Origin of the sequence: Streptomyces sp. NPDC003300, assembly GCF_040610915.1 — a bacterium.
Lineage (GTDB): Bacteria > Actinomycetota > Actinomycetes > Streptomycetales > Streptomycetaceae > Actinacidiphila.
In genome coordinates this window covers 1-57286 of the sequence record NZ_JBEXNE010000003.1, presented here as the reverse complement: position 1 = coordinate 57286, position 57286 = coordinate 1, and the positions used below count along the sequence as shown (strand labels likewise).

The 57286-nt window shown below is 72.6% G+C and carries 48 protein-coding genes and 1 pseudogene; 28 read left to right on the top strand and 21 right to left on the bottom strand.

Annotated features, from left to right (window positions below; genetic code table 11):
- The first annotated feature begins 265 nt into the window (after positions 1-265).
- The 6 genes from ABZX65_RS05185 (at position 266) to ABZX65_RS05160 (ending at position 4194) form a co-directional block, all read left to right on the top strand.
- On the top strand, positions 266-730 hold the full coding sequence (locus ABZX65_RS05185) for a hypothetical protein (protein ID WP_355334885.1): 465 nt from the start codon (positions 266-268) through the stop codon (positions 728-730).
- On the top strand, positions 727-1533 hold the full coding sequence (locus ABZX65_RS05180) for a transcriptional regulator (RefSeq protein ID WP_355334882.1): 807 nt from the start codon (positions 727-729) through the stop codon (positions 1531-1533). Before ABZX65_RS05185 ends, ABZX65_RS05180 begins: the two co-directional genes overlap by 4 nt.
- A 37-nt stretch (positions 1534-1570) precedes the next feature.
- Positions 1571-2038 carry a roadblock/LC7 domain-containing protein gene (locus ABZX65_RS05175; protein WP_355334880.1) on the top strand — a complete coding sequence of 156 codons (468 nt, stop codon included), beginning with the start codon at positions 1571-1573 and terminating at the stop codon, positions 2036-2038.
- A gap of 152 nt (positions 2039-2190) precedes the next feature.
- The gene (locus ABZX65_RS05170) at positions 2191-2565 is read left to right on the top strand and encodes a hypothetical protein (protein WP_355334877.1); all 375 of its coding nucleotides are present in this window, start codon (positions 2191-2193) and stop codon (positions 2563-2565) included.
- A 253-nt stretch (positions 2566-2818) separates the two neighbouring features.
- On the top strand, positions 2819-3265 hold the full coding sequence (locus ABZX65_RS05165; protein ID WP_355334874.1) for an ATP-binding protein: 447 nt from the start codon (positions 2819-2821) through the stop codon (positions 3263-3265).
- 158 nt (positions 3266-3423) lie between these two features.
- Positions 3424-4194, top strand: a complete 771-nt coding sequence (locus tag ABZX65_RS05160) for a beta-glucanase (RefSeq protein ID WP_355334872.1) — start codon at positions 3424-3426, stop codon at positions 4192-4194.
- Positions 4195-4209: 15 nt separating this feature from the next.
- On the opposite strand, the gene ABZX65_RS05155 is transcribed toward ABZX65_RS05160, so the two are convergent.
- Positions 4210-4545, bottom strand: coding sequence for an STAS domain-containing protein (locus ABZX65_RS05155; RefSeq protein ID WP_355334871.1), 336 nt, complete (start codon positions 4543-4545; stop codon positions 4210-4212).
- A 166-nt stretch (positions 4546-4711) separates the two neighbouring features.
- Positions 4712-5428: an SDR family oxidoreductase gene (locus ABZX65_RS05150; protein WP_355334868.1), complete on the bottom strand. Its 717-nt coding sequence runs from the start codon at positions 5426-5428 to the stop codon at positions 4712-4714.
- A 127-nt stretch (positions 5429-5555) separates the two neighbouring features.
- Here ABZX65_RS05150 and ABZX65_RS05145 point away from each other — a divergent pair, with 127 nt between their 5' ends.
- Positions 5556-6167, top strand: a complete 612-nt coding sequence (locus ABZX65_RS05145) for a TetR/AcrR family transcriptional regulator (protein ID WP_355334866.1) — start codon at positions 5556-5558, stop codon at positions 6165-6167.
- Between the two features lie 40 nt (positions 6168-6207).
- On the opposite strand, the gene ABZX65_RS05140 is transcribed toward ABZX65_RS05145, so the two are convergent.
- From ABZX65_RS05140 to ABZX65_RS05125, 4 genes are all read right to left on the bottom strand, one after another.
- Positions 6208-7044, bottom strand: a complete 837-nt coding sequence (locus ABZX65_RS05140; RefSeq protein WP_355334863.1) for a carbohydrate ABC transporter permease — start codon at positions 7042-7044, stop codon at positions 6208-6210.
- A gap of 1 nt (position 7045) precedes the next feature.
- On the bottom strand, positions 7046-7939 hold the full coding sequence (locus ABZX65_RS05135; RefSeq protein WP_355334860.1) for a sugar ABC transporter permease: 894 nt from the start codon (positions 7937-7939) through the stop codon (positions 7046-7048).
- Complete coding sequence (locus tag ABZX65_RS05130; RefSeq protein ID WP_355334857.1) at positions 7936-9204, bottom strand: extracellular solute-binding protein; 1269 nt, start codon at positions 9202-9204, stop codon at positions 7936-7938. The genes ABZX65_RS05135 and ABZX65_RS05130 overlap by 4 nt, the downstream gene beginning before the upstream one ends.
- Before the next feature lie 250 nt (positions 9205-9454).
- Complete coding sequence (locus tag ABZX65_RS05125; protein ID WP_355334854.1) at positions 9455-9835, bottom strand: MerR family transcriptional regulator; 381 nt, start codon at positions 9833-9835, stop codon at positions 9455-9457.
- Between the two features lie 217 nt (positions 9836-10052).
- On the opposite strand from ABZX65_RS05125, the gene ABZX65_RS05120 reads away from it, so the two are divergent.
- On the top strand, positions 10053-10991 hold the full coding sequence (locus ABZX65_RS05120; protein ID WP_355334852.1) for a chlorophyllase: 939 nt from the start codon (positions 10053-10055) through the stop codon (positions 10989-10991).
- A gap of 143 nt (positions 10992-11134) precedes the next feature.
- Here ABZX65_RS05120 and ABZX65_RS05115 read toward each other — a convergent pair whose 3' ends face one another.
- Positions 11135-11728, bottom strand: coding sequence for a helix-turn-helix domain-containing protein (locus ABZX65_RS05115; protein ID WP_355334849.1), 594 nt, complete (start codon positions 11726-11728; stop codon positions 11135-11137).
- 122 nt (positions 11729-11850) lie between these two features.
- Here ABZX65_RS05115 and ABZX65_RS05110 point away from each other — a divergent pair, with 122 nt between their 5' ends.
- Positions 11851-12879 (top strand): NADP-dependent oxidoreductase, encoded by a 1029-nt coding sequence (locus tag ABZX65_RS05110; protein WP_355335757.1) that lies wholly within the window; start codon positions 11851-11853, stop codon positions 12877-12879.
- On the opposite strand, the gene ABZX65_RS05105 is transcribed toward ABZX65_RS05110, so the two are convergent.
- From ABZX65_RS05105 to ABZX65_RS05085, 5 genes and pseudogenes are all read right to left on the bottom strand, one after another.
- Complete coding sequence (locus tag ABZX65_RS05105; protein ID WP_355334846.1) at positions 12863-13537, bottom strand: Type 1 glutamine amidotransferase-like domain-containing protein; 675 nt, start codon at positions 13535-13537, stop codon at positions 12863-12865. The genes ABZX65_RS05110 and ABZX65_RS05105 overlap by 17 nt on opposite strands.
- A gap of 89 nt (positions 13538-13626) precedes the next feature.
- Positions 13627-14700, bottom strand: a pseudogene (locus tag ABZX65_RS05100) (HAD-IC family P-type ATPase); the annotation flags it as partial.
- Between the two features lie 81 nt (positions 14701-14781).
- Entirely contained in the window at positions 14782-15369 is a 588-nt protein-coding gene (locus ABZX65_RS05095; RefSeq protein ID WP_355334844.1) for a DinB family protein, read from the bottom strand.
- 40 nt (positions 15370-15409) lie between these two features.
- Positions 15410-16078 (bottom strand): class I SAM-dependent methyltransferase, encoded by a 669-nt coding sequence (locus tag ABZX65_RS05090; protein ID WP_355334841.1) that lies wholly within the window; start codon positions 16076-16078, stop codon positions 15410-15412.
- Between the two features lie 450 nt (positions 16079-16528).
- Positions 16529-16930 carry an ATP-binding protein gene (locus ABZX65_RS05085; RefSeq protein WP_355334838.1) on the bottom strand — a complete coding sequence of 134 codons (402 nt, stop codon included), beginning with the start codon at positions 16928-16930 and terminating at the stop codon, positions 16529-16531.
- 407 nt (positions 16931-17337) lie between these two features.
- Between ABZX65_RS05085 and ABZX65_RS05080 the strand changes: the two genes are divergently transcribed.
- Both ABZX65_RS05080 and ABZX65_RS05075 read left to right on the top strand, forming a co-directional pair.
- On the top strand, positions 17338-17829 hold the full coding sequence (locus ABZX65_RS05080) for a peptidylprolyl isomerase (protein WP_355334835.1): 492 nt from the start codon (positions 17338-17340) through the stop codon (positions 17827-17829).
- A 250-nt stretch (positions 17830-18079) separates the two neighbouring features.
- Entirely contained in the window at positions 18080-19114 is a 1035-nt protein-coding gene (locus ABZX65_RS05075; protein ID WP_355335754.1) for an NAD(P)-dependent alcohol dehydrogenase, read from the top strand.
- Positions 19115-19201: 87 nt separating this feature from the next.
- Here ABZX65_RS05075 and ABZX65_RS05070 read toward each other — a convergent pair whose 3' ends face one another.
- A complete protein-coding gene (locus ABZX65_RS05070) occupies positions 19202-20761 on the bottom strand; it encodes an MFS transporter (RefSeq protein WP_355334832.1) in 1560 nt (519 codons plus the stop codon).
- Positions 20762-20921: 160 nt separating this feature from the next.
- On the opposite strand from ABZX65_RS05070, the gene ABZX65_RS05065 reads away from it, so the two are divergent.
- On the top strand, positions 20922-21335 hold the full coding sequence (locus tag ABZX65_RS05065) for a MarR family transcriptional regulator (RefSeq protein WP_355335752.1): 414 nt from the start codon (positions 20922-20924) through the stop codon (positions 21333-21335).
- A gap of 42 nt (positions 21336-21377) precedes the next feature.
- On the opposite strand, the gene ABZX65_RS05060 is transcribed toward ABZX65_RS05065, so the two are convergent.
- Positions 21378-22211 (bottom strand): aminoglycoside phosphotransferase family protein, encoded by an 834-nt coding sequence (locus tag ABZX65_RS05060; protein ID WP_355334829.1) that lies wholly within the window; start codon positions 22209-22211, stop codon positions 21378-21380.
- A 214-nt stretch (positions 22212-22425) separates the two neighbouring features.
- Between ABZX65_RS05060 and ABZX65_RS05055 the strand changes: the two genes are divergently transcribed.
- From ABZX65_RS05055 to ABZX65_RS05040, 4 genes are all read left to right on the top strand, one after another.
- Positions 22426-23172 carry a DUF4232 domain-containing protein gene (locus ABZX65_RS05055; protein WP_355334826.1) on the top strand — a complete coding sequence of 249 codons (747 nt, stop codon included), beginning with the start codon at positions 22426-22428 and terminating at the stop codon, positions 23170-23172.
- A 3-nt stretch (positions 23173-23175) separates the two neighbouring features.
- The gene (locus tag ABZX65_RS05050; RefSeq protein WP_355334824.1) at positions 23176-23856 is read left to right on the top strand and encodes a class F sortase; all 681 of its coding nucleotides are present in this window, start codon (positions 23176-23178) and stop codon (positions 23854-23856) included.
- A 183-nt stretch (positions 23857-24039) separates the two neighbouring features.
- Positions 24040-24543 (top strand): RNA polymerase sigma factor, encoded by a 504-nt coding sequence (locus ABZX65_RS05045; RefSeq protein WP_355334821.1) that lies wholly within the window; start codon positions 24040-24042, stop codon positions 24541-24543.
- Positions 24527-25381: a DUF4232 domain-containing protein gene (locus tag ABZX65_RS05040; protein WP_355334818.1), complete on the top strand. Its 855-nt coding sequence runs from the start codon at positions 24527-24529 to the stop codon at positions 25379-25381. Before ABZX65_RS05045 ends, ABZX65_RS05040 begins: the two co-directional genes overlap by 17 nt.
- A gap of 36 nt (positions 25382-25417) precedes the next feature.
- On the opposite strand, the gene ABZX65_RS05035 is transcribed toward ABZX65_RS05040, so the two are convergent.
- The 4 genes from ABZX65_RS05035 to ABZX65_RS05020 form a co-directional block, all read right to left on the bottom strand.
- The gene (locus tag ABZX65_RS05035) at positions 25418-25690 is read right to left on the bottom strand and encodes a hypothetical protein (protein ID WP_355334816.1); all 273 of its coding nucleotides are present in this window, start codon (positions 25688-25690) and stop codon (positions 25418-25420) included.
- Positions 25687-27393 carry an FAD-dependent oxidoreductase gene (locus ABZX65_RS05030; protein WP_355334813.1) on the bottom strand — a complete coding sequence of 569 codons (1707 nt, stop codon included), beginning with the start codon at positions 27391-27393 and terminating at the stop codon, positions 25687-25689. Before ABZX65_RS05030 ends, ABZX65_RS05035 begins: the two co-directional genes overlap by 4 nt.
- Positions 27390-28148 (bottom strand): ferric reductase-like transmembrane domain-containing protein, encoded by a 759-nt coding sequence (locus ABZX65_RS05025; protein WP_355334811.1) that lies wholly within the window; start codon positions 28146-28148, stop codon positions 27390-27392. Before ABZX65_RS05025 ends, ABZX65_RS05030 begins: the two co-directional genes overlap by 4 nt.
- Before the next feature lie 377 nt (positions 28149-28525).
- Positions 28526-29161, bottom strand: a complete 636-nt coding sequence (locus tag ABZX65_RS05020) for a TetR family transcriptional regulator (protein ID WP_355334808.1) — start codon at positions 29159-29161, stop codon at positions 28526-28528.
- Positions 29162-29655: 494 nt separating this feature from the next.
- Between ABZX65_RS05020 and ABZX65_RS05015 the strand changes: the two genes are divergently transcribed.
- Positions 29656-30321: a response regulator transcription factor gene (locus ABZX65_RS05015; protein ID WP_355334806.1), complete on the top strand. Its 666-nt coding sequence runs from the start codon at positions 29656-29658 to the stop codon at positions 30319-30321.
- On the opposite strand, the gene ABZX65_RS05010 is transcribed toward ABZX65_RS05015, so the two are convergent.
- From ABZX65_RS05010 to ABZX65_RS05000, 3 genes are all read right to left on the bottom strand, one after another.
- Positions 30301-31779, bottom strand: coding sequence for an amino acid adenylation domain-containing protein (locus ABZX65_RS05010; RefSeq protein ID WP_355334803.1), 1479 nt, complete (start codon positions 31777-31779; stop codon positions 30301-30303). The two genes, ABZX65_RS05015 and ABZX65_RS05010, sit on opposite strands and share 21 nt — an antisense overlap.
- A complete protein-coding gene (locus ABZX65_RS05005; protein ID WP_355334800.1) occupies positions 31776-32909 on the bottom strand; it encodes an acyl-CoA dehydrogenase family protein in 1134 nt (377 codons plus the stop codon). The genes ABZX65_RS05010 and ABZX65_RS05005 overlap by 4 nt, the downstream gene beginning before the upstream one ends.
- 141 nt (positions 32910-33050) lie before the next feature.
- Entirely contained in the window at positions 33051-33764 is a 714-nt protein-coding gene (locus ABZX65_RS05000; protein WP_355334797.1) for an alpha/beta fold hydrolase, read from the bottom strand.
- A 300-nt stretch (positions 33765-34064) separates the two neighbouring features.
- Here ABZX65_RS05000 and ABZX65_RS04995 point away from each other — a divergent pair, with 300 nt between their 5' ends.
- The 11 genes from ABZX65_RS04995 to ABZX65_RS04945 form a co-directional block, all read left to right on the top strand.
- Entirely contained in the window at positions 34065-34358 is a 294-nt protein-coding gene (locus ABZX65_RS04995) for a phosphopantetheine-binding protein (RefSeq protein ID WP_355334794.1), read from the top strand.
- Positions 34359-34474: 116 nt separating this feature from the next.
- Positions 34475-35818, top strand: a complete 1344-nt coding sequence (locus ABZX65_RS04990; protein ID WP_355334791.1) for an NAD(P)/FAD-dependent oxidoreductase — start codon at positions 34475-34477, stop codon at positions 35816-35818.
- A complete protein-coding gene (locus ABZX65_RS04985) occupies positions 35818-44727 on the top strand; it encodes a beta-ketoacyl synthase N-terminal-like domain-containing protein (protein WP_355334788.1) in 8910 nt (2969 codons plus the stop codon). Before ABZX65_RS04990 ends, ABZX65_RS04985 begins: the two co-directional genes overlap by 1 nt.
- Positions 44724-49436 (top strand): type I polyketide synthase, encoded by a 4713-nt coding sequence (locus ABZX65_RS04980; protein ID WP_355334785.1) that lies wholly within the window; start codon positions 44724-44726, stop codon positions 49434-49436. The genes ABZX65_RS04985 and ABZX65_RS04980 overlap by 4 nt, the downstream gene beginning before the upstream one ends.
- A 64-nt stretch (positions 49437-49500) precedes the next feature.
- Complete coding sequence (locus ABZX65_RS04975; protein ID WP_355334782.1) at positions 49501-51138, top strand: FAD-dependent oxidoreductase; 1638 nt, start codon at positions 49501-49503, stop codon at positions 51136-51138.
- Positions 51139-51174: 36 nt separating this feature from the next.
- A complete protein-coding gene (locus ABZX65_RS04970) occupies positions 51175-52827 on the top strand; it encodes a hypothetical protein (RefSeq protein WP_355334779.1) in 1653 nt (550 codons plus the stop codon).
- Positions 52817-53401: a flavin reductase family protein gene (locus tag ABZX65_RS04965; protein ID WP_355334777.1), complete on the top strand. Its 585-nt coding sequence runs from the start codon at positions 52817-52819 to the stop codon at positions 53399-53401. Before ABZX65_RS04970 ends, ABZX65_RS04965 begins: the two co-directional genes overlap by 11 nt.
- 2 nt (positions 53402-53403) lie before the next feature.
- Positions 53404-55233 carry a fatty acyl-AMP ligase gene (locus ABZX65_RS04960; RefSeq protein ID WP_355334774.1) on the top strand — a complete coding sequence of 610 codons (1830 nt, stop codon included), beginning with the start codon at positions 53404-53406 and terminating at the stop codon, positions 55231-55233.
- A 55-nt stretch (positions 55234-55288) separates the two neighbouring features.
- Positions 55289-56869 carry an acyl-CoA carboxylase subunit beta gene (locus tag ABZX65_RS04955; protein ID WP_355334771.1) on the top strand — a complete coding sequence of 527 codons (1581 nt, stop codon included), beginning with the start codon at positions 55289-55291 and terminating at the stop codon, positions 56867-56869.
- Complete coding sequence (locus ABZX65_RS04950; RefSeq protein WP_355334768.1) at positions 56866-57096, top strand: acyl-CoA carboxylase subunit epsilon; 231 nt, start codon at positions 56866-56868, stop codon at positions 57094-57096. Before ABZX65_RS04955 ends, ABZX65_RS04950 begins: the two co-directional genes overlap by 4 nt.
- A 106-nt stretch (positions 57097-57202) precedes the next feature.
- The coding region (locus ABZX65_RS04945) for a biotin carboxylase N-terminal domain-containing protein (protein ID WP_355335748.1) at positions 57203-57286 on the top strand (84 nt) is incomplete at its 3' end.

The following is a 57286-nucleotide window of genomic DNA, read 5'->3' as shown; positions in this document are numbered from 1 at the left end:
CCTCCTCCGGCCCGGCCCGACCCGGCCGGCGTCCCTGAGCACAACCGGCCCGGCCCCTCGCGTGCGATACGCGAGGGGCCGGTGGCGCTCCGGGGACGGCGACCAAGCGCGGACGGCCGGACGGAGGGGGAGCATTTTATGCCCAGTGCGGTCATGTACCGCTGGAAATTGCCAGAAGTCCTTCGCGCGAGTGCCACCGTGCGTAACGTGACGGTCACTGCCGATCCGTCGGCGGGCCAACAGCGGCCTCACGCAGGGGAGTCGGGTGTCCGGGATAGACGAGTGCCTGCGCGAGGCCATGACGCTGCCGGGAGCCCGGGGCGCCGCTCTCGTGGAGTGGATCAGCGGGCTCTCCCTCGGACAGGTCGGAGACGCGCCGGGCGGTGACCCCGAGACGGCGGCGGCCGAGACCGCGGAATTCGCGCGCATGGCCGTGGAGCACTCGGCGTTCGAACCGGCGGAACCCCTCGGCTCACCGCGCGGCGGGACCACGGGACCCGCCGCACCCGCCGCGCCCGCCGCTCCCTCAGGACCCGCAGACACCGCCAAGGGGCTGCCGGTCGAGGACGTCATCGTCGTCACCCGCACCGGCTACCACCTGCTGCGCTTCGTCGAAGCACCTTTCGACGGCGGGGTGTTCCTGCACCTGTGGCTCGACCGCGAGCACGCCAACCTCGCCCTCGCCATGATGCGCGTACGCGACCTCGCCGAACGGCTGGTGCTGGCATGACCGGGCCGCTGTCACCGATGCTGCTGCGCCTGGCCGAGGAGGGCGCGACCGGCGCGCTGCTCCGGGACAGCGGGGCGCTCTACCTCGCGGACGGCGTCGTGGTGCACGCCGAGAGCCCGGCCACCCCCGGCATCGACGTCCTGCTGACCGCCGGCGGCCGACTTCCCGTCGAGGTGTGGCAGGAGGCGGTGGACGCCGCCGGAGCCCGCTGCCGGACCGCCCGCCACCTCCTGGAGCACCGCAGGATCTCCGCCGCGGAACTGGAGATCAGCCACCTCGGCGCGCTCTACGACGCCGCCTTCTTCGTCCTCGCCGCGGGCAGCGGCCCCACGCGCTTCCGGCACGGTGTCGTCCACTGGTTCGGCCCCGTGCGCCCGGTGCGGGTGGCCGAGGTGGAGCGCGAGACCCGCCGCCGCCGCGGACTCCTCGACGCCCTGTGGCCGTATCCGCAGCTCGACACCGCCCCCGTCGTCCGCCGCAGGGCCGCGTGCCTGCCGCCCGTACCGCGTCGGCAGCGGGCCCTGCTGGACCTCGCGGACGGGGTACGCACCCCGTCCGCCATCGCCACCGTGCTCGGCAGGCCCACCTTCCACGCGCTGGTCGACGTACGGCGGCTGGCCGCCGCCGGGCACTGCGAGACCCCGCGGCGCGCGGCACCGCCACCAGGGCAGGGGCGGCCACCGGGACGGGCACAGGAAGCCGCATCCGCACCGGCCACCGCGGACCGCGCCGGGTACCTGCCGGGACCTCCCGACGTCGGCACGCTCCGCAGGGTCCTCGACGCCTTGGAGGCACGACCGTGAAGCGCACTCCCGCCCGCAGGACCGGGACCGCACAGATATGAGGCGCGTCGTGCGACAACGCGCCGACAAGAAGGTCGGAAGGAGAGAGGAGAGAAGGAATCTGATGGCGCAGGAGGCCGAGATACGCGAGGAACTGCGGCGGCTGCGGGCCCGGCTGCCGCACGCCACGGGCGCGCTCGCCGCGGGCGTCGACGGCATGGTGCTCGCCCAGGAGGCGGACACCGTGGAGGCCGAGGGAGTGGCGGCCCTCACCGCCGCGGCGCTGGGCGTCGGCCTGCGGCTGACCGACACCGCGTCCCACGGCCCCTTCCGGGAACTGCTGGTCCGCGGCGAGCAGGGATACGTCGCCATCTACGCCGCGGGCACCGCCTGCGTGCTCACCGTCCTGGCCGGACCGCAGGTCAACGTGGGCCGGCTGCACATGGAGGCCCGCCGCTCCGGCGCGCACATCGCGCACCTGGTCGACGGCGACCCCGAGCCACGGGAGGACGCCCCCACACCATGACCACCCGACCCACCCGGACCGGCGGCGCCCGCCACCGCGCGCCCACAGCCCCCGACGCGGCAACGGCATCGACCGTATCCACCCCATCGACCGCATCCACCGCATCCACGTCAGCACCGCACATGAACCGACCGGAAGGAAGCCCAGCCATCATGGCCAACACCGAAACCGCCCTCAAGGACGCGATGACCTCGATCGACGGCGTCATAGGCGTCGCACTCGTCGACTACACCAGCGGAATGGCGCTGGGCACCCTCGGCGGGGGCAAGGAACTCGACCTCAACGTCGCGGCGGCCGGCAACACCGACGTCGTCCGTGCCAAGGCGCGCACCATGGAACTGCTCGGCCTCAAGGACGAGATCGAGGACATCCTCATCACCCTGGGCTCGCAGTACCACCTGATCCGGCTGCTCAAGGGCCGGGGCAAGAACGGCCTCTTCCTGTACCTGGCGCTGGACAAGTCGCGCGCCAACCTGGCGATGGCCCGGCACCAGTTGAAGCGGATCGAGAACGACCTGGAGCTGTGACCGGGCCGTCGCGCCCGTACGCCGTCGGCCGTGCCCACCGGGCCGCGCGGAGACGGCCGTCCTGCCGGGCGGCCGTCTCCGCGCGACATCCGTTCACGGCCCGCTCACCACCCGCCCGTAACCCGAGCGCGCCGCCCGTCCGAGGCCCGCGTCCGGCCCAGAAGGAGAAGCCGAAAAAAAGATGGGTGTGAAGCGACTGGGGTGGGGCAGAAGCCCTGACGGTTGTGCCGGACAACCGGACAGGGGCAAGAACATGCGTTCCAGCGCGATGGCCGTGAACGGCCCGCATCAGCAGGCCGGGCAGGACATCTGGGCGGGAGCCGCGTACGACGGCGAGACCGGATCGATCGCGGCGGCCCGCGCCTTCACCGCCGACTTCCTGGCCGGTGTGACGGGCGGGCGCGCCCAGCCGATCCCCGCGGTCGTCGTCGCCGACGCGCAACTCGTGGTGAGCGAGCTGGTGACCAACGCGTGCAAATTCGCGCCGGGTCCCTGCGCGCTGAACCTGGAGATCCAGGGCACGGATCTGGTGATCACCGTGTGGGACACCGACTCGTCGATGCCGCTCGCGCGCGCGGCGGAGCCCGGCAGGATCGGCCAGCACGGCCTGGAGATCATCCTCGCGGTCTGCGAGGGCTTCGACGTCCGGCGCGAGCCGGTGGGCAAGCGGATCAAGGTGCGCGTCGCCCTCGGAGCGTGAGCGCCTGACCCGGTCCGGGGGCGTGGGCTGACGCGTTTACGCGCCGCCCGCGCTTCCGCACGCTCCTGTTCGCGAGCCGCGCGGTGATCTTCACTGGGTACAGAGCGAGCTGCCCGCCTGAACTCTCGGCCGGATCTCGCCGAGCCACCAGGAGCACCGTGACCACCGGCCAGGACGCGGCTCAGCCGCCCCCTCAGCAACCGACCCCTCATGACCCGCCGCAGGCCCCGCCCCACGGTCCGCCGCCGCCCCGGCGCCCCCGGCGCGTGGTCTTCGACGCGCCCTTCACCGACCGCACGGCCTGGGCGGCGGGCCGCACCTCCGCCTACCCGGAAAGCGGCCGCAATCCCGGCGACAACAAACTCGACCAGATCGGCCCCGCCTACGCCCCCACTGCCGGTGGCGTCTTCCGCGCCCGGCGGGCGGCGGGCGGCGTCTGGCACACCGACCTGGTGTCGACCGAGTACGCCCCCGGCGGCTTCGAGCTGCTGCCGGGTGACGAACTCACCGCCACCTGCGTGGTGCACGCCCCGCAGGGCGCCTGGCCCGCGATCTGGACCTGGGGCCGCGACAGCGACACGGGCCGCCCCCAGCCGGGCCACGGCGAGATCGACCTCTTCGAGTACCACCCCACCAACCCGCGGCTGCTCGAACTGTCCAACCACGTACGCCCCGGCGGGTTCGAGGCGGCCGACGTGATCGCGCCGGGCCGCCCCTTCGCACTCCGGGTCCGCTTCGACGCCGACGACGTCTGCTGGTCCATCGACGACGAGGTCGTCTTCCGCGACGGCCACGGCGTCGGCCCTGCCTGGCGCGCCTGGCCGGTGGTGAACATCAGCGTGTCCGCGGGCGCGTACGGGCACACCCCGCCCGACGCGCGCACCAGCCTGCTGCACTGGGAGTGCGCCGGACTTACCGTCACCCGCTGATCCGGACCCGGTGGCTCACGCCGTCGCCCGCAGTGCCTCCTCCGCCGTCGAGTACACCTTGAGGACGCGGTCCACGCCGACGATACGGAGCAGCCGCGCCAACTGCGGCGGCACGGCGGCGACTCGCAGGTCACCGTGCTGGTGGATGCTCAGCAACAGATTGAGGAAGCTGGAATCGGCGAAGGTGATCCCGCTGGCGTCGAGCACCAGCACCCGGCCGGCCTCGGCCGCCTCGGTCAGCTCCTGCCGCAACGGCCCCAGCGTGTCCGCGTCGAGGTCGCCGTGCGGGGTGACAATGCGCGGGAGGTCGCCGACGACCGGGTCCCTATGCGCGTCGTGGTGTGTCGACATATGACAAGTATGTCCAGCGTCACGGGGGAGAGGAAAGAGCGGATCAGGGCGAACCCGAGTGCGCCCCCGTCGACGCGCGCCGGTGGAGCCCGATCCCAGGTCAGAAACTGATCGCAAGCGGTCGGAACCAGTCGCAAACCGATGGGCCGCTGCGGCGGACCGTCCGCTAGGCGGAGCGGGCGTGGATCCCCATGCCGCCGGAGACGATCAGATTGTCGCCCGTGATGTAACCGGCGGCGTCGGAGGCGAGGAAGGCGACCGCCTCGGCGACATCGGCGGGGGCTCCGACGCGGCCGAGGGGAACCTCCTCGCCCCACGCGGCGACCGTCTCCCGGCCGATGCCCAGCTTGCCGTACGCGGGAGTGTCGATCAGGCCGGGGCTCACCGCGTTGACCCGGATACGGCGCGGGGCCAGTTCGATGGCGAGCGAGCGCATCAGAGGCAGCAGCGCTCCCTTGGCGGCGGTCATGGCCGCGCCGAGCCCCTCGCCCGCGCCGATGGTGAACACCACGGACGCGCCCTCGTTCAGCAGCGGGAGCGCCTTTCGCAGGGTGAAGAAGTTCCCCTTGACGTTGATGTCGAACAGGGCGTCGAAGGCGGCCTCGTCGGTGGACTCGATCGGTCCGGGCCGGGAGATGCCCGCGTTGAGATGGAGCAGGTCGAGGGAGCCCAGGTGCCCGCGCGCCCGCTCCACCGCCTGGTCGATGTCGGTGAGTGAACCGGCGTCGGCCCTGACGGCGACCACGTCGTGCGGCAGGCCGGAGCTGTCGACGCTGCCGAGGCCGGTGACCATGACGCGGTAGCCGCGCGTGTGGAGCAGTTCCGCGGTGGCCTTGCCGATCCCGCTGGTGCCGCCGGTGACGAGTGCTGTCTTCGCTGCCACGGTCGCTCTCCTTGTCGACGCGTGGGGCGGGTGGACGGCCCCACTGATTGTCACCGTACGCCCGTGTGGCAGTGACTGCCAAATGTTGTGTGAATGCCACGATGGCAGGCCGCGCTAAGGTGATGGCATGACGCAGGGAACAACGGGCGACGGGCGGGCCGCGCCCACACTGTGGGACCGGACGCGGCAGCTCGCGGCCCGGGAGATCCTCGACACCGCCCTGCGGCTGTTCACACGGCAGGGGTACGACGAGACGACCATCGCGCAGATCGCCCGCGAGGCCGGTGTCTCGCAGCGCACCCTCTTCCGCTACTTCGGCACCAAGGAAGACCTCGTCGGCGGCAGCCAGGAGCAGTTCGTCACCCTCCTGACGGAGACCGTCCGCGAGCAGCCCGCCGACGCCGACGCCTGGCAGACCCTGCGCGCCGCCCTCAAGGCCGCGCTCTCCGTCCACACCGGTCCCGAACAGGCTCTGGAGCGCTTCCGCCTGATCCACCGCACCGACTCGCTGCGCGCCGCCTACCTCGGAAAGCGCGTGCGCTGCCAGGAGGAACTGCTCCCGCTCCTCGAAGCCAGGCTGGCAGCCTCGGGCGCCGACCGAGTACAGGTCCGCGCCGTCCTCGCCACGGCCTTCGGCTGCTTCGACGCCGCCACCGCGACCTGGATCGAGGGTGACGGCGAGGGCGACATCCTCGACCTCTACGACCGCGGCCTGGCCGCGGTCCGCGACGTCCGCTGACCGGCTCGCGGGCGTACCGCCGCGACTCCCCGGCGGGGGCTCAGTCGTCGATGCCGGAGCGTTCGATGCCCGCCACGATGTGCCGCTGGAGGAGCAGGAAGACCAGCAGCAGGGGCAGGATCGACACCGCCGCCGCGACGAACAGCTCGTGGATGTTGACCACTTGGGCGGTGGTGAAGGTGGACAGCGCCACCTGCACCGTCCAGGAGGACGTGTCCTGGCCGATGACCAGAGGCCACAGGAAGGCGTTCCAGGCGCCGATGAAGACGATCGTGGACACGGCCGCGAAGACCGGCCGGGAGTTGGGCACCACGATCCGCCAATAGGTGCGCCAGTAGCCGAGTCCGTCGACCTTCGCCGCGTCCTCCAACTCACCGGGAAAGCCCAGGAAGTACTGCCGGAAGATGAAGCAGGCGAACGCCGAGAAGATCGTCGGGATGATCAGGCCGCGCAGCGTGGAGATCCAGCCGAGCGAGGACACCAGCACGAAGCTCGGCACGAAGGTGACCGCGGCGGGCACCATCAGCGTGCCGAGGATCGCGTAGAACACCTGGTTGGACCAGCGGTACGGGATACGGGCCAGCCCGTATCCCGCCAGCGACGCCAGCACCACCGTGCCCACCGTCGTGGTGACCGCGATCATGGCCGAGTTGAGCAGCGACCGGGCCATCGGCACCGCCGGGTCGTCGAACAGCTCGCGGATGTTGGACCACTGGAGGTGGGTGGGGAAGAACGTCCAGTCCGGCGAGGTGATGTCCTGCTCGGCCGACAGGCCGTTGCGCACCAGCAGGTAGAACGGGATCAGGAACAGCAGCGCGAGTACCACGAGCAGCACCAGGCGCACCGCGCGCCCGAATCTGAGCAGGGCCTGCTCCATGTCAGTCCTCCCTCCTGCCGAGCCCGAACCAGCGGGCCTGGACGACGGTGACCACCGCGATGATCAGCGCGAGGACGACGGCGCCCGCGCTGCCCACGCCCAGGTTCTGCCCCCGCCCGAGCGCGGTGGTGTACAGGTACACCAACGGCGGCCGGGCGTACGGCGGATAGCCGCGGGAATCGCTGAGCAGGTTGTAGAACTCGTCGAACGCCTGGAAGGCGTTGATGACCAGCAGCAGCGCCACCGCCACCGAGGTGGCCCGCAGTTGGGGCAACGTGATGTGGCGGAAGACCTGCCAGCCGGGCCGCGCGCCGTCCACCGCCGCCGCCTCGTACAACTGCGCGGGGATGCGCTGGAGTCCGGCGAGGAAGAGGATCATGTAGAACCCGGCCTGCAACCACAGCCGTACGGTCACGATCACCAGCCAGTACCACGGCGGGTGGGTGGTGGACAGCCACGCCGTCTGGTCGGCGCCGAACCAGCCCAGGACGGTGTTCGCCAGGCCGAACCGCACACCGTTGAAGATCGACAGTTTCCAGATCAGCGCCGCCACCACATAGGAGCAGGCGGCCGGCAGGAAGAACACCGAACGGAAGAACGCCTGCGCGTACCGGAGCCGGTTCACCATCAGCGCCAGGGCGAGCGAGAGCGCGTAGGTGGCGGGCACGATGAACAGCGCGAACACCCCGAAGGTGCGCAGGCTGTCGGTGAACGCCTGGTCGCCGAGGACGTCCGCGTAGTTGCCCAGGCCCACGAAGCGGTGCGGGGACACCGTGTTGTGCGCGTCGAAGAAGCTCAGATAGACGCTCCACAACAGCGGCACGTACGTGAACAGGGCGAGCCCGGCGGCGAATGGTCCGACGAAGACCCAGAACCACAGCGTGCGGTGTCTCACGACTTCTTCCGGACCCGCTGCAATTCGGAACTGGTCTTGCGCACCACCGACTTGAGCTCCGTGTCGGGGTTCGCGCCGTCCTTGATGATGCGGCTCAGCGCGTCCTGGTACGCGGTCTGGCTGGCCGGTGTCCACAACAGCGGCTGCGAGAAGCCGTGGTCGGTGGCGTACGAGACGGCGTCGGCCGCCGCGCCCTCCCGCAGTTTGGCCGCCTTCTTCGCCAGCGAGATCCGGGCCGGGATGTGGAAGCCGTAGGAGAGCGCGAAGTCCTCCTGGTACTCGGTCCTGTCGATCCACAGCCACTTGATGTACGCCTTGGCCTCGGCTTGGTGCTTGCTGCGGGAGTTGACGGCCGAGCTGTACGCGCCGACCGGCACCGTGGGCTTGCCCGCCGCGCCGTCCTTCGGGAACGGCAGCACCCCGAAGTCGTCCCCCAGGGCCTTCTTGACCGCGGGCAGCGCCCAGAGTCCGGACCACTGGAGCGCGGTGAGCCCCTGGATGAACGCCGAGGGGTCGGACCAGTCGGTCGGCGCGCCCAACAGCAGCGACTTGTCGGCGTAGAGCCGGTGGAACTTGGCCAGGGTGCGGGCGGCGGCCGGGTCGTCGAAGCCGACGGTGCCCTCCGGGGTCACCAGGCTGAGCCCGGCGGCGTAGAGCGGTGTACCGCCGAGCACCCCGGCGCCGCCGTCGTTGCCCAGGAACAGCCCCTTGACCTTCTTGGTGGTCAACTTCGCCGCCGCGTCGACCAGTTCGTCGAGCGTGGTCGGCGGCGCGATGTTCGCGGCAGTGAGCAGGCTCTTGCGGTAGTACAGGAGCTGCATGTCGATGACCTGCGGGACACCCCAGATCCTGTCCCCGTACGTCGTCACCACGGCCGGGTTGAAGTCGGCCTTCACCGGGCCGACCAGGTCGGTGACGTCCACCACTTGACCGCCCTGGATCTGGTCCAGCGTCGGGCCGCCCTCGAAGACGTCCGGTCCCGACGAGGTGAGCAGCGCCGCGGCGGTCTGCTGGTCGTAGTCGCCGGGCCGCCACTGCACCTTGACGTTCGCCGCGGTGTACGCGTCGGCGTACCGGCGCACCGCCTGCTCCGTACCCGCCTCGCCGTACTGGTGGTACCACTGCTGCAAGGTGACCTTGCCGCCCTTGCCGCCCTTGCCGCCTCCGTCGTCCCGGCCGCTGTTCGACCCGCAGGCGGCGGCCAGCGCACCGGTCAGGGCCAGGCTGCCTCCGGTACCGAGCAGTTGTCTGCGGCTGAACGTCACTGCGTATCCCCCTAGTCAGAGTGGGTCCCGGCGATCTTCGCGCCGGACCATGCACCAACCATGCAGGGGAATTACGACAGCGACATTGCGCCAACGTGGCGGCACCCTGGGTGGCGGGGCGGGCACTCTGCGCGGTCGTCCGCGTGGCGCGTGGGTGCCCCCGTCGCACCCTGGAATCGCACCAGGCCGCTTGTCAGTCGGCGGGCGATGGGGTGATGAAGAGGGCCACCGCGGGACCGGCGCGACACCGTTAGCCGGACGTGTCCTGTCGGCAGGACGCGCCGGTGCGCAGGTTCACGGAGGCACCGGCGATGACCGAGTCGAGCCGGTCGCGGGTGTGTGTCAGATCCGCGATGTGCCGGTCGATCTGATCACGCTCGACCGTGAGGCGATCCAGAAGCTCGGGCGTGGCCCGGCCGTCGATGACGCAGGGCGTGAGCGCGGCGATGGTCTTACTGGACAGACCGGCCGCGTACAGCTCCCGGATCAGATTGATCCGGTCGACCGCGGCCTCCGCGTAGTGGCGCTGGCCGCTGTCGCTGCGTTCGGAGACCAGCAGATCCTGCTCCTCGTAATACCGCAGCGCCCTGGTACTGACGCCCGTGCGACGAGCCAGTTCCCCGATGCGCATGTCCCACTCCACGTCTCTGCGATCCGCGTCACAGCCACTTGCCTTTGACGTCAACGTCAGGTTTTAGCGTAACCAATGCGCCCTTCTCCCGGAGTTTTCTCCCGGAGGGCCCCGCTTCCCGAGCCACCGCACGCCCGCCCGCACGCACCTCCGCACCTCCGCACGCCCGCCCGCACCTCCGCACCTCCGCACCCCCGCACCTCCGAAAGAGACACGCATGACCACGTATTCGGCGACCGGCCTCACCGGCCCCGCGCCCACCCCGACCGTCTCGGTCAAGCCGCTCGTCCTGCCCGCCCCGCACCGAGGCGCGGACCTGCGGGTACGGATCTCCGCCCCGGTCACCGGCACCCGCCTGCCGATCGTGCTGTTCGCGCACGGCTTCGGTTCCGACCTGGACGGCTACGCGCCGCTGGTCGACCACTGGGCCGCGCACGGCTTCGTGACCGTCCAGGCCACCCATCTGGACTCCAAGCGCTTCGGCCTCGCCGGGGACGACCCCCGTACGCCCGACCTGTGGCGCTACCGCGTCCAGGACATGAAGCGCGTCCTGGACGAACTCGGAACGCTGGAGGCGTCCGTGCCGGGCCTGGCGGGCCGGACCGACCACGGCCGTGTCGTCGCGGCGGGACACTCCTTCGGCGGTCAGACCGCGGGCATCCTGGTGGGGCTGCGCGTCAAGGACCCGCGCACCGGCCTCGCCGAAGACCTGTCCGACCCGCGGGTCATGGCCAGCGTCCAGCTCGCCACCGCGGGCAAGGGCGGCGCGGAACTCACCCCCTTCGCCCACGAGCACCTTCCCTGGCTCCGTGACCAGGACTTCTCCCACATCGCCGCCCCCGGACTCGTCGTCGCGGGCGACCAGGACGACCTCCCCCTCTCGACCCGGGGTCCGGCGTGGACCACCGACCCCTACACACTCAGCCGAGGCGACAAGAGCCTGCTCACCGTCCGCGGCGGCGAGCACTTCCTCGGCGGCATCTCCGGCTACCGGTCGGCCGAGACCACCGACGAGGACCCCGGCCGCGTCGCTCTCGTCCAGCAGGTCACCCTCGCCTACCTGCGCCACATCACCGGCGACGACCACACCGACTGGGAGACGGCCCGCTCCGTCCTCGCCGCCGCCCACCCCCTGGGACACCTGGAGTCCAAGTGACCCGTACGGCGCCGGGCCGCCTCCGACGATCGCGGCGACGCCGCTGATCCGCTGACGGCCCGCTCCTGTGCGGCGGCATCGCCGAGCCCGCGTGGACGGTGACGCGTGCGGACCAGCCCGTCGCGGACCTCGGCGCGACGGCCTCAGCCGAGGACCGGGGGGCGTGGTTGCCGGCCGGTGTCGGCGCTGTCCGCGCTCGTGAGGATCGCGCTCGCGATCACGTCGAAGAGGTGGTCGGCGCGGGGGGCGAGGGAGGGCTGGTCGCCGAGCCAGGCGAGCATGGCGACGAGGGCGAACAGGTCGGCGCCGTCGATGTCGTCGCGTGCCACGCCCGCGGCCTGGGCGCGGGTGAGGAGCCGCGCTCCGGCCGCGCGCAGGGTGACGCACGAGGCGTGGAGCGCGGATTCGGTGTCCTCGATGGCGGCGGCCATCAGGACGGTCACACCCCGGTACTCGGTCGTCCAGGCGACGCAGTCGCGCAGCCACGAGACGAGGGCGTCCTCGGGTGACCCCTGTGTCTCCAAGTCGGCCGCCCGCGACGTCAGTTCGCGGAAGCTCGTGTGGAGCAGGGCTTCGAGCAGGGCCTCCCGGGTGGGGAAGTGCCGGAGCAGTGTCGCCAGGCCCATGTCAGACCTGCGGGCGATGTCGCGCAGCGAGACGTCGACACCGTGCTCGGCGATGACGGCACCCGCGACGTCGAGCAGGTGGTCGCGGTTCTTCCTGGCGTCGGCGCGCATGGGTCCCTCTTGACTATCCGGATCAGTGGTCCATATATTCGGATCAGTGGTTCGGATAGGTGGACCACTGATCCGTTCAGCGTATCCCCCGGTGGGGGCAGGAGATTACGATGCCCACGAAGATGCCGTCAGACACGATGCGGGCGATCCGGCTGCACGAGCACGGCGGCCCCGAGGTGCTGCGTGAGGACCGGGTGCCGATCCCCGAGCCGGGACCGGGCGAGGTGCTCGTCCGCGTCCACGCGGTGGGCGTCAATCCTCCGGACTGGTACCTGCGCGGCGGGCTGACCTCGGTGCCGGGGGAGCCGGAGTCGACCGTCAGGCTGCCCGCCGTTCCGGGAACGGACGTGTCGGGTGTCGTCCAAGCCGTCGCCCCGGACGTGGACGACCTCGCCGAGGGCGACGAGGTCTTCGGTCTTCTGCGCTTCCCCGGCTTCCACGGCAGCGCCTACGCCGAGTACGTGGCCGCGCCCGCGTCGGACCTCGCGCGCAAGCCGTCCGGCATCGACCACGTGCACGCCGCCGGGGCGCCCATGGCCGGGCTCACGGCGTGGCAGTTCCTCATCGAGGCAGGACACGACCACCCCTCGCCCTTCCAGGCGGCGCGGCACCGCCCGACGGCGCTCGACGCCGACAGCAAGGTGCTCGTCAACGGCGCCGCGGGCGGCGTGGGGCACTTCGCCGTGCAGTTGGCGAAGTGGAAGGGCGCGCATGTCACCGCCGTGGCGTCCGGCGCGCACGAGGCGTTCCTCCGCGACCTCGGCGCCGACCGGTTCATCGACTACACCAAGAGCCGTCCCGAGGAGCTGGTGCACGACGTCGACCTCGTACTCGACGCCGTCGGCGGCCCCGACAGCAGGCGGTTCCTGCGCACCCTCAAGCGCGGCGGCGCCCAATTCCCCGTGCTTCCCGGGGACTTCGACGCCGAGGAGACCGCGAGGCTGGGCGTCACCGTCTCGACCGCCCAGGTCCGCTCGAACGGCGCGCAACTCGCCGAACTGGGACGCCTGCTCGACGCGGGCACGGTACGCGTCGCCGTCGACAGCACCTTCCCGCTCGCCCGCGCGCGGGCGGCGCACGAACGGGCCGCCCGCGGACACCTCCAGGGCAAGATCGTGCTCACGGTCGAGCAGGTCACGGCGCCGCGTTGAACAGCTTCCAGTTCCCCTCGGAGACGATCTCGACGCCGTCGTCGGTCACCTTGATGGCGGTCTGGTTGTCGATGGCGTACGCCGGGGCCTTGAGCGCGGCGGCCCACCGCTCCGCCTCGGCCATGGTGTTCTCGGGGCAGCCCGGACTGTCGAGGTGCGGGAAAAGGGAGAAGTCGACGACTCCCAGGGCGCGGTCGTCACCGGTGGGCGGCTGCCAGGCGACGAAGTGCTCCCCGACGCGGGGAGTCAGCACCATGCTCCCGGCGCTGAGCCCCACATAGACCGTGTCGTGCAGCGAGGGGAACAGGTCGGCCAGGCCGGACTCCCGCATCCAGTGAGACAGGTACAGCGCGTCGCCGCCGTTCACCAGCAGGACGTCCGTCTCCCGGACCCAGGAGACCCACCGCTCCTTGTCGATGCCGGGCAGCGCCGTGAGCTCCAGTACGCCGACCGACTTCCAGCCCAGCCCGGTCATGGGGTGAAGGGACTGTCCGCTGATGAAACGCCACGGCCCGCCCGGATCGCCGTACGGGCCCCCGTACCCGGCGGTGGGAATGCACAGGGCGTTGGCCTCGGCGATCGGTTTGCCCAGGAGATCGAGGAGCGCCGCCAGAATGCTGGCGTTCTTGACACCGGAGTCGGTAAGGAGAAGCTTCATGACGCCCCCGCACTGATCGCTCTGTGAAAGTGAGCGAGCGACGCTAACACACCCGCTGTCGGCAGAGCAGGCGCGCCGGACCGCTCGCCTCACGGCTGGGTCCAGGCGGTGTCGCGCAGCAGCCGGAGCCCGTTGAGGGCGACGACGAGAGTGGAGCCCTCGTGGCCCGCGACCCCGAGGGGGAGCGGGAGAGCGGCGGTCAGGTCCCAGACGGCCAGAGCGGCGATGAACACCGCGGCGACCGTCAGATTCTGGATCACCAGACGGTGGGCGGCGCGCGAGAGCTTCACGACGGCCGGGACGGTGGCCAACTCGTCGCGGATCACCACGGCGTCGGCGGTCTCCAGCGCGAGGTCGGACCCGGCCCTGCCCATGGCGACGCCGGTGTGTGCGGCGGCCAGCGCGGGCGCGTCGTTGACGCCGTCGCCGACGACCAGCACCTTGCGACCGCGCGCCTCCCACGCGCGTACGGCCGCTGCCTTGTCCTGCGGCAGCAGGCCGGCGCGTACGTCGGTGATGCCGACCTCTGCGGCCAACTGCCGGGCGGCCCGTACGTTGTCGCCGGTCAGCAGGACCGGAGGGGGGTCGGTCATACGGGCGAAGGCGGCGACGGTGGCGGCGGCGTCCGGGCGCAGCCGGTCCGCGAGGCCCAGCACTCCCAGCGGCGTACCGTCGCGCAGCACCGCCACGGCCGTACGCCCGGCGGCCTCCACCTCCCGCACCGCCTCGCGCACCCCGTCCCGCAGCCCGCCCCGCGCCGCCTCGCCGGTCCCGAGGGGGAGGAGGCGCGCGGGGGAGCCGACCTGGACCGTGCGGCCGTCGACGGTGGCCGTGACGCCCTGGCCGGGGGCCGAGGTGAAGCCGTCGGCGGCGGACAGCGGAAGGCCGCGCTCGCGGGCCGCGTCCACCACCGCGCGGGCCAGCGGGTGTTCGCTGGGGTGCTCGGCCGACGCGGCGAGCCGGAGCAGGGCGTCCGCTTCGAGGCCGCTGCCGGGCAGCGGCCGGATGTCGGTGACGCGGGGCGTCCCCTCGGTGAGCGTGCCGGTCTTGTCCAGCGCGACGCTGTCGGTCTGCCCGAGGCGCTCCATCACGACGGCCGACTTGACGAGGACCCCGTGCCGGCCGGCGTTGGCCATCGCGGACAGCACCGGCGGCATCGTGGACCTGCCGGAGGCGGTCGCGGCCGACTGAGGCCGCGCGCGTGCCGTCACGCCGGGCGGTCGGTGAACGACGGTCCTACGGCCTCACGCGTCGGCCTCCCGGGCCGCCCGCTCCAGGCGGTCACGGTGGTTCTCCCACCAGGCCGCTTCGCCCGGCGGCAGGCTGCCGTTGTTCTCGTTCATGCCCACCGCGCCGTCGGTGAGTTCGCGCAGGATGTCCGCGTGCCCCGCGTGCCGGTGGGTATCGGAGATCACCCGCACCACGGCGTGATGCAACGTCACCTCGTCCCGGCCGTCGGGCCACCACGGCACCCGGCCGGTCGCGTCCAGGGCCAGCGCGTCGATCGTCGCGTCCGCCTGGGCCCACGCCCGGTGGTAGAGGCCCACGATGTACTCGCGTGACTCGTCGGCGGCGGCCCACATGTCCGCGTTCGCCTCGGCCCCCGCGTCGAGCCAGGGCAACGGCTCGCCCGACGGCCGCCCGAAGGTGTCGCCGAGGTAGCCGAACTCCACGCTGGCCACATGCTTCACCAGGCCCAGCAGATTCGTGCCGGTCGGCGTCATCGGGCGGCGCACTTCGTACTCCGAGAGCCCTTCCAGCTTCCACAGCAGGGCGTCGCGCGCGGACTGGAGGTAGAAGCGCAGGTCGGTCTTGGCATCCGTAACGGTCATGCGGCCAGTCTCGCGCCCGCCCGACCACCGGTCACGCCGTTTACGCCGTCGGTGCGGGGCCCGCGCCGGGCGGCGGTTCCGCGACGCCGACGAGGAACCCGGCCCTGGTGCGGACGCTGACCGACCACTTCAGCGCGGTGAGGTCGTCGGTGAGCGTCCGGGCGTCGTGGAACACCTTGACGATGCGGTACCGACCGCCGTCGTCGGTCCTGCGCAGCGCCGCCGGGGTCGCATGGCCGGTGAGGACGTCCTCGTACGTCGCCGCGCCCGGGCCGTCGTCGACGAAGACGGCCCTGCCGCCCGGGGCGAGCGCGGCGGCGACGGTGTCCCAGAACCCGGGCAGCCGGGCGGGCGGGACGTGGGAGAGCCAGAAGGCGAAGAAGACCGTGTCGTAGCGGCGCGGCGGCTGCCACGCGAACACGTCGGCCTCGACGAACCGGACGGTGGAGGACGCGGTACGGGTACGGGCGATGGCCAGCACCTCGGCCGCCGCGTCGACCGCCGTCACCGACCGCGCCCGCGCCGCGAGCCTCGGGGTCCACTGGCCCGTCCCGCAGGCCAACTCCAGCACGTCCCCGGTGATGGGGAGTTCGTCGACCACCTCCAGCAGGTCCCGCAGCTCTTTGTACTGCGCGTAGGTCCGGTCGTACTCGCCCGCCCGCGCCCGGTAGTACGCCATCTGCTCCGCCACGAGGGCGTCGTCGTCCATGGGTGGGTCCTCTCGTCCGGTTCCCGCCGGAGCCGCGTGGGCTCCGCTCGTCGGCTGGTCTCCACCGGCACTGTCGACCTTCACCTCCGGTCAAGGTCAAGGGTCCCGGCGGGCGCCGTCGTTCTCTCACCCTTCGGTGAACCGTCAGGGACACCGATAGCCTCTGCGTCGTGACCTTGATCGAGACGCGCGGCCTGGTGTCGATGACGGACGGGGCGCGGCCGCGGTGGACGGCGCTGGGGGACACCTCGCGGCGGACGCCCGTGGTGATGCTCCACGGCGGTCCTGGGCTGCCGGACTATCCGGGCGGGGTTAGGCCGCCATGGTGACGGACCTGGCGCCGGTGTACCGGTACGACCAGCGTGGCACCGGCCACGCGCCGTGGCAGGGCCCACCTGGGGCGAGTCGTGCGCGCTGCGGCGGAGGTGTAGGCCGCCGCGCGCGCCGGGTTCAGTACAGCGGCAGGATGAGGGTGATCCGCTTGCCGCGCGGGGTGCCGTCGGGCGCGGGGTCGTGCGGGGTGACGGTCACCCGCAGGGCGAGCTGCTGGATCAGACGCCAGCCGAATCCGCCGCCCACGTAAGGGGCTTCGGTGCCCGGCGGGCGTTCGGTGAGGCGGGGGAGCGCGGGGCTCAGGTCGTCGATGCTCACCTCGACGCCGAGCGGCACGAGGCGGGCCTGGCAGTGGGTGATACCGCCGCCGTGCACGATGGCGTTGGTGGCGAGTTCCGAGGTGGCGAGCACCGCGTCGCCCATGGCTCTGGGATCGCACGGCTCGGGGTCGGCCGCCACGGTCTCCCGCACCAGAGCGCGTACGGCGGCGGCCGTGAAGGGGGCCCGAAGCGCTCGCATACCGGTGGGGGGCGTTTGCGTGGAGCGCTGCCCACCACCCGGCGGCGGCCTGTCAGCGGCCATCTGATCTCCAGGAATTCGACATCGGGTCGCAACGGACGGCGACGGTCCGGGGAGGTCGCCCGCGGTGCGCGGTGACACCTGCGGACGTTTTTCCCAGGTCTGTCGTCAACGGGGCGTCTTGCCGACGTGCCATGACCGAAACGCATCCGCCACAGTTGGGACCCGCGCAGTTTGCCACCGGTCGCACGGGCAAGGCGACGAGGTTGACCCGGTCGGCCTTCCGAGGGCGCCCGGACGCCCCCGGAGGCCCTGGGGCACCTCCGGTACGGCTGTGACCTGCAGATCTGCCGTGTTGGGCCGCTCTGGGCGCGGCGTCTCCCACTGGGGATGCAAGGATGGTGCCCATGGACAACGTGTACTTCGACATCTCCATTGACGGCGCTCCGGCCGGTCGGATCGTCTTCCGTCTCTTCGACGACGTCGTGCCCGAGACGGCGCGGAACTTCCGTGAGCTGGCCACCGGCGAGCACGGCTTCGGCTACGCGGGCTCGGCGTTCCACCGGATCATCCCGTCCTTCATGCTCCAGGGCGGCGACTTCACCAGCGGCGACGGCCGCGGCGGCAAGAGCATCTACGGCAACAAGTTCGCGGACGAGAACTTCAAGCTCAAGCACGACCGCCCGTTCCTGCTGTCGATGGCGAACGCCGGGCCGAACTCCAACGGCTCGCAGTTCTTCGTCACCACCGTGGTCACCGACTGGCTCGACGGCAAGCACGTCGTCTTCGGCGAGGTCGTCGAGGGCGAGGAACTGGTCAAGCAGATCGAGGGCAAGGGCTCGCGCAGCGGCACGCCCTCCGCCAAGGTCGTCATCTCCGCATCCGGCACCGTCGCGTAAGCACCCCACCAGCGACCTCGTAGGCCCGAAGGCCCCCGGCGACCCGCCGGGGGCCTTCCGCGTTCGCTGAGCGGGGCGGGCGGGACCGGGGGAAAATCGAAGAGCCGGGAGCGGGGTCCCGGCGGCGGGACCGGGAGCAGAAGCGGGGGAGCGAGAGCCGGAGAGAGGTCACCGAATGTCGACATCAGCAAGCCCTGAAGGGACGACGGCCACGACTCGGGCCGGGACGACAGCGGAGCCGCAGGCCGAGATGAAGGCGGTTCAGTACCGCACCGTGGGCGCCGCCCCCGAAGTGGTGACCGTCCCGCGCCCCGAGCCGGGCCCCGGCCAGGTGCTGCTCAAGGTCACGGCGGCCGGGGTGTGCCACTCCGACATCGCCGTCATGAGCTGGCCCGCCGAGGCCCTGCCCTTCGCGCTGCCGCTCACCCTCGGCCACGAGGGCGCGGGCACCGTCGCCGCGCTCGGCGAGGGCGTCGGCGGGCTGGAGCCGGGCGAGTCGGTCGCCGTCTACGGCCCGTGGGGCTGCGGCGGCTGCCTGATGTGCGCGCAGGGCAAGGAGAACTACTGTCTGCGCGCCGAGGAGCTGGGCATCCGCCCGCCCGGCCTCGGCGCGCCCGGCGCCATCGCCGAGTACATGATCGTCGACGACCCCCGGCACCTGGTGCCGCTCGGTGGCCTCGACCCCGTCGCCTCGGTGCCGCTGACCGACGCGGGCCTCACGCCGTACCACGCGATCAAGACCTCGCTGCCGAAGCTGGTCCCCGGCAGCACCGCCGTCGTCATCGGCACCGGCGGCCTCGGCCACGTCGCCGTGCAGTTGCTGCGCGTGCTCAGCCCGGCCCGCGTCATCGCCCTCGACGTCAGCGAGGAGAAGCTGGAGCTGGCGCGCGCGGTCGGTGCCCACGAGACCGTCCTGTCCGACGCCGACGCGGCCGACCGGGTCCGCGCGCTGACCGACGGCGTCGGCGCCCAGGCCGTCTTCGACTTCGTGGGAGCCGCCCCCACGGTCGCCACCGCCACCGCGTGCGCCGCCGTCGAGTCCGACGTGACGATCGTCGGCATCGGCGGCGGCAGCGCCACGGTCGGCTTCGGCACCGTCGCCTACGACGCGGCCGTCCGCGCCCCCTACTGGGGCTCGCGCGCCGAGCTGATCGAGGTGCTCGACCTCGCCCGCTCCGGCGCGGTCGAGGTCCACGTCGAGACGTACTCCCTGGACGACGCTCCGCTCGCCTACGAGCGGCTGCACGCCGGGAAGATCAACGGCCGCGCAGTGATCCTGCCCTGAAGGTCGACCTCACGTTGAGCTTCTGGGACCTACTGGGACCTAGTGTGACCTTCTGGGATCTTCGGACCGGGTACGGCCGAGGACCGCTCAGACCGGCTCGTCCGCCGGCGCCGGTGCCGGGACCTTCGCCGCACCGCCGCCCGTGGCGCGCACGTGCCGCGCCGGGATGAACGCGGCGATGAACAGCGCCGCGACGGCCGCGCCGCAGGCGACGGCGAACGCCACCCGGAAGCCGCTGAGCGAGGGCAGCGGCGCGCCGTGGTACGAGGTGGTCATGTGGGCGAGGATCACGCCGACGACCGCGCTGGACGACGAGGTGCCGATGGACCGCATCAGGGTGTTGAGCCCGTTGGCGGCGGCGGTCTCCGCCAGCGGCACCGCGCCCATGATGAGCGCGGGCATGGCCGCGTAGGCGAGGGCGATCCCGCAGCCGATGACGGAGGCGACGACCACCACCTGCCACACGGCGTGGGTGAGGAACAGGCCGAGCCCGTAGCCGACCGCGACGACGGCCATGCCGATCATCAGGGACACGCGCGGGCCGCGGGCCGCCGAGATCCGCGCCGACAGCGGCGACACGGCCATCATCACCAGCCCGGACGGGGCCAGGCACAGACCGGCCACGAGCATGGACCGGCCGAGCCCGTACCCCGTCTCCTCGGGGAGCTGGAGGAGCTGGGGCAGGACCAGCGACATCGCGAAGAGCGAGAATCCGGCCATGACGGAGGCGATGTTGGTGAGCAGCACCTGCGGCCTGGCCGTCGTGCGCAGATCCACCAGCGGCGCGGTGGTGCGCAGTTCGAACATGCCCCAGCCGACGAGTACGACGACGGCCGCGGCCACCAGTCCCAGCGTGGTGCCCGAGGCCCAGCCCCAGTCGCCGCCCTTGGAGATCGCCAGCAGCAGGCAGACCAGGCCCACGGACAGCCCGATCGCGCCCGGCACGTCGAACCGGCTCGGCGTGCGCACCGGGGACTCCGGCACGAGGAACAGGACCAGCGCCATCGCCGCCACGCCGAGCCCCGCGGAGGTGTAGAACAGCGCGTGCCAGTCGGCGTGCTGCGCGATCAGCGCGGCGCTGGGCAGGCCGAGCGCGCCGCCGATGCCCAGCGACGAGCTCATCAGCGCCATCGCGGAACCGAGCCGTTCCGCGGGCAGTTCGTCGCGCATGATGCTGATGCCCAGCGGGATGACGCCCGTCGCGCCGCCCTGGAGCGCCCGGCCCACGACCATCGGGACCAGCGACGAGGTGAAGGCGCAGACCAGCGAGCCGACGACCAGCAGACCGAGACTGAGCAGCAGGACGCGGCGCTTGCCGTACATGTCGCCGAGCCGTCCGGTGACCGGGGTGGCGACTGCTCCGGCGAGCAGGGTCGCGGTGATCACCCATGAGGTGTCGGAGGCCGAGGCGTGCAGCAGGCCGGGCAGTTCGGGCAGCAGCGGGACGACCAGCGTCTGCATGAGGGCGACCACGATGCCCGCGAAGGCCAGCACGGCGACGACCGCGCCACTCGCGGGCCGGTGGACACCGGCGGTGTGACCGGCTGCCGGTATGCCGGTGCCGCTTGCTGAGTCGGACATGTCGTCGCCTTCGGTGGGGGTCGTCGGGCCGCGGGCCGTGGACGACGTGGGCAGGGAGATGTGCATGATACATAGGATGTGCGTCATGCACATTGCCCAGGTCGTGGGTACTCTCGGGAGGCGGGAGCACGGACGTCACGGCGCGCGCCCCCGGTTCGTACGTCCCACGTCGTGCGTCCATACGTCATGCGGAGGCGGTGTGCTGGAGCGGCTGGAGCGGGAACTGATGCTGGTGGCCCGCCACCATGTGCTGACGCGCCGGGACAGCTCGGCCGAGCGGCTGGACAAGTCCGCGTATCTGCTGCTCGCGCGCCTCGACTCGGAGGGCCCGATGTCCATCGGACAGCTCGCCGACGCCTTCGCACTCGACACCTCGACGGTCAACCGGCAGACCGCCGCCCTCCTGAGGGCCGACCTCGCCGAGCGCGTCCCCGACCCCGACGGCGGCCTCGCCCGCAAGCTCCGCATCACCGAAGAGGGCGCCAAACGGCTCGCGGCCGACCGCGCGTTCTACATCGCGGGCATCGACAGCGTCCTGACCGACTGGTCGCCGCAGGACGTGGAACTCCTCAGCGACATGCTCACCCGCTTCAACCGCAGCATCGAGTCCCGCGAAGGGCGGCAGTGGCCGCGGCCGTGAGACCGCGCTCGGCGGACCGTCCACGCGAGGGCGTACGGCCGGTCAGCCGAGCAGGGCCAGCAGACGGCCCGCCTGCCGCCGCGCCGTACCCGGCGGATTGCGCCGGGCGGCGGGATCTCCCGAGGCCAGGTCCTCGAAGGACAGCAGGAACAGCCACACCAGCGCGATCAGCCGTCGGCAGTCCCGCAGCCGTACGGTCTCCGCCGCCGTCAGCTCGACGTGCGACAGGAACGCCGTGACGTCCAGCGGGTGTTCCACCCAGCTCGCCACATGCTCGGTGATCTCCGCCAGTTCATAGGCGCGGTCGCTGCGGCCGGAGTCCTCGAAGTCCACGACCCGCACACGCGAGCCGTCCCAGAGGTAGTTGGCGAGATTGCCGTCACCGGGGCCGAAGACCGCGGGCACGGCGGTCTGTTCCGTACGGTCCAGGCCCGACGCCTCCAGCCAGGCGAGGCCCGCGTCGACAGCGCCCTCCACGGCCGCGTCCACCCGTCCCCGCACCCGCGGCGCCCAACCGCGCAGCCGCGCGCCGAGTTCGGCCGGGCCTTCCGGCCGTACGGGCACCCGCGCGAGGACGTCGGCGGGCAGCGCGCTGTGCAGCGCGTTCACCGTCCGCGCGAGACGCGTCAGCCGCTCGCCGTCCAACGGCGCGCCCCGGAGCGGCACTCCGGGCAGCAGGGACATCGAGACCACCGGCCCCGCGTCGCCCAGGTCGCAGGAGTACGGCCGCGGCGCCAGCCCCGGCGCGTGCCGGTCGAGCAGCGTCAACGCCCGCCACTCGCGCACGGCGCGCTCGTGGGCGGTGGCCGGGAACCGCTTGGTCACGCCGCCGGCCGCGAACGTCACCGCGTGCGTGCCCCACTGATGCGCGCCCATGGCAACCGATCCTGCCAGGCCCGCCGTTGGACCCGCCGGGAGGCGGCGCGGGAAACCCCGTGCGCGAAGTGCCGCCGCTCGCCGCTCGATTGATTTGGCAATCTCTTTACAACCCGGCCCCACCCCGCGTCGTCTCTCCCCTGCGAATCCCCTTACGGCCCGGCCGGCGCTCGTTCCGGAGCGCGGCAGCCGAGGGGAGAAGGGAAGACCGGACATGCGCATGAGTTCACTCGCCGTCGGCGCCGCCGCGTTCTCGACCGCGGCCAGTTTCGCCGTACTCGGAGCGTCCCCGGCGACCGCCGTCGCCCCCGCGAGCGACACATCGAGCACTCCGATGTGCGCCACCTCCCAGCTCACCGCGTCCCTCGGCGGTGAGGACGCCGGAGCGGGCAACCTCTACCGCTACCTGGTGCTGACCAACCACAGCGGCACCACCTGTCACCTCACCGGATTCCCCGGCCTGTCGCTGCTCGACGCGAGCGGCAAGCAGATAGGCGCGCCCGCCACCCGCGAGCACAACGGCTACGCGGCGGTCGTGCTGCGCCCCGGCGGCAAGGTGAGCGACACCATCCACACCATCAACCACCAGGGCACCTGCCTGCCGACCTCCACGAGCCTGCGAATCTACCCGCCGGGGAACAAGGCGTCGCTGGTCTTCGCGGGGAAGATCACCAACTGCGACAACCAGTTCTCCGTCACCCCGCTCGTCGCGGGCACCGGCGGCAACCCCTCCAACTCCGCGCCCGCGCCGACGCCCACCACCACGTCCTCCGGCTCCGGCTCGCAGGTCACCGCCGTACCCAGCGGTGCCCCCGACACCGGCCTCGCCGAGACCGCGCACTCCTCGGGCACCCACGACCAGGACACCCTCGCGCTGGCCGGCGCCGGTGTGCTGGCCGTCGGCGCCCTCGGCCTGGTCACCGGGATGCGCCGCAGGTCGCACGGCCGGGCACAGGACTGACCGTTGCCGACCGTCACCTCCCTCAGCCGTTCCGTCCCGGTACGGGCCTGGTGCGTGCTCGCCGCCGCCGTACTGGTGCTGCTGAGCGGCTGCCAGTCCGACCCGCCCGCTCGGGCCACCCCGGGCGGGACGGAGCGGACACCGTCCGCCTCGGCGTCCGCGACCTCGACGCCGTCGTCCGGCGGCACGACCCCGGCGACCACCGGGGCCGTACCGCTGGCCCGCTCGGTCCCGGTCCGGCTGCGGATCGCGGCCATCGGCGTCGACACCCCGGTGATGTCACTGGGGCTCAACTCCGACGGCACCGTGGCCGTACCGCCGATCGAGGCGCGCTCGCCCGCGGGCTGGTACAGCGGCTCGCCGACGCCCGGCGTCACAGGACCCTCGGTGATCCTCGGCCACGTCACGGTCGGACAGTACGGCGACGGCGTCTTCCGCCACCTGTCCGAGCTCGCCGCCGGCGACCGGATCGAGATCGGCCTCAAGGACGGCGCCACGGCCGCCTTCACCGTCGACTCCGTCCAGACGGTCGCCAAAGCGCGATTTCCGACGGACCGCGTGTACGGGAACGTCGACCACCCCGCTCTGCGTCTCATCACCTGTGGCGGCACCCGGATCACCGGGAGCGGCTATCAGGACAACGTGATCGTCTACGCGTCCCTGTCGTCGGGAGCGGGAACCTGAACAGGACCCCGCACCCGTCCGCCGTCCGGACGCCCACCGCTCGTACGCACCGGACCTGGTCCGCGCGTACGTCACCGGCACCGGCCCCGATCCGGGGCCGGCGCGGGGCGGGCGGCGCCGGGCGGCCCGGGAGGTCTGCCCCGGCGCCACCGGGGCAGACGACGATCACCACGAGGACGACGAGTGAGGAGAGCGGCCATCCGGTCCCAAGAGCGCGCGGCCGCCGAGCTGTTCGAGGCCGTCTATCCGCGCCTGGCGGGCTGGTGCCGCCGTCTGGTGGACGACGACGGGACCGCGCACGAGATCGCGTCCGAGGCCTTCACCCGGCTGTGGGCGCGCTGGACCAAGGTCGAGGAGCCCAGCGGATACCTCTATGTGACCGCGGCCAACCTGGTCAGGGACCACTGGCGCAGACTGGAGCGGGAGCGCCGCGCCATGCGCCGATTCACCACGGAGGAAGCCGTGAAGGAGCAGCAGGACAGCAGCGACCCCTCGGTGCGCATGCTCGTCCAGTCCCTCCCGGAGCGACTGCGCGACCCGGCACTGCTGTACTACTACGCGGACCTGCCCGTACAGCAGGTGGCCGCGCTGCTCGGCCGGAACGAGGGCACGGTCAAGGCCGACCTGCACGCGGCCCGCGAACTGCTGCGCGCCAGGCTGGGGGAACACCATGACCGGACTGTCTGACGACGGTCCCGGCGGGGAGCCCTTCGACCCGCTGGAGCCGCTGCTGCGCCCGCCCGCGGTCTATCTGCCGCCGCCCGCGGGCTCGTTCGAGCTGATCCGCCGCCGCGCGGCCAGGCGCCGCCGCTCCCGCGCGATGGTCGGCGGCACGCTCGCCGCCGCCGTCATCACCGGTGCCTTCTACGTGGCCGGCGCGCTCAACAGGGACGACTCGCAGGAGGTCGTCCCCACACCGGCCAACAGCAGCGGGCCCGTCACCACGGCCCCCGGACCGACGACCCCGCCCGTCGTGCCGCCGCCCGCGCCCACCCCGACGCGGACCACGCCCACCAAGGGCCCGGGCGACGGTACGACCGTCACGTCCGAGCCGCCAGGGACCACCCCGCCCACCTCGCCGACCAGCACCGGCACCGGCACCGACTCCGCCGCCACACCGCTGTGCACGGCCGCGCAGCTCACCGCCTCCCTCGGCGACGGCGACGCGGGCGCGGGCAACCTCTACCGCTACCTGCTGCTCACCAACCACAGCGATACGGTCTGCCATGTCACCGGCTTCCCCGGCCTGTCGCTGCTGGACGCGAACGGCAAGCAGATCGGCGCCCCCGCCACGTACCAGAATCTCCCGCACGGGCCCGTCGTGCTGCGGCCCGGCGAGTCCGCGAGCGACACCATCCACACCGTCAACCAGCAGGGGACCTGCCTGCCGACCTCCACGAGCCTGCGGATCTACCCGCCGGGCAGCAGGGCGTCGCTGGTCTTCCCGGGGAAGATCACCAACTGCGACAACGAGTTCGTGGTCACCCCCTTCACCGCGGGCGCGACGGGCAACCCGCCGTCCTGACGGGGACGGCGGGGGTCGGTCCGCGCCGGCGCCGGCTCAGTGCACGTCCGGTGGGCTGGAGGTCGCGGGCGGCAGTGAGTAGGTGGGGGACGCGGGGGAACCCGAGCGGACGCCCGGCGGTTTGCTGGGCGGCATCGGCGCCGCGGTGATCAGCACCCTGCCGTACGCCGCCATCGCCGCCGCCGTCACGAGCAGGATCATCAGCCAGCGCAGGTGCAGCCGGGCGGGGACGCTGAGCAGCCACGACAGCATCCCGCCGGACAGCAGCAGCCCGGAACGACTCCTGCGGTTGACGCCGCGACGGCTCATCGGCGCCCCCTCCCGCCGGTGGGCCGGGTATGGGGCAGGGTGCGGCCGATCTGGTCGCGGTAGCGCAGGAGTTCCAGCGGCATGTCAAAGGCGACGGCCGCCACGATCTGCGGACCGTACGCGGTCTGCCGGGAGTAGCGGACGAGGAAGCGGTCGGAGCGCATCGAGCCCGCCATGACCTCGGTGTCCGTGCCGAGCGCGGGGATGCCCACCGCCTGGATCCGGATGCCGTGCTGCTCCGACCAGAAGCGCGGCACCGGAGTGAAGCGCGCCGCGCGTCCGGGGCCGCGCAGCAACGAGTCGGCGGCGTGCTGCCCCATCTCCACGGCGTGGATGAGGTGTTCGACCCGGCGCGGCTCGGTGTCGAACCGCGGGTTCGGCCAGCGGGCCACGTCCCCGGCCGCCACCACATGCGGCGTGGTCCTGCCCCACTCGTCCACCGCGTGGCAGGTCGGCCCGCAGAGCACGCCGTCGGAGATCTCCAGACCGCTGCCCCGCAGCCACTCGGTACGGGGCTGGCCGCCGAGACCGAGCACCACGAAGTCGCAGTCGAGGACCGCGCCGTCGTCGAGCCGCAGCCGCAGCCCGTCGCCGTGGTCCTGCCAGTCGGTGATCTTCGTGCCGAGGCGGACGTCGACACCCGCGCGGCGCTGGAGCGAGCCGACCACCGCGCCGACCCTGGCGCCGAGCACCCGGCGCAGCAGCGGCGCGCTGTGGACGACGAGCGTCACGTCCATCCCGTTCTCCCGCGCGGTGCAGGCGAGTTCGCAGCCGATGAAGCCGCCGCCGAGGATCACCACCCGACGGGCGCGCGCCGCGTGCATCGCCCGGCGTATCGCCGCCGCGTCCTCGATCGTGCGGACGGTACGGACCCGGTCGCTGAACACCGGCGCCTCGGGCAGCCGCTTGGCGTCCACACCGGTCGCCACCACCAGCCCGTCGAACGGCAGATACTCCCCGCCGCGCAGTTCGATCGCGGACTTCGCCAGGTCCAGCCCCGTCATCCGGGTGTCGAGCAGCCAGTGCGCGTCCAGCGCCGCGTCCGCCCGGAAGGGCAACTGCTGCTCGGCGAGCCGGCCCGACAGATACTGCTTGGACAGCGGCGGACGGCTGTACGGCCGGTGCGGCTCCTCGCCGACCATCACCAACTCCCCGTCGAAGCCGCGCTCCCTGAGTCGGGTCGCGGCGCTCAGCCCGGCGAGCCCGGCGCCCGCGACGACGATCCGCCGCAGGCTCGCCCGCGCCGCGGAGCCGCTGCGCAGCGGCCTCGCCGCCCGCCGCGCGATCGCGGCGGGACCGCCGGACGGGCTCTGCCCGCCGTGGACGGTGATGGCCTGCATCGGGCAACACCGCACCGCCTGGCGGGCCTTGGCCGCGTAGTCGGCGGGCACGCTGCGCGTGTAGTGCAGCGAACCGCTCTCGGCGATCCGGAAGACCTCGGGCGCCTCCTGCTGGCAGATGCCGTAGATGTGGCACCGGTTGTTGTCGACGCTGATCCGTACCGGCTCCGCCTCGGGCACCAGTACGGGCCTGGCGGGCGCGAACGACTCGGCGGCGATGGGGGCTTGGGGGAGCGGCGGCGCGGTGCGCGCGGGCGGGCGGCCCTGGTGGACGACGACCGGCGTGGTGGGCCGGGCGGCGGGCGCCTGACCAGGTGGCCAGGGCGCCGGGGGGACACGGCCCGGGGGAGGCGGCTGGATCATTCGGCGGCTCCCGGCCTGCCGAGGTAGGTGCGCTGTCTGAGCCGGGAGCGGGACGGGAAGGCGCGGATCAGGAAGGCCAGCAACACCGTGCCCGCGCCGGTGGCGATGCCGACCGACACCAGATTCAGATGGCGCGGCTCCGGGTGCACCAGGAAGACGTGCAGCCAGATCAACCCGAAGGCCGCATAAGCGAACTGATGAGTCCTCAGCCAGCGGTGGTAGCCCAGTCTGCGCTGGAGCCACACCGAACATCCCACGGCGATGGCCAGTTCGGTGCCGAGGATGCCGAAGCCCACCGGGAGCCGCTGCACACCGCCGGTGAACGGCACGGTCAGCTCACGGCCGCCGATCCGCCAGACCGGCTGGTAGAGAAAGGTCGCGCCGTGCACGACACCGAAGATCATCGCGGAGAGCGCCAGCGTCATGTGCGCGCCGTAGAAGGTGGCCCGGTTGACCGCGTGCTGCAGGAATCTCAGCCGCAGCAGCACACCGAGGACGACGGTGGCCACCATCAGCACATACGCGATCAGAGCCGCGAGTCGCGCGATCTTGTGGACGCCCATGTCGTAGGGGACCTGCTTGTCGTACGCGTCCAGCGGGGAACCGGGGATGGGAGCGGCGGCGGAAGTGCCGCGCGCCAGGAGCAACCCCACCGTGAAAAGCACCAATACCGAGAAAAGCACCAGCAGAAGACGGGAAGCACCGCTGAGCGCGGGGGCCTTCTTACGGCTGTCGAATGCCGCGACCGTGACCATATCCTGTGACTCCTCGTATCGACGCGACTGCGACACGCGCAGGGCGAAGACCTGGGGCGATACCCGGAGTCGAGCTGTCCCGTTACCCTTTTGTGCATTCGCCGATGAATGCGGCAAAGGTGTTCGGGGCAGGCTCCTCTTCGGGCCCTTTCCCCTGAAGGACACGCTGCTTGGCGGCAGACGCTACACCAAGATTCGTGCGCGGTCGATGCATGGCCAACGGGCCCCGGGCCAGCTCGATATGACGCTAAATCACCATTGTGACGGCGAATCACCGGCCCGGATCGCGTAGCTCGCGTAAAGGCTTCGCGCGGCGATGGTGAATCACGAACCGGTGTACTGCGCGGCGAATGGTGAAGGACCGGGCCGGGCGCGGCTCAGCCCGCGCCGCCCGGACGGTCGGCCGTGCGGGGGAGTGGCAGGTCGCCGGTGAGGGAATTCTGGATCACCGGCGCGTACACGGCGATCAGCGACGGCGTGCTCGCGGATGCCAGCGGCTCGACGCGGATGATGTAGCGGGCCATGACCAGACCGATGAGCTGAGAGCCCAACAGGGCCGAGCGCAGCGCGCGTTGTGGCTCGGCCAGTGCCTGGGCCAGTGGGCCGAGCACTTCGCGGCCGAGGAATTCCCGCAGGATCCCGGCGGCCGTCTCGTGCGAGACCGCTGACCGGATCACCGCCAGCAGCGCGTCGTGCCGCTCGGCCGACTCCCACAGGCCGAGGACCGTCGTCAGCAGCCGCTCGCCCGAGGTGGCGGGATCCCCGGCGAGCACCGGCAGCAACTCCATCGGGCGCACCGCCTCGTGGACGGCGGCGGCGAACACCCCTTCCTTGGACCGGAAGAAGTGGTGCACGAGCGCCGCGTCGACCTTCGCTTCGCGGGCGATGCCGCGCACCGTCGTCCGCTCGTAGCCGTACTCGGCGAATTTCAGCCGCGCCGCCCGCAGGATCGCCTCCCTGCTGCCGCTGCGGCCCGGCCGTCGGCCGGGCCGTCCGGTGACCGCCTCTCCCATGACCGCCGCCCTGTCACGTAAATTCACCGTTCGGTGATTTATGAGAGTAGCCTCGGCGGGGTGAAACGCCAACCACCCGCCGGCCGTGCGCCGGCCACCGCCGGCGCCGCGGGCGCGGACCGCGTGCGGACCGGGCGTCGGTCCGGTCCGGCGCCGACGCGGCCCGGCCGCCCGCCGGGCGCTCGACACGCCTCGCCGAACCCGGAAGAATTACCCGCGAGGGTCGCTTGAAACCTCTTTGGGACGCAAACGGGCGACCTGTCCGCGAGGGGAGTTTATCGGCGCGCCGTGACCTGTGCGGCGGCTCGGGGCATTGCCCGAAAGGGCTATAGATTTAACTTTCAATCATAACGAGCTCAAATGTTCCATGTTGATGCTGGTCAGGCGTGCGTGCTAGAGTCGAAATAACGTGCTGTTTGCTGAAGGTCGGGGGCTCGATGCTTCAGGATGGGATCACGAGAGTTCTTCTCGTCGACTCCAGAGCGGTTTCCCGTGTGGGACTCAGTGTCCTGCTGAGCAGGGAAACCGATCTGGAAGTCGTGGGCGAGGTTGCCGATATTCGGCACGCTCTGCCCTGCGTGGCAAGGTTGTCTCCGCATGTGGTGATCATCGACGCGCTGGATGTGGCGCCGGATGTTCCGCATGCCATCCAGCAGCTCATCGTCGGCGGCGCCGACGGCTGCCCTAAGATATTAGCCCTGGTCCAGAGCCTGGAGCAGTGCGCTCAGCACTGGCAGGCGGCCGGTGCCAGGGGTGTGCTCGACAGTCAGGCGAGTCCGGAGCGGATCATCGCCGCCGTCCGGATGGTCGCCGCCGGTTACCGACTGGTGATTCCCACCGTCGGCGCCGCCACTGCCGCCGCCACCGCGGCGGCCATCACGCCGGAACCGCCGCAAGCGGAAACATCGGAGACCGATCTGGTGTCCAGTGGAATAACCCGGCGTGAGCGCGACGTGCTCCAGCTCATCATCCGCGGCTATTCGAACGCGGAAATATCAGAAGCACTTTTTCTGAGTGAGAGCACCGTGAAATCACACGTTCAGCGCATGCTGGACAAGCTGGCTCTGCGCAATCGAGTACACGCCGTTATATATGCTTATGAAAAAGGAATTGTCAGAGCCGGCGGCAATTTAGAATCTTTAGTCGGTACCAGTATGTGACACCATTTTCGCGACCTGGGAACGGTCTTTCTTGCCGTTCCCGGTTCGGGGTATCTCGTCGAAAAGGCTGAGGCTGTCGACGAGCATGTAGGTGGGGAGCCGTTCGGCGCTCCACCGCTTGAGCGCGAGCAGGCCCGGAGCGCTGTCCGGGGCCGGGACCACCACGGCGTGCAGCCGTGCCGTGAGCCCGGTCCCGAGCACGACCACGGCCACGTCCCTGACCTGCGGGTGCAGGCTCAGGACGCTCTCGATCTCGCCCAGCTCCACCCGGTTGCCGCGGATCTTCACCATGTGGTCGCGGCGCCCCAGGTACTCCAGCATGCCCGCGTCGTCGTACCGCACGAGGTCGCCGGTCGCGTACGGGCCGCTCTGCGGCGGATGGCCCCAGTACCCGAGCATCACCGTGGGGCCGGAGACCAGCAGCTCCCGCCCCGCCTGGCCCGCGACCTCGGGGCCCAGCTCCAGGGTGTCGCCCGAGCAGACCGCGCCGATCGGCAGGGCGCCCGCGCGGTCGAGATCGGCGGCGCAGACCTCGTACGACGTACAGACATTCGTCTCGGTCGGGCCGTACCAGTTGAGTAGCCTGACGTCCTGCCAGGCCGCGCGCAGCCGCCGCACATGGGCGATCGGGAACGCCTCGCCCGCGAAGACGCAGGCCCGCAGCGCGCGCGGCGGCGGCCCGTCCAGCAGGCCGCCCTTGGTGATCATCAAGGTGAGCGCCGACGGCACCGAGTACCAGACGGTGATCGCGTGCTCGTCCATGAAGCGGACGAGCTGGGCCGGCGCGTAGGCCAGCGCCTCGGGCACCAGATGGACGCTGGCGCCCGCCAGGAACGCCGCGTAGAGGTCGAAGACCGACAGGTCGAAATTGAACGGCGCGTGGTTGGAGAGCCGGTCCGAGGGGACCAGCCGCAGATCGGCCGCGGCCCACCGCACGAACGCCAGCGCGTTGAGGTGGCTCAGGCACACACCCTTGGGCTCGCCGGTCGAACCCGACGTGAACAGGATGTACGCCGGATCGTGCTCCGAGCCCTCGACCGGCGACGGTACGGGCTGGCCCTCGCCCGTCGTCAGCAGGTCCGCGAAGGTACGGCAGGGCGCCGCGTCCCAGCCCGCGTCGGCCGCCGCGTCCGCGCCGTCCTCGTCTGTCACCACCAGCGCGGGGGCGCAGGCCGCGACGATCCGCGCCAGCCGCGACGGCGGGTTCGAGGACGCCACCGGTACGTAGACCGCGCCGCCGCGCAGGCACGCCTGCATCAGCGCCACGACGTGCAGGCTCTTCGCGCTCCACAGCACGACCCGGTCGCCCGGCCGCACCCCGCTCGCGGCCAGCGCCGCGCCGTAACGCGCCGCGAGCGCGTCCAGTTCGCCGTAGGTCAGCCGTCCGTCGACGGCGTCGACCGCGAGGGAATCCGGCGCCCTGCGGGCGGCGGCGGTGACGAATTCGTGCAGCCTCACAGTCCCAGCTCCTTCGCGACGAGCTCCTTCTGGATCTCCGAGGTACCGGAGAACAGCACGCTCGGCACCGCGTCCCGCAGCGCCGCCTCCACACCCGACTCCGACCGGTATCCGCGACCGCCGAGAATCCGTACGGCGTCCAGCGCGCTCTGCACCGCGGCCTCGGAGACGGCGAGCTTCGACAGCGCCACCGGCAAGGTCGCCCTGCCGCCGCGGTCCATCTCCCAACAGGCCCGGTAGAGCAGGAGTCTGGCGCTCTCCAGCCGCAGCTTCATGTCCACGATGCGGTGCGAGACCGCCTGGAAGCCGGAGATGCGACGGCCGAACTGCCGCCGCTCGCTGGCGAATCGGACGCACTCCTCGACCAGGCGGTCCATCAGGCCCAGATAGCCCGCGAAGAGGCAGGCGCGCTCCCAGCCCATGGACGTCTGGAAGATCGTCGCACCCATCCCCTCGACGCCCAGCACCTGGTCGTCGGGGACGAAGCACTCCTGGAAGGTCACCGTGCCCGCCAGGCAGGAGGACAGGCCCATCTTCTCGAAGGGCTCACCGCGCAGCACCCCGGGGGCGTCGGCCGGCACGACGAAGGCGGTCTGGCCGAGGTGTCCCGAGTCGGGGTCGCTGGTCGCGTACGTGACCAGGACGTCGGCGGCCGGGCCGTTGCTGACGAAGCTCTTCTCGCCGTCCAGGACGAATCCGCCCGGCACTTCGGTCGCCGTCACCCGCAGCCGCGAGACGTCGGAGCCGGACTCCGGCTCCGTCATGGCGTTGCCCGCGATCATCCGGCCGGACGCCAGCTCCGGCAGGAAGCGCTTCTTGAGGTCCGCGCTGCCGAACTCCGCGATCGGCACGGCGCAGGCGAAGAGGTGGGCGCTGGCCGCGAAGACCAGCCCGGTGTCGTGGCAGCCGCGGCCCACGGCCTCGATGACCCGCGCGGTGTCGAGCGCGCCGAGGCCGTCCCCGCCGTACTCGGCGGGAAGGCAGGCGCCCAGGGCGCCGATCCGGCCGAGTTCCCGCCAGTCGGACCGTTCACCGGGGCGCCGCGGACGGTCCGCGGGGAACGCGTCGGCGGCCCGGCGGACGGTCTCCTCGTACCGCGCGGTCTGCTCGGTGCTCCAACTGAAGTCCACGCTGGCTCCTGCATCGGGAGGGGGGAGGGAGGGAGAGACGGAAGGTGGGGTGCTGCGCTCGGGGCTCAGGGCTCAGGGCTCAGGGCTGGGGCTCGGGGCCGAGGGCCCCGCGCTCAGGGCTCAGGGCTCAGGGCTCGCGGATCACATCGCGCCCACCGTGAGCAGGTCCGCCAGCGCGGAGCGCAGTTCGGCGCTGGCGAGCATCATGTGGCCGCCCCGCACGGTGGTGACCCGGCACGGCCCGGTGGTCTCCGCCGCCCACGCGGCCAGCCCCGGCGCGTCCACCACCGGGTCCAGGTCGCCGGCGAAGACATGCACCGGGCAGGACAGCGGCGGCAGTTCGGTGGGACGGCGGTAGGTCTCCGTCATCCGCAGGTCGGCGCGGAGCGGCGGAAGGAACAGGTCGAGCAGCTCAGGACTGTCCTCGACGGCGGGCAGCGCGCCCTCCAACGTCCGCAGGCCGCTCAGCAGTTGGGCGGGCGGAGCGTTGTGCAGCGGCGGCAGCGCGTGCGGGGTGCGGGGCGAATTGCGTCCCGAGACGATCAGGGCGGCGGGCGGGCCGACCAACTGCGAGAGCCGGTGAGTCAGTTCGAAGGCGACCACGGCGCCGAAGCTGTGCCCGAACACCGCGTAGGGTCCCTCGATACCGGGTGCCAGCTCGGCCGCGAGGGTACGGGTCAGCGTGCCGATGTCCTGGGCGAGCGGTTCGCGCCTGCGGCTGCCGTGGCCCGGCAGGTCGACCGGGCGGACCCGCGCCACCTCGGCGAGGCCGGGCCGCCACGCGTGGTACATCACCGCGCTGCCGCCGGCATGGGGCAGGCACAGCAACTGGGGCCGTAGGGCGGGAAGCAGCACGGCCGCGGACCTCCTGTGATCGGGCGCACCGGATGGTCCCTCGATCCTCGCCGTTGCGGCGGCACGGGGCCACGGCCGTGAGTACTCATCATTAATGAGGACCCGCACGTGAAGCGGAAGCGGCGCCTCCCCCGTAAGTACGCACTTCGGGGCGTGTGTGCGCGGGCGTAATTCATCAGGTCTGGTGAAGTCCTCCGGTGGCGCCCGTAGCTACGTTTGGGGCCCTGGCCGAGCCGACCGCGACTTCGTGGAGTCGGGGGTTCCGCCGTGTCAACCCCGGACTCCGGAAGGTCGCTACGCATGTCCGACAGTTCTGATCCGCAGCTCGGCTACGACGAAGTCCTCGCGGAGCTGAAGGAGTTCGTCGAAACGCGATTCCTGCCCGAGGGCGAGGAGGGAATCGAGCCCGATTCCCCGCTGCTCCAGCTCGGAATCCTCACGTCGCTGAACACCACCGAGCTGATCGCCCATATCCACGACAGGTACGGGCTGTTCATGCCGCCCGAGTACATCGTCGGCAGGAACTTCAAGAGCCTGGACGCCATCAGCAAGCTCGTGGTCCGGATCCAGACCGACCCCGCCGCCATGGCCTGACGCTCTGTCCGACGCCGCTGTGCCGCCGCCGCTTTGACGCGGACGCGAACCGCCCGACCGGAAGCGCGGCCCGTGCCGAGGCAGGGCCCGTCCGATCCGACTCAAGAGGAGCAGTCTTGTCCGCAGTCGACTATGACATCGGGATCATCGGTGGAGGCCCGGCAGGCTCCACCGCGGCCTCATACCTGACCAGGGCCGGACTCACCGTCGCGGTCTTCGAGGGGGAGACCTTCCCCCGCGAGCACGTCGGCGAGTCACTGGTGCCCGCCACCACCCCCGTACTGCGCGACATCGGCGCGCTCGACCTCGTCGAGCAGGCCGGATTCCCCCGCAAATTCGGCGCGGCCTGGACGTCCGCGGCACCGGCCGGCATCCCCACCATGGGCTTCGGCGGCCTCTCGCACGGCCTCGGCGCCGCCGAGATCGAATTCGACGAGCGCGACCAGCCCGGCGTCCTCCAGTCCCACACGTACCACGTGGACCGGGGCAAGTTCGACCAGCTCCTGCTCCAGCACGCCGCCTCCTGCGGCGCGAAGGTCTTCGAGAACACCCGCATCGGCAGCGTCGACTTCTCCGGCGAGCACCCGGTGATCCACCCCGTCCGCGACAAGGACACCGGTGTCACCGTCCGCATGGTCGTGGACGCCAGCGGGCGCGGCACGATGCTCGGCCGCCAGCTCAAGCTCAAGGTCCCCGACCCGGTGTTCAACCAGTACGCGGTGCACACCTGGTTCGACGGCCTGGACCGCACGGCCCTCTCGCACGACAAGAAGAAGGCCGACTACATCTTCATCCACTTCCTGCCGCTGACCGACACCTGGGTCTGGCAGATCCCGATCACCGACACCATCACCAGCGTCGGCGTCGTCACGCAGAAGAAGCACTTCACCGCCTCCAAGGACGACCTGGAGGGCTTCTTCTGGGAGTGCGTGGGAAGCCGCCCCGAACTGCGCGCCGCGCTCGAGGACTCCGAGCGCGTACGCCCCTTCAAGGCCGAGGGCGACTACAGCTACGGCATGAAGGAGATCACCGGCGACAACTTCGTGCTGATCGGCGACGCCGCGCGCTTCGTGGACCCGATCTTCTCCAGCGGCGTCAGCGTCGCGCTCAACAGCGCCCGCATCGCGACCAAGGACATCATCGCGGCGGCGGAGGCCGGGGACTTCAGCAAGTCCCGCTTCACCGAGTACGAGCGGACGCTGCGGCGCGGGGTGAGCAACTGGTACGAGTTCATCTCCATCTACTACCGGCTGAACATCCTGTTCACCGCCTTCGTGCAGGACCCCAGGTACCGGCTCGACGTCCTCAAGATGCTCCAGGGCGACGTCTACGACGACGACGAACCGCGCGCGCTCGCCGCGATGCGGAAGATCGTCGCCACGGTCGAGAACGATCCCGACCACCTCTGGTACAAGCACCTGGGCAGCCTGTCCGCGCCCTCAGCGGCGGCGCTGTTCTGATGACCGATCAGGCCCCGGAGGCGGTGGCGATCATCGGTGCCGGCTGCCGCTTCCCGGGCGGCGTGGCGGACCTGGCCGGATTCTGGCGGGTGCTGCGGGACGGCACGGACGTGATCACCGAGATCCCGCCGTCCCGCTCCGACCTCGCCCGGCACTACGACCCGGACCCCGACGCGCCAGGCCGGACGTACACGCGCTGGGGCGGTTTCATCGAGGACGAGACGCGTTTCGACGCGGAGTTCTTCGGTATCGCCCCGCGCGAGGCCCGGCAGATCGACCCGCAGCAGCGGATGCTCATCGAGGTCGCCTGGGACGCGCTGGAACACGCCGGGATCGTCCCCGGCAGCCTCGCCGGCACCCGTACCTCCGTCTTCTCCGGCGGCCTGAGCGTCGACTACTTCCTGCGGCACTCCCGCGAGGCGGGCGTCCGCGGCATCGACCCCTGGTACGCCTCGGGCAAGGAGGCCAGCTTCGGCCCCGGCCGGCTGTCGTACCTGCTCGGCCTCAACGGCCCGAGCGTGGCGCTGAGCACCGCCTGCTCCTCGTCGCTGGTCGCCGTGCACCTCGCGCGGCAGAGCCTGCTGACGGGGGAGTCCGACACCGCGCTGGTCGGCGGCGTCAACCTGCTGCTCTCCGCCGAGCTGACGGTGTTCATGTCCAAGGTCGGCGCCATGGCCAAGGACGGGCACTGCAAGGTCTTCGACGCGGCGGCCGACGGAATCGTCCGCGGCGACGGCTGCGTGGTGCTCGTCCTCAAGCGGCTGACCGACGCGCTCGCCGACGGCGACCGCGTGCTGTCCGTGATCCGCGGCTCCGCCGTCAACCACGACGGGCACAGCGCGGGACTGACCGTGCCCAGCGCCGCCGCCCAGCAGTCGCTGCTGCGGGACGCCCTGGCCGCCGCGGACGTACGGCCCGACGAGATCGGCTACGTCGAGGCGCACGGCACCGGCACCCCGCTCGGCGACCCCATCGAGATGAGTGCGCTCGCCCGGATTCTCGGCGAAGGACGCGACGCGGAACACCCGCTGCTGGTCGGCTCGTTGAAGACCAACTTCGGGCACACCGACGGCGCGGCGGGCGCGGCCGGGCTCCTCAAGGCGGCACTGGCCGCACAGCACGGCGAGATCCCGCCGCATCTGCACCTGGACCGGCTCAACCCCGGTATCCGCTGGGACCGTTGGCCGGTGCGGGTGCCGACGGACCTCACCGCGTGGCCGGACGGCGGCGGGCGGCGACTGGCCGGCGTCAGCGCCTTCGGGCTCAGCGGCACCAACGCCCATGTGATCGTCGAGGCACCGCCCGCGGTCGCCCCGCCCGCCGAGGCGGCACAGGACCGGCCGTCCCGGCTGCTCCTGCCGGTCTCCGCGCGCTCCGGCGCCGCGCTGCGCGAACTGGCCCGTGCGCACCGCGACCGGCTGCTCGACCAGCCGGAGGCCGAACTGGCCGCGTACGTCACGGCGGCGGGCACCCGGCGCACCCAGCACCGCGAGCACCGCATCGCCGTCACCGGCAGGACGGCCACCGAACTCGCCCAGGAACTCGGCGCGTTGCTGGAGACGTCTCTCGACACCGCCGTGCCGGACCTGGCGGCGGAAGAGCGAGGCGGCACGCAGTGGGGCGGCACGGACGCCGGGGACTTCGGCGACCCGGGCGACTCGGGCGACGACCTGCCGCAGGTCTGCTTCGTCTTCTCCGGGCAGGGCGGCCAGTGGACGGGCATGGGCCGCGAACTGCTGGCCCACGAGGACGCCTTCCGGACCGAACTGACCCGCGTGGACGAGCTGATCGCCGCGGAGGCGGGCTGGTCGGTGATCGGCGAACTGACCGCGGACGCCGAGCACTCCCGGCTGACCCGGACCGAATTCGCCCAGCCCGTCGTCTTCGCTGTGCAGGTGGCAGCCGCCGCGCTCTGGCGCTCCTGGGGCGTGGAGCCCGCCGCCGTCATCGGGCACAGCATGGGCGAGATCGCCGCCGCCCACGTGGCGGGCGCACTGACCCTCACCGACGCCGTACGCGTCATCGTGCACCGCGGACACCTCCTCCAACGGGCCGAGGGCGGCGGCCGGATGGCCTCCGTGGCCCTCCCCGAAGCCGACCTGCTGCCGCTGCTCGCCGCATACGGCGACGACGTGACCGTGGCCGCCGTCAACGGTCCCGCGAGCACCGTCGTCTCCGGACGCACCGAGGCCGTCGAGGCCCTGGGCGCTGAACTGGCCGAGCTCGGCCACGGCTACCGCGCGATGCCCGGCGAATACGCCTTCCACAGCGCGCAGATGGCGCCCTACCAGGACGAACTCGTCGCACTGCTCGGCGAGATCACCCCGGCGAAGCCGCGCGTGCCGGTCCACCTCACCTGCGAGCCGGGCGCCGATGGCCCCTTCGGCGCCGACTACTGGGGACGCAACCTCCGCCAGCCGGTCCGCTTCTCCGCCGCGCTCGGCCGCGCGCTCGACGCCGGTCACCGCCTCTTCGTGGAGCTGGGCCCGCACCCGGTGCTCGCCCAGCCCGTCGTCCAGAGCCTGGAGGACCGGGGAGTCGACGGGCTCGTCGTCCCCACCCTGCGCCGCGACACCGACGACGTCGCCACCGCGCGCACCTCGCTGGCCAGGCTGTACGCCGCCGGGGTCGACATCCGCTGGCCCGAGGTCAATCCGGGACCCACGTCCGTCACTGACCTGCCCGGCTACCCGTGGCAGGGCGACAAGCTGTGGTTCGACATCCCCGCGCCCGACGCGAACGCCAATGCCGACACCCTGCCGCAACTGAACGCACTGCACGGTGAGTTGAAGCTGTACGACGAGGCCGGGCGGCTCGTCGCCGAGACCGTGGGGCTGCGCCTGAGCACTCCGGGCGCGCCGCTGTCCGAGACGGCGCCGCCCGCCCTGCCCGCGCCGGTGGACGCCGCTCCCGCCACCGCTCCGGCGACTCCGGCGCGCCCCAGCCGCGACCAGCTCGCCGACCTGGTCGCGGACGCCGCCGCGGAGGTGCTGGGGCTGGCCTCCGGCACCACCGTGGCGCGCGGTCGCGGCTTCACCGACCTCGGCATGGACAGCCTCGGCGCCGTCGAGCTGTGCAAGGTGCTGGAACGGTCCGTGCCGCTGCGGCTGCCGAAGACCGCGGCCTTCGACCACCCCACCGTGCGGCGGTTCGCCGCCTACCTCGACGGCCTGCTCGGCGACGCCCCGGCTCCCGCGCCCGCCGTGGCCCGTACGACCGACGCGGCGGCCGTGTCCCGTACGACCGACACGCCCGCGGCTCCGGCCGCGCCGACCGGCACACCCGGCGCGCCCGAGCCGATCGCCGTCATCGGCGTCGGCTGCCGCTTCCCCGGCGGCGCCGAGGGCCCGGACGCCTACTGGCGGCTGCTGACCGCGGGCCGCGACGCCGTACGCCGCGCCCCCGACGGCCGCTTCGACGACCCGCGCGTGTGGTGGGGCGGCTTCCTGGACGACGACCCGGCGGGCTTCGACGCGCCGTTCTTCCGGATCCCGCCGCGCGAGGCCAAGGTGATGGACCCGCAGCAGCGGATGTTCCTCGAAGTGGCCTGGGAGGCGCTGGAACACGCGGGCGTCCCGCCGACCTCGCTCGCCGAGTCCCGCACCGGGGTCTTCCTCGGCATGAACTCCACCGACTACGCCCAGATCGTGGGCAGCCACCCCGACAACGTCGACGCCTTCTACGGCACCGGCACCTCCTTCAGCGCCGCCGCCGGCCGCCTGTCGTACCTGCTCGGCATGCGCGGCCCGAGCCTGGCCGTCGACACCGCCTGCTCGTCCTCGCTGGTCGCGGTGCACCTCGCGGTGGCCAGCCTGCGCTCGGGCGAGAGCGACCTCGCGGTCGCCGCGGGCGTCAATCTCATCCTCGGCCCCACCATCCACCGGGCCAGCGACGCCGCCGGGGCCCTCGCGGCCGACGGCCGGTGCAAGACCTTCGACGCCACCGCCGACGGATACACGCGGGGCGAGGGCTGCGGAGCCGTCATCCTCAAGCCGCTGTCCGCCGCCCGGCGCGACGGCGACCGGGTCCTGGCGCTGATCCTCGGCTCGGCCGTCAACCAGGACGGCGCCAGCAGCGGCTTCACCGCCCCCAACGGTCCCGCGCAGGAGACACTGCTGCGCGCCGCACTCGCCGACGCCCGCGTCGGCGCCGACGACATGGACTACGTCGAGGCGCACGGCACCGGCACTCCGCTCGGCGACCCGATCGAACTGCGGGCGCTCGGCGCCGCGTTGGCCGGACGGACGACCCAGCAGCCCTGCCTGGTCGGCTCGGTGAAGACCAACATCGGCCACCTGGAAGCCGCGTCCGGCATCGCGGGACTCATCAAGACCGTCCTGGCCCTGCGGCACGAGACGGTGCCCGCGCACCTGCACTTCACGCGGCCGAGCCCCGACATCCCCTGGGACGAACTGCCCCTGGACGTCCCGACCGAGGCCCGCCCGTGGGCCCGCGGCGAGCGCCGCAGGGTCGCCGGGGTCAGCGCCTTCGGCTTCAGCGGCACCAACGCGCACATCGTGCTCGCCGAGGCCCCCGCGACCGACGCCTCCGACGCCTCCGACGTCCCCGATGCTTCCGGCACCTCTGACGCGGACGACGGCGCGGCCCTGACCGCCCGTCTCCACGTCCTGCCGCTGTCCGCCGCGTCCCCCGCCGCACTGCGCGGCCGGGCCGCCGCCCTGCGCTCACTGCTCAGCGCCGAGCCGGACGGCGACGCGATACGGGACGCGCACGGCGCGGAACCGGCCGCCGTGGCGCGGACCCTGGCCGTACACCGCTCCCACCTCGACCACCGGCTGGTCGTCGTGGGCCGCGACCGCGCCGCGCTCGCCGAACGCCTGACCGCCGTCGCCGACGGTGACAGCGTCCCCGGCACCGTCCTCGGCAAGGCCGCCGCACGCGCACGCGGACCCGTCTTCGTCTTCTCCGGACACGGCTCCTACTGGCCCGCCATGGGCCGCTCCCTGCTGGCCGCCGACCCGGTGTTCCGGGACGCGATCGCGGACTGCGACGCCGCGCTCGCCCGCCACCTGGACTGGTCGGTGCGCGAAGCGCTGGAATCCGCGCGCGAGCCTTCGAACGAACTCGACCAGCAGATCATGCTCTTCGCCACCCAGTACGGCCTGACGGCGAGCTGGCGCGCCCTGGGCGTCGAGCCCGCCGCCGTGCTCGGCCACAGCATGGGCGAGGTGTCGGCCGCCCTGTGCGCGGGCGCGCTCGACCTGACGCAGGCCGCGGAGATCATGGTGCGCCGCACCCACCTGCTGCGGGCCCTGGTCGGCCAGGGCGGCATGGCCGTGGTCGGCCTCGACGCCGACCGCATCGAGGACGAACTGGCACCGTACGGCGACCGGTTGTGCGTCGCCGTGGTCAACAGCCGACAGTCGACGGTGGTGTCGGGAGAGACGACCGCACTGGAGGAACTGGGCGCCCGAATGCGCGCGCGCAACGTGTTCTTCCGTGCGGTCAACGCCGGCGGCCCGGCCCACAGCCCCTGGGCCGAGCCGCTGCGCGAACAGCTTGTACACGCCCTGACCGGCCTGGCCCCGGCCGCCCCGCGCCTGCCGATGTACTCCTCGGTGGACGGCGCGCCGCTCGCCGCCGACACCCCCCTGGACGCCGCCTACTGGGGCCGGAACCTGCGGCAGACCGTACGGTTCGCCGACGCCGTACGCGCAGCGGCGGCGGACGGACACGACACCTTCGTGGAGCTGTCCGCCCACCCCATCCAACTCGTGCCCATCGAGCAGGAGTTGCGGGCCGCGGGCACCGACGGACTGTTCGTGCCGTCACTGCTGCGCGACCAGGACGGCCCGGAGTCGCTGCTCACCGGGCTCGGCGCCCTGCACGTCGGCGGCCAGGCCGTGGACTGGCCGCGGCTGCACCCCGGGAACGGCCCGCTCGCCGAGCTGCCGACCTACCCGTGGGAGCACAAGCGGTACTGGGTCGACCAGCGCGACGCCGCCCCCGCGAACAAGGGCGCCCACCCGCTGCTGACCCGCGACGTCCGCACCCCGTCGGGCCGCGTCGTGGAGACGGACCTCGACGCCCGTACCGCCACCCGGCTCGGCGCCGAACCCGTCGGCGCCGCGCTGCGGGTGCCCGGCGCCACCTGGCTGGAGCTGGCCGTCGCCGCGGCCGGGACCGCCTTCGGCCCCGGCCGCCCCGTCCGCCTTGAGGACATCACCCTCGACCGCCCCCTGCTGGTCCCGGCCGACGGCTCCGTCACCACCCAACTCACCCTGGAACGGGCCGCGTCGGGCGACCGGCCGGGTCTGGCGCTCACCTTGTGGGAGCCCGCCAGCGACACCGCGCCGCGCCCCCGCCGCCTCGTCTCGGGCCGCGCCCTGCCAGGACGCGCGCCGTCCGACACCGCTGCGGACGCCCCGCCGCACCCGCGCGGCCCGGTCGACGAGGCCCTGCGCGCCTGGGTGGCCCGGCACGCCACCGGGGACTGCGCGCCGACCCCGGAATCGGCCCGGACCGCCGACGGCCGCATCGAACTCGAACTGCGGCTGCGCCCGGCCACCATGCGCTGGCACCTCGCCCCCGACCTCCTCGAACTCGCCCTGCGGCTGCCCGCGTTCCTGCTGTCCGCCGACCCCGCCGACCCGGCGCCGCTCCCCGCCTCCCTCGACAGCCTCACCCTGTACGCGGCCCCCGACGACCGCGTCCTCGTCACCGCCGCCCTGCGCCCCGACACCGCGGGCGACCCGACCGCCGACATCCGCCTGACCACCCCCGAGGGCCGGCCGCTCGCCGAGATCACCGGCCTGCGCCTCGCCCCGCCGCGAGGCCGCGTCCTCAACCAGGAGGAGACCGCGCGCCTCACCACCAGCCTGTACGTCCTCGGCTGGCAGGAGCGCCCGCTGACGGTCCGTCAGCCCGAGCAGCGGCCGGCCGAAACCCCGGCTCGGCTCGAAGCCGGGCCTCCGCAGCGCGGCTTGACCGCCCATGTCCCGGCCCAGCGGGACGGCCTCGGCGCATCGCGGACCGACGACGACCCGTCCACAGCCGCCGGGGGAGCGGGGGCGCTCCTGACCGGACCTGTCACCGTCGTCCTCGCGGACCGCGGCGGCGTCGCCGAAGAACTGGCACGGGCACTGGCCGCACAAGGCCGGCCCACGACCCTGCTGGCGGCCGACGGCGAGCCCGACGCCGTACGGCAGCGACTCGCCGACGCGCTGCGGGAGTTGCGCACCGGGCCCGGCTGCCGGGACGTCGTGCACCTCGGGGCGCTGGACCTGCCGGAGCGGGACGAGCCCGACCCCCTCGCCGTGGCCGACGTGTGCGCGGGGGTGACGGCGGTCGCCTCCGTGACGGCGGCGGTCGGCAGCGGCGCACGCGTGCTGTATGTGACGCGGGGCGCGGTCGCGGTGGACGAGCTGGAACTGCCCGCCGCCGCACAGGCACCGCTGCGGCAGTCCGCGATCGTCTCCGGCGTGGAACGCCCCACCGCCTGGGGCGCCGCGCTCGACCTGGACCCGCTGACCTCGGGCGTGGAGGAGGACGCGGCGGCCGTCGCGGCCGAACTGCTCGCCCACGGCGCCGACCGCGCCGGAGGCGAGGATGTCGAGGACCAGATCGCGCTGCGCGCCGGACGCAGGCTCACCGCCCGGGTGCTGCGCGCCCCGGCCCCGCCGCCGCTGTTCGAGCCGGTCGAACTGGCCGCCGACCGCAGCTATCTGGTGGCGGGCGCGGAAGGACCGCTGCCCGACCGGGTGGCCGCCTGGCTGACCGCGCGCGGCGCGGGCCGCACGCTGGTCGTGCCCCGCGTGGAGGACGCCAAGCAGGCGACCCGGCTGATCGAGGACGAGGCCGCGGCCGGACACCCCGTCGCGGGCGTGATCTGGCTCGGCGTCGGCTGGAATCTGCCGATCGACCAGGAGCCGACCGCCGCCGCGATCGCCGAGGCGGTCGAGGACCGCGCCCGCGGCGCGTGGCTGCTGCACCAAGCAGCGCTCGACACGCGTACCGACCTGGACCTCTTCCAGGTGTGGGGCACCGTGGCGTCGGCCTGGGCGGCGATCGGGGCGGGCGTGCAGGCCCCGGTCGACGCGCTGCTCACCGCCCTCGCCGGGCACCGGCGCGCCCTGGGCCTGCCGGTCTGCGCCATCGCCTGGGCGCCCTGGCTCGACGTGGATCTGCTGGACCGCGACAGCGCCAACCGGCTGACGCGCAGCGGCATGCGCCCGCTCCCGCCCGGCATCGCCGTGGAACTGCTCGACCGGATCACCGCGGCGGGCCTGACCGGCGCCGCCGCGGCCGACGCCGACTGGGGCCTGCTGCTGCCGCTCTACCAACAGGCCCGCCCCTGGCCGCTCTTCGACGCCCTGGCCGCCGAGGCGGCGGCTGCGCCCGGTGACTCCGGCGCGCTGCTGGACAAGCTGCGCTCACTGCCCGACGCGGCGCGCGGCGATCTGCTGCTGGAGTGCGTCCTGGAGGAGGTGGCGGTGGTGCTCGGCCTGGACGGACCCGGCGAACTGGAGCCCCGGCAGGGCTTCTTCGAACTGGGCCTGAACTCCATCACGGCGCTGGAGATGAAGGTACGGCTGGAGCGCCGCTTCGGCAGCGCGCTCCCCGCGACCCTCGCCTTCGAATACCCGACGGGCGACGCCGTGGCCGGATTCCTCGCCGCCGAGGTGGTCGGCGGATCGGGCGACGAGTGGTCTCACTCGCCGCAGCCCGCCGCCGACAGCGCCACCCGTACCCAAGACACCGGACGCGCCGAGAACGCCGCGACCACCGGACGCGCCGAAAGCGCCGAAGGCACCGCGGACAACGCCACCGTCACCGGCGACCTCACCGATGAAGACGACTACGACGACCCCGACGACGCGGACCTCTTCGCCCGTCTGGACGCCGAAGTCGCCGCCGTGAACGCCCTCATCGAGGGAGACAAGCGATGAACCAGCCCACCGACGGTGCCGGACCCCGCACATCGGACCGTACGCCGGAGCGCGCACCGGACCAACGGTCCCGCCTCGCCCAGGCACTGGAGACCATCGGGCGGCTGCGCACGATGGTCGAGGACCAACGGGCCGCGCTGCACAGCCCGGTGGCCGTCATCGGCGTCGGCTGCCGCTTCCCCGGCGGCGCCGACTCGCCCGAGCGCATGTGGGACCTGCTGCGCGACGGCGTGGACGCCATCGGCCCCTTCCCACGCGACCGTTGGGACACCGACCCGTACTACGACCCCGACCCCGAGGCGCCCGCGAAGGCGTACGTCGTGGAAGGCGGGTTCCTGGACAGCGCCGACACCTTCGACGCGCAGCTCTTCGGGATCGCGCCGGGCGAAGCACTCGGAATGGACCCCCAGCAGCGGATCGCGCTCGAAGTCGCCTGGGAGGCGCTGGAGCGGGCCGGCATCCCGCACGACTCGCTGGACGGCTCCCGCACCGGCGTCTACATCGGCGCGAGCACCAGCGACTACGTACGGCTGCGGCAGCAGTACGGCGACCCGGCCGCGATCGACGGCTACCAACTCCTCGGCGAGAACAGCTTCATCGCCGGACGCATCGCGCACACCTTCGGGCTGCGCGGACCCGCGCAGGTCGTCGACACCGCCTGCTCCTCCTCACTGGTCGCCGTCCACCAGGCGTGCCAGGCCCTGCGCCTGGGCGAGACCGATCTGGCACTGGCGGGCGGGGTCAACGTGATCCTGTCCCCGTACGGCTTCGTGCTGGTCAGCAAGGCCGGGGCGGTCTCGCCCGACGCCCGCTGCAAGGCGTTCGACGCCTCCGCCGACGGCTACGCACGCGGCGAGGGCTGCGGTCTGGTGGTGCTCAAACGGCTCAGCGACGCCGTGGCCGACGGCGACCGGGTGCTCGCCGTCATCCGGGGCAGCGCCGTCAACCACGACGGCCACGCCAGCGGCATCTCCGTACCCAGCGGCAAGGCGCAGCAGGAGGTCATCCGCGCGGCGCTCGCCGACGCGGGAGTCACCGCAGACCGGATCGGCTACGTCGAGGCGCACGGCACCGGCACCGCCCTCGGCGACCCCATCGAACTGCGCAGCCTGGAGACCGTCCTCGGCACCGGCCGTTCGGCGGATCACCCCGTCTACGTCGGGTCGGTGAAGACCAACGTCGGCCACCTGGAGGCGGCGGCGGGCATCGCCGGGCTGATCAAGAGCGTGCTGGCCGTCGGCCACGGCGAGATCCCGGCGAGCCTGCACTTCCGCACGCCCAACCCCAACGTCGACTGGGACGCGCTGCACCTGCGGGTCGCCGCCGAGCACACCCCGTGGCCGTCCGACGGGCAGCCGCGCACCGCGGGCCTCAGCTCGTTCGGCGCCAGCGGCACCAATGTCCACCTCGTCATCGAGGAACCGCCCGCCATGACCACCGAGCAGCCCGAGCCGGACCCGCGGCCGGGGCGGCAGGCAGAAGTGTTCGTCGCGTCGGCCCGCAGCGAACCGGCGCTGCGTGAACTCTCCCTGCGCTGGGCCGACTTCCTGCGCGCCAACCCGGCGACCCCGCTGGACTCCGTGGCCCGCACCATCGCCGCCGGCCGCTCACCGCAGCAGGTCCGCGCCGCCTTCACCGCCCGCGACACCGCCTCGCTCGCCGACCGGCTGCACGACTTCGGGACCGGCGACGGCGGCCCCGCCCCCCGCCGCGCCCAGGCCGCGCACCGCGTGAAGACCGCCTTCATGTTCACCGGCCAGGGCGCCCAGTTCGCGGGCATGGGACGGGAGTTGTACGAGGCCGAGCCGGTGTTCCGGCAGGCTCTGGAGCGCTGCGCCGAGATCGTCGACCCGGTCCTGGACCGACCGCTGCTGGAGGTCGTCCACCCCGTCGAGCCCGACGGCTCGCTCGACAGGACCGGCTACACCCAACCCGCGCTGTTCGCCGTCGAATTCGCGCTCGCCGAACTGTGGGCGTCCTGGGGTGTCCGCCCCGCCGCCGTGATCGGCCACAGCGTCGGCGAGTACGCGGCGGCGTGCGTCGCCGGAGCGGTGGACCTGGAGGACGCGCTCGGGCTGATCGCCCTGCGGGCCCGGCTGATGGAGTCGGTGACCGCGCCCGGCGCGATGCTCGCCGTACAACTGGACGCGCAGGCCGCCGAGCGGGCCATCGGCTCCCGCGCCGACCTGGTCGCCGTCGCCGCCGTCAACGGGCCCCAGGACACGGTCCTTTCCGGCGATGCCGACGCCATCGCGGAGATCCGGGCTGAGCTGGCCCGCGAGGGTGTGACCGCCAAACCGCTGACCGTCTCGCACGCCTTCCACTCGCCGCTGCTCGACCCGGTCCTCGCCCCGCTGGAGGAGGCGGCGGCGAAGATCACCTTCCGTGAGCCGCGCGTCCCGCTGATCTCCAACCTCACCGGCCGGCCGCTGGACCGCGCCACCCTCGCGGACCCCGGTTACTGGGCCCGGCACGCCCGGCAGCCCGTCCGCTTCCACGACGGCGTGCTGGCACTGCGCGAGACCGGCGTCGGCGCCTTCGTGGAGATCGGCCCCGGCCGGACCCTGCTCGGCCTGGCCGCCCGCGCCCTGCCCGACCCCGACCTGCTGTGGCTGCCGTCCCTGCGGCGCGGCCGGCCCGAGGCCGAGCAGGTCCTGGGAAGCCTGGGCGCGCTGCACGCCTGGGGCGTACCCGTCGACTGGTCGCGGGTGCACCCGGCCACCGCCGACCGGCACGTGCCGCTGCCCACGTACGCCTTCCAGCGGCTGCGACTGAACTTCCCGCTGGCCGACGACACCTCTCCGGTACTGCCAGGGCCCGGCGGGGCGGTCGCGGACCCCGAAGCCGGGGACTACCCGCAGTACGCGGTGGAGTGGCGCCGCTCGCCGCGCGCGGGCCGCGCCGCGGATCCGGCCGGGCGCACCCTGCTGTTCACCGACACCACGGGGGTCGGTGAGCGGCTGGCGGCGGAGCTGTCCTCGCTCGGCGGGGAGTGCGTGCTGGCCAGGATCGGCGACGGTCCGGCCGGGCTGCCGGGTGCCAGGAGCGTCCCCGCGGGCGATCCCGCCGCGCTGCGCGCGCTGCTGGCCGACGTCGGCCCGGTCGACCGGATCGTGCACCTGGCGGCCCTCGACGCGCCCGGCGGCGACAAGACCACCGTCGAGGACCTGGCGCGGGCCCGTGTGACGGGACCCGAGACCGTGGTGCACCTGATCCAGGCGCTCGCCGAAGGAGCCGCCCAGGCGCCTCCCGGCTCCGCCTCCGAAGCCGCCACCGCCGGGGCCCGGCCGCCCCGGCTGTGGCTGGTCACCCGCGGCGCGCAGGCCACCGGCGAGGAGGAGGCCCCCGAGGGCCTGGCGGGATCGCTGCTCACCGGCCTCGCCAAGGTCGTCTCGCTGGAACACGCCGACCTGTGGGGCGGGGCCGTCGACCTGGACCCGCGAGGCGGCGCGGCCGACAGCGGCGCCGCGGAACTGGCCGAGGAACTGCTCCTCGGGGACGAGGACGACGAGGTCGCCTACCGCGGCGGCGCCCGCCTCGTCCCCCGTCTGATCCGCTCCGGCCCCCCGGCCGACGACGCCCCGCGCCTCCAAGTGACCGGCGACGGAAGCTACTTGATCACCGGCGGGCTCGGCGGCCTCGGGCTGACGCTGGCCGAGTGGCTGGTCGGCCTCGGCGCCCGGCACCTGGTCCTCACCGGCCGCGCGGGCCTGCCCCCGCGTCAGAGCTGGGACGACCCGGCGCTCCCCGCGCCCGTCGCCGAGCGGGTCGCCGCGATCCGCGCCCTGGAGACCGAGGGCGCGCGGGTGACCGTCGCCGCCGCCGACGTGGGCGACGAGGCGGGCATGGCGGCGGTCCTCGCGGACATCGCCGACAGCGGGCAGCCGCTGCGCGGCGTCATCCACGCCGCGGGCCTGGCCGGGGCGCAGAACATCGCGGAGGCCGACCCCGAGTCGCTGCACGCCGTGCTGCTGCCCAAGGTCGAGGGAGCCTGGACGCTGCACCGGCTGCTGGACGGCGCACCGCTGGACTTCTTCCTGCTGATGTCGTCCATCGCCTCCGTGTGGGGTTCGGCGCACCTGGGCGCGTACGCCTCGGCCAACCGCTTCCTCGACGCGCTCGCCGCCTACCGGCGCGGCACCGGCGCCACCGCGCTCAGCGTGAGCTGGGGCCCCTGGCGGGTGGCCAGCGGCCTGGGCGGCGACGAGCTGATGGCCCGTCTGGAGGCCCTGGGGCTCCGGGCGATCGACCCGGAGACCGGGCTGCGGCACCTGGGCCCGCTGCTCGCCTCCGACACCGCGCACGCCGTGGTCTCCGGCGCCGACTGGACGACGCTCGGCCCGCTGCTGGAATCGCGCCGCGCCCGCCCGCTGCTGACCGAGGTCCGCGCCGACAGCGCCGGTCCCGGCCAGGACCAGGGCCCCTCCGAACACCTGCGGGCCGTCCTGGACGCGCCCGCCGACCAGCGCGAACCGCTGCTCGACGGCTACGTCAGAACGGTCCTCGCCGACCACCTCGGCGTCGCGCTCACCGAGATCACCGACGACATCAGCCTGCTCGACCTGGGACTGGACTCGCTGGGGGTGACGCAGGTCATCGCCCGCTACCGCGCCGACCTGGCCCTGCGCCTGGAACCCCGTCCCTTCTTCGAGGAACCGGCCGTCCACTGGGCACGGCTGCTCGCCGCCGAGGTCGCCCGTCAGCACTGACCCACCGATCCGGCTGCACCGGCCGAAGCCCCAGGACACACCGCCGTATCCCAGGAGGTCGCAGATGAACACCCGCCACGACGTAGCCATTCTCGGCGCAGGCATCGCCGGTTCGATCCTGGGCGCCGTACTCGCCCGCAACGGCGCCAAGGTGCTGCTGCTGGACGCCGGCACCCACCCGCGGTTCGCCATCGGGGAGTCCACCATCCCCTACACCTCGGTGCTGATGAAGGTCGTCAGCGCCCGCTACGACGTGCCGGAGATCGCCCACCTCGCCAGCTTCCAGAGCGTACGCAAGCACGTGACCGGGGCCTGCGGCGTCAAGCGCAACTTCGGCTTCGTCTACCAGCGCGAGGGCCAGGCCCAACGGCCCGACGAGGTCAACCAGTTCGTCATCCCGAAGATGCTGCACACCGAGAACCACTTCTACCGGCAGGACATCGACGCCTACATGGCGTACACCGCCGCCTCCTACGGCGCGGTCCTGCGGCAGCAGACCCGGATCCAGGACGTCGACATCGACGGCTCGGGCGTCACCTTGACCACCGACCGCGGCGAGACCTTCCAGGCCCGCTATGTGGTCGACGCCAGCGGCCACCGCTCCCCGGTCGCCGAGCACTTCGGCCTGCGCGAACAGCCCACCCGCTTCAAGCACCACTCGCGCTCGCTGTTCACGCACATGGTGGGCGTCACCCCGTACGACGACGTCATGCGCAACCCGTCGCAGTACGGCAACCCCAGCCCGTGGCACCAGGGCACCTTGCACCACGTCTTCGACGGCGGCTGGCTGTGGGTGATCCCCTTCGACAACAACAAGGGCGGCACCAACCGGCTGTGCAGCGTCGGCCTCACCCTGGACCCGCGCCGCCACCCGCGGCCCGACGGCCCGCCGCAGCAGGAATTCGACGAATTCCTCAGCCGGTTCCCCGACATCGCACCGCAGTTCAAGAACGCCCGCCCGGTCCGCGAGTGGGTCTCCACCGGCCGGTTGCAGTACTCGACCACCAGCACCGTCGGCGACCGCTTCTGCATCACCGCGCACGCCGCCGGATTCATCGACGCGCTCTACTCCCGCGGCCTGACCAACACCCTCGAAGTCGTCAACGTCCTGGGCTACCGGCTGCTCGACGCGATCCGCGACGACGACTTCTCCCGCGAACGCTTCGCCTTCGTCGAGCAGTTGGAGCAGGGCCTGCTCAGCGCCAACGACGACCTGGTCAACAGCTCCTTCATCGCCTTCCGCGACTACGAGATGTGGAACGCGGTCTTCAGGACCTGGGCGATCTCCACCGTGCTCGGCACCTTCCACCTCGAAGGCGTCTACGACCGGCTGCGGCGCGGCGGCGACACCGGCCCGCTGCGCGAGATGGAGCACTCCAAGTACCTCGGCTCGCCCTTCCCCACCCACGACGGCTGCAACGAACTGCTGCGCCACACCACCGCCGTCAGCGAGCAGGTGGAGAACGGCACCATCACACCGCAGGAGGCGACCCGGCGGCTGTTCGCGCAGCTCTCCGCCGCCGACTTCATCCCGCCGCCGCTCAACCTCGACAAGCCGGGCAACCACTTCTTCCACGCGACCCCCGCGCGCATGGCGCGCACCGTCGCCTGGGCCCGGACCAAGGCACCCGCCGACATCGCGGGCACGGTGACCCACGCCATGCGCGGCTTCGCCATGGAACGCGTCGCGCACGGCGGCTGACCCATCCGTATCCGACCCGAACAGGTGATGGGCACCATGAGAACCGACCCCGACCACATCGGAGACGACCAGCGTGACCCGGACGTCACCGTCCTGGGCACCGGGATCACGGCCACCTCGCTGGCCGTGATCCTCGCCCGGCACGGCCTGCGCGTCCTGCTGCTCGGCGAGCACGACACGTCCGGCAGCGAGCCGGGTGAGATGACGCTGCCGTGCACCTCGTTCCTCTACGAGGTGATCGCCGAGCGCTTCCGGGTGCCGGAGATCGCGCTGCTCGCCGACGCGGGACGGGTCGGACGCGAACTGTCGTACAACTGCGGCGTGCAGCGCACCCTCGGCTTCGTGCACCACCACGAGGGCGCCGGGCACCGGCGGGCCGACTCCCTCCAGTTCAACATCCCCTCGGAGCACGGCGAGAGCCGCTTCTACCGGCCCGACCTGGACGCCTGGATGCTCGCCGCGGCCGTCGGGTACGGCGCCCGGGTACGGCAGCGGGTCCGGGTCGACAAGGCCGTCGCCGAGGACGACCGGGTACGCCTGACCCTGACCTCGGGCGAGGAGATACGCACCCGCTTCGTGGTCGACACCGGCGGCCCCGACTCGGCCGTGGCCCGCGCGCTCGGCGCCGAGCGGGTCTCCGGGGGCACCGGCACGCGGGTGATCGGCGCGCACGCCGTCGGCGTACGGCCGTACGAGCGGGTCGCGCCGGTCCTCAAGGGCTCGCACCCCTGGTCGCAGGGCACCTTGCACCACGTCTTCGACGGCGGCTGGATACAGGTCGGCCACTTCCGCAACGGCTCGGGTACGCCGGCCGGCTCCGCGCTCGCCACCGTCACCCTGTCGCTGGACGCCGCCCGCTTCCCCCGGCAGGGGACCGACGGCTGGGAGGAGATCCTCGCCCGCGCCGCCCGCCACCCGGCCGTCGCCGCCCAACTCGCCGACGCGCAGCCGATGTTCTGCTGGACGGCCGACTCCGGCCAGTGGCACGCCTCGCGCACCGTGGGCGACCGCATGCTGCTGCTCGACGGCTCCGCGCTCGGCGGCGACCCGGTCCTCGGCCGCGACCTCTACACCTCCGCCCAACTCGTCTACTCCGCGGCCTCCGACATCCTCGCCGCGGCCAGGGACGACGACTGGTCGGCGGGCCGCTTCCGCTATCTGGAGCGATTGCAGCACGGCATGGCGGACCGTCAGGACCGCCTGGTGGAAGCCGCGTTGACCGCCAGCTCGCACCCCGCGCTGTGGAGCGCGACGGCCAGGGTCTGGCTGCTGGGCACCATGTTCGACGCGCTCTCCCTCAAGCGGAGCGCCAAGACGATGGCGTCGGGCGCCGCCGAGGCCGCCCTCACCTCGCTGCGCGCCGACCCCGCCACCGGTGTCTGCCACGAGACGCTGCCGGAATACCGCGAGCTGCTCGACTTCACCCTCGCCGCCTGCCGCGACACCGCCGAGGGCCGCGCCACCGCCCGCCAGAGCGCCGACCGGATCTTCGTCCGCCTGCGGAACGAACCGATGGTGCCGCCGATCTACGGCTTCGGCGACCCCACCGACCGCGAGTACGTCCTCACCACCCCGCAACGGGTGCGCACCCTGCTGTGGGCGCGCAAGGAAGCACCACCGGGAGTGCTGCGCCTGGTGCGGCCCTACGGCGCGCGCGGCGGCGGAAAAGACCTCGGCCATGACGACTGACCAGGAACAGGACATCCGACGCAGACTCGCCCACCTGGGGATCGTGGACATGGAAGCAGACACCGGAACCAAGAGGTTCCCCGCCCAGGCCCTGCCGCCGGAGCCGTCCGCCATGCGCCAGGTGTGCGGGCACTTCACCACCGGCATCACCGTCGTCACCAGCGTGATCGACGGGCAATGGGTCGGCGCCACCGTCAACTCCTTCACCTCCGTCTCGCTGGAACCGCCCCTGGTGCTGTTCTGCCTGCGGCACGACTCCCGGCTGCTGGCCGCCGTCCGCGCCACCGGGACCTTCGCCGTGAGCATCCTCGGCGCGGCACAGGGCCCGGTCGCCATGGGCTTCGCCGCACCGGGACCGACCCGCTTCGACGGGCTGGACTGCCTCAGCGGCAGCGTCGGCGCGCCCATCCTGCGCGACGCCATCGGCTACCTGGAGTGCAAGGTCGCCGACGAGTACCACGGCGGTGACCACCGGATCGTGGTCGGCGCCGTCACCTCGCTCGGCACGCTGGAGGACGACGGCCCGCTCACCTTCTACCGCGGACGGCTCGCCCGGCTCGACAAGGAGCGCTGACCATGAGCATCGACCTGACGCGACAGCCCGTCGCCGAGGCCGTGCCCCCGTACCCCCACCCCTCCGCGCCGCTCGACCTGCGCACCCTGCCCGAGGTGCGCACCCTGGTGGACGCGCTGCGGCTGCGCGCCGCGACACGGCCGGACGACACCGCCTTCGTCTTCCTGCACGACGGCGAGGAGCCGCAGGACCCGCTGACCTACGGCGCCCTCGACGCCGACGCCCGGCGGCACGCCGCCGCGCTCACCGCGGCGGGACTCGCCGGCCGCAACGCCGTACTGCTCTACCCCTCAGGATTCGATTTCGTCCGCGCCCTGCTCGGCTGCATGTACGCGGGCATCGCCGCGGCGCCGGTCCAGGTGCCCAGCCGGGTCAGCGGACTCCAGCGGCTGCGCGGCATCGCCGACGACGCGGACACCCACGCCGTCCTCACCACGGCCGCCGTGGCACGCGAGCTGCGGGAGCGGTTCGGCGACCGCCCGGAGCTGACCGGCCTGACGCTGATCCACACCGACGAACTGCCCGAGGACGCCGCCGGGGGCGCGGACCCGGAGCAGTGGCACGGCACGCTGCCGGGACCGGGCGACACCGCGCTGCTCCAGTACACCTCGGGGTCGACCGGCGACCCCAAGGGCGTGATGGTCACCCACGCCAACTTCATGGCCAACGCGCGGGAGACCGACGACCTGTGGCCCTGCGGCCCCGGCGCCACCGTGGTGTCCTGGCTGCCGCTCTTCCACGACATGGGCATGCTGTTCGGGATCGTGCTGCCGCTGTGGGCGGGCCCCACCTCGTACCTGATGACACCCGAGGCGTTCATCCGCCGCCCGGCCCGCTGGCTGGAGGCGATCTCGCGGTTCCGCGGCACGCACGCCGCCGCGCCCGGCTTCGCGTACGACCTGTGCGTGTCAGCCGCCGCGGAGGGCCGGATCGGCCCGGGACTCGACCTGTCCAGTTGGCAGGTCGCGGGCAACGGCGCGGAACCGGTGCGCTGGCGGACCATCGAGAACTTCGCCGCCGCCTTCGCCCCCGCGCGCTTCGACCCGCGCGCGATGTGCCCCGGCTACGGGCTCGCCGAGAACACCCTGAAGGCCACCGGCGACCGCGTCGACCGGGAACCCGCCGCCCTGTGGGTCTCCGACGACGCCCTGCGGGACGGCGTGGTCCGGCAGGTCGACGCGGACGCGCCCGGCGCCGTGCCGATCGTCGGCTGCGGCGCGCCGGAGCCCGGGACCCGGATCAGGATCGTCGACCCCGCGACCCTGAGCCCGCTGCCCGACGGCCGCGTCGGCGAGATCTGGATCAACGGGCCCTGCGTGGCGGCCGGCTACTGGGGCCGCCCGGAGGCGAGCAAGGAGACCTTCTGGGCCCGCACCGCCCCCGCCGCCGACGACAGCCACGAATACCTGCGCACCGGCGACCTCGGCTTCCTCCACGACGGCACCCTGTACATCAACGGGCGGCTCAAGGACCTCGTCATCCGCGCGGGCCGCAACCACTACCCGCAGGACATCGAACTGTCCGCCGAGACCGCCGCCCCCGGCCTGCGCCCCAACTGCGCGGCGGCCTTCTCCGTGGACGACGGCAGCACCGAGAAACTGGTCGTCGTCGTGGAGGCCGACGGGCGGACCCTGCGCGAGACCGGTACGGAACGGCTGCACAGGCTTGTACGTGAGGCGGTCTGGGACAATCATCGGCTGGAGGCGGACGACGTACTGCTGGTGCGGCGCGGCACTCTGCCCAAGACCTCCAGCGGCAAGGTGCGACGCCGCGCCTGCCGACAGCTCTACACGGACGGATCGCTGGCCGACGCCGTCGTACGAAGCGGCTGACGTCCGGGCCCCGCGACGCCCGCACGGCCAGGTCATGACGCACCGAGGAGACACCGTGTCCGCAAGCCCAGGAAGAGGAACCACCGCCGAGCGGCTGTCCGAACTCACCCGCAGGCGGGCCGAGTCGGCGCGGCTGGCGACCGACGCACCAGCCGTCGCGCGCCAGCACGACAAGGGCAAGCTCACCGCCCGCGAACGCATCGACGCCCTGGTCGACCCGGGCAGCTTCGTCGAGCTGGACGCCATGGCCAGGCACCGCTGCCACGACTTCGGCATGGACCGCCAGCGTCCGCTCGGCGACGGCGTGATCACCGGATACGCCACGATCGACGGCCGCCGGGTCTGCCTGTTCGCCCAGGACTTCACCGTCTTCGGCGGCAGCCTCGGCGAGGTCTACGGCGAGAAGATCCTCAAGGTGATGGACCTGGCGCTGCGCACCGGCTGTCCCATCATCGGCATCAACGACTCGGGCGGCGCCCGCATCCAGGAGGGCGTGGTCTCCCTCGCCCTCTACGCCGAACTGGTCAAGCGGCACGTCCAGGCGTCCGGCGTCATCCCGCAGATCTCCCTGATGACCGGCCCCTGCGCGGGCGGCGCCGTCTACGCTCCGGCGATCACCGACTTCATCGTCATGGTCGAGGGCATCTCCCACATGTTCGTCACCGGGCCCGACGTGCTGAAGACGGTGACCGGCCACCAGATCGACCGCGAGGAACTGGGCGGCGGCTACAGCCACAACGCCGTCTCGGGCAACGCCCACCACCTCGCGCGCGACGAGAAGGAGGCGTTCGAGTACGTCCGCCTGCTCCTCGGCTACCTCCCGTCGAACAACATGGACGACGCGCCCGACTACGAGGTGCGCGCCGCGGAGGAGTTCACCGCCGCCGACCTCGCGCTCGACGAGCTGATCCCCGACGAGGCCAACCGGCCCTACGACATGCACCAGGTGATCCACACCGTCCTCGACGACGGCGAGCTCCTCGAAACGCAGGAACTGTTCGCCCGCAACATCATCTGCGGTTTCGGCCGGGTGGAGGGCCGCAGTGTCGGCGTGGTCGCCAACCAGCCCTCGCACATGGCCGGGGCGCTCGACATCGACGCCAGCGAGAAGGCCGCCCGCTTCATCCGCACCTGCGACGCCTTCCACATCCCCGTCCTCACCTTCGTGGACGTCCCCGGCTTCCTGCCGGGCCTGGAGCAGGAACGCGGCGGCATCATCCGGCGCGGAGCCAAGCTGATCTACGCCTACGCCGAGGCCACCGTCCCCATGGTCACGGTCGTCACCCGCAAGGCGTACGGCGGCGGGTACGGCGTCATGGGCTCCAAGCACCTCGGCACCGACGTCAACCTCGCCTGGCCCACCGCCGAGATCGCCGTCATGGGCGGCGAGAGCGCGGTCACCGTCCTGCACCGCCGCGCCGTCGAGCAGGCCGAGGACCCGGCCGCCGAGCGCGACCGGCTGCGCGCCGAGTACGAACAGGCGCTGTGCAACCCGTACGTCGCCGCCGAGCGGGGCTACGTGGACGCGGTGATCATGCCGCACGAGACCCGCGGGCAAGTGGCCCAGGCGCTGCGGGCGCTCGCCGACAAGCGGGTGACGCGGCTGCCGCGCAAGCACGGGAACATCCCGCTGTGAGCGGCGCGCGCGACCCCGACATCCGGGTGGTGCGGGGCGAGCCCACCGCCGAGGAGCTGGCCGCGCTGCTCGCGGTGTGGGCGGGCGCCGGCGCCCCGCTCGGTGACGAGCCCGCGGCGCGGCGGTCACCTTCGCGGCGATCGTGGCGGCGGGGCACGGTCCCCGCCCCGGACCGCGGCCCCGGCCAGTGGCGGCGCGGCGGCCGGAGCGGCGGCTGGACGCCGTGAGCGCGGCCGTCCGCCGCGCGGCCCCCTGACCGCCGCGGGGCGTCGGAGCCGGGAAGCCGCCGGAGTCGGGGAAGCCGAACCAGCCAAATGAGCCAAGGGAGCCATCGTGCGCAAGGTGCTCATCGCGAACCGCGGTGAAATTGCTGTCCGCGTTGCCCGTGCCTGCCGGGATGCGGGGATCGCGAGTGTG

Coding starts and splice junctions, on each gene's coding strand:
- ABZX65_RS05165 (WP_355334874.1), top strand. CDS start 2,819: ATGCGTTCCAGCGCGATGGCCGTGAACGGCCCGCATCAGCAGGCCGGG.
- ABZX65_RS05055 (WP_355334826.1), top strand. CDS start 22,426: ATGCGCATGAGTTCACTCGCCGTCGGCGCCGCCGCGTTCTCGACCGCG.
- ABZX65_RS05095 (WP_355334844.1), bottom strand. CDS start 15,369: ATGACCGTTACGGATGCCAAGACCGACCTGCGCTTCTACCTCCAGTCC.
- ABZX65_RS04985 (WP_355334788.1), top strand. CDS start 35,818: ATGACCGATCAGGCCCCGGAGGCGGTGGCGATCATCGGTGCCGGCTGC.
- ABZX65_RS05075 (WP_355335754.1), top strand. CDS start 18,080: ATGAAGGCGGTTCAGTACCGCACCGTGGGCGCCGCCCCCGAAGTGGTG.
- ABZX65_RS05020 (WP_355334808.1), bottom strand. CDS start 29,161: ATGGGAGAGGCGGTCACCGGACGGCCCGGCCGACGGCCGGGCCGCAGC.
- ABZX65_RS05085 (WP_355334838.1), bottom strand. CDS start 16,930: ATGCGAGCGCTTCGGGCCCCCTTCACGGCCGCCGCCGTACGCGCTCTG.
- ABZX65_RS05155 (WP_355334871.1), bottom strand. CDS start 4,545: ATGTCGACACACCACGACGCGCATAGGGACCCGGTCGTCGGCGACCTC.
- ABZX65_RS04960 (WP_355334774.1), top strand. CDS start 53,404: ATGAGCATCGACCTGACGCGACAGCCCGTCGCCGAGGCCGTGCCCCCG.
- ABZX65_RS05170 (WP_355334877.1), top strand. CDS start 2,191: ATGGCCAACACCGAAACCGCCCTCAAGGACGCGATGACCTCGATCGAC.
- ABZX65_RS04980 (WP_355334785.1), top strand. CDS start 44,724: ATGAACCAGCCCACCGACGGTGCCGGACCCCGCACATCGGACCGTACG.
- ABZX65_RS04995 (WP_355334794.1), top strand. CDS start 34,065: ATGTCCGACAGTTCTGATCCGCAGCTCGGCTACGACGAAGTCCTCGCG.
- ABZX65_RS04965 (WP_355334777.1), top strand. CDS start 52,817: ATGACGACTGACCAGGAACAGGACATCCGACGCAGACTCGCCCACCTG.
- ABZX65_RS05035 (WP_355334816.1), bottom strand. CDS start 25,690: ATGAGCCGTCGCGGCGTCAACCGCAGGAGTCGTTCCGGGCTGCTGCTG.
- ABZX65_RS05140 (WP_355334863.1), bottom strand. CDS start 7,044: ATGGAGCAGGCCCTGCTCAGATTCGGGCGCGCGGTGCGCCTGGTGCTG.
- ABZX65_RS05175 (WP_355334880.1), top strand. CDS start 1,571: ATGAGGCGCGTCGTGCGACAACGCGCCGACAAGAAGGTCGGAAGGAGA.
- ABZX65_RS05145 (WP_355334866.1), top strand. CDS start 5,556: ATGACGCAGGGAACAACGGGCGACGGGCGGGCCGCGCCCACACTGTGG.
- ABZX65_RS05125 (WP_355334854.1), bottom strand. CDS start 9,835: ATGCGCATCGGGGAACTGGCTCGTCGCACGGGCGTCAGTACCAGGGCG.
- ABZX65_RS04970 (WP_355334779.1), top strand. CDS start 51,175: ATGAGAACCGACCCCGACCACATCGGAGACGACCAGCGTGACCCGGAC.
- ABZX65_RS05180 (WP_355334882.1), top strand. CDS start 727: ATGACCGGGCCGCTGTCACCGATGCTGCTGCGCCTGGCCGAGGAGGGC.
- ABZX65_RS05040 (WP_355334818.1), top strand. CDS start 24,527: ATGACCGGACTGTCTGACGACGGTCCCGGCGGGGAGCCCTTCGACCCG.
- ABZX65_RS05110 (WP_355335757.1), top strand. CDS start 11,851: ATGCCGTCAGACACGATGCGGGCGATCCGGCTGCACGAGCACGGCGGC.
- ABZX65_RS05065 (WP_355335752.1), top strand. CDS start 20,922: ATGCTGGTGGCCCGCCACCATGTGCTGACGCGCCGGGACAGCTCGGCC.
- ABZX65_RS05120 (WP_355334852.1), top strand. CDS start 10,053: ATGACCACGTATTCGGCGACCGGCCTCACCGGCCCCGCGCCCACCCCG.
- ABZX65_RS05080 (WP_355334835.1), top strand. CDS start 17,338: ATGGACAACGTGTACTTCGACATCTCCATTGACGGCGCTCCGGCCGGT.
- ABZX65_RS05070 (WP_355334832.1), bottom strand. CDS start 20,761: ATGCACATCTCCCTGCCCACGTCGTCCACGGCCCGCGGCCCGACGACC.
- ABZX65_RS05115 (WP_355334849.1), bottom strand. CDS start 11,728: ATGCGCGCCGACGCCAGGAAGAACCGCGACCACCTGCTCGACGTCGCG.
- ABZX65_RS05060 (WP_355334829.1), bottom strand. CDS start 22,211: ATGGGCGCGCATCAGTGGGGCACGCACGCGGTGACGTTCGCGGCCGGC.
- ABZX65_RS04975 (WP_355334782.1), top strand. CDS start 49,501: ATGAACACCCGCCACGACGTAGCCATTCTCGGCGCAGGCATCGCCGGT.
- ABZX65_RS05030 (WP_355334813.1), bottom strand. CDS start 27,393: ATGATCCAGCCGCCTCCCCCGGGCCGTGTCCCCCCGGCGCCCTGGCCA.
- ABZX65_RS05090 (WP_355334841.1), bottom strand. CDS start 16,078: ATGGACGACGACGCCCTCGTGGCGGAGCAGATGGCGTACTACCGGGCG.
- ABZX65_RS05025 (WP_355334811.1), bottom strand. CDS start 28,148: ATGGTCACGGTCGCGGCATTCGACAGCCGTAAGAAGGCCCCCGCGCTC.
- ABZX65_RS05105 (WP_355334846.1), bottom strand. CDS start 13,537: ATGAAGCTTCTCCTTACCGACTCCGGTGTCAAGAACGCCAGCATTCTG.